Origin of the sequence: Catellatospora coxensis, from assembly GCF_016862635.1 — a bacterium.
In the GTDB taxonomy this organism is placed as follows: Bacteria; Actinomycetota; Actinomycetes; order Mycobacteriales; family Micromonosporaceae; genus Catellatospora; species Catellatospora coxensis.
In genome coordinates this window covers 1-57,671 of the sequence record NZ_BONI01000055.1, presented here as the reverse complement: position 1 = coordinate 57,671, position 57,671 = coordinate 1, and the positions used below count along the sequence as shown (strand labels likewise).

The following is a 57,671-nucleotide window of genomic DNA, read 5'->3' as shown; positions in this document are numbered from 1 at the left end:
CCGGTGCGGCAGCGAACCGGGCAGGGGTGCGAAGGCCAGGTGCCAGAGACCCGTGGACGCCGGTCAGAGCCTGCCGGCAGACGGCGGTGTCCTCGAACACAGTGCCCACCCGGAGCCGAGGCGCCGGGTGGGCACGCGACAGAATTCAGGCTCGGCGGAACTACCCGAGCAGAACGACGCCCTGGGTGTCCTGGCCGTTGCCGTTCCAGTCGCCGATGACCGGGCTGACACCCGGGTCGCCGTACGGCCGCACGCGGGTCACCGGCTGCTGGGTGTCCGACTCGGTCAGGAAGTAGAACGTGCTGTTCGACGGGCGGTAGACGCCGATCTCGGCGATGCGGTCGGTGGTCCAGTCACCCACGATCGGGATGTCACCGGGGTTGCCGAACGGCACCGCACCACCCGTGATCTTGTAGAACGTGACGTTGCTGGGACGGTAGACGCCGATGTCGTCGCGGCCGTCGCCGTTCCAGTCCCCGATGATCGGCAGATCACCGGCGTTGCCGTAGGTGATGGGCGCCGGTGCGGCGTCCCCGTCGAGCATGTGGAAGTAGAACGTGCTGTTGCTAGGCCGGTAGACGCCGATGTCGTCGCGGCCGTCGCCGTCCCAGTCCCCGGCGATCGGCTTGTCGCCGAAGTTGCCCAGCCGCACCACCACGTCGGCGAGACCGCCCGAGCACGGGCAGTTGCGCAGGTAGAACGTCCAGGTCGTGGGATCGTACAGGCCGATGCCATCGCCGAGGTAGCCGTCCCAGTCCCCCGCGATCACCACCGACGCGCCGAACCCGTAGGAGAACGCGGCAAGGGTGGCGGTGCTCGCGTTCAGCGAGTCCGACAGTGCGAACACCGGCACGGCGCCGCGCGAGCGGAAGAAGCTGGTCTCCTTGCGGGCGCCCGCCCACGACATGGAGAAGTGGACGTGGTCGGTGTGCGGGTTGGACCCGGTGTAGGTCACCCAGTTCTTGTTGCCGGTGGTGGACCACAGGGTGATGATGCGCCTGTTCCAGATGATCTCACCGATGCCCAGCCGGCGGGCGTTGGCGTGCGGATTGCCACGCTCGTCGGTGGCCAGCAACCAGGTCAGCACCTCGTTCACCCGAGCCGCCTCGTAAGCGTCGAAGGCGTTCATCCCCCAGTCCCACGCGCGGCTCTCCCGGTGGTACGAGGTGTCGTCCGAACAGTTGGTGTAGCCGAGGTGTCGGCCGCCGGCGCCGGCGAGCACCATGTCGTGCAGGTAGACCGTGCCAGGCTGCGGCGTGGTGATGCAGGAGGTCGGCAACTGTCGCGTCGGGTAGCCGTCGATGCCGGTGTGGACGCCGGCCGTGCTCGCGGCGTGGGCGCCGCCGACGCCGACCAGCTGGCCCGCCAGAGCCATCGTGACAGCCGCCAGGACTGTCAACGTGCGTCGGACTCGGGTTTTCCTCACGGTGTGGGTCATGGGGGTGCTGGGCTCCTTTGTGTGCGGGGGTGGTCGCGGCCGTTCGGCCGCGGCAGAAGCGCGACGTGCCGACAGTCGGTTGACCGCCTGGCGGTGGAGGATGAGGCGACGCGCCTGACGACGGCGCCGGCCGGGAAGGCCGGCACGAACAGCGTGTTGCCGAGGCACGGCGCGCCAGGTCGCCACCGACCCGCTCCGGATCACTCGGGCGTCGGCGCTGGTCCCGCCTGTCCGGTCAGGACCGGAGCCGGATCTGACCGGACACCGCGCAGTGGGCGAGCCGCCACCAGCCAGGGGCTCGACCGGCTCGATATCGGACACGCGCGGGGTGGAACATCTCGGGTGCGCCGTGAAGGCGTGCCGGCGGAGTTCATGTCATCGACGCGAAGCGGCACCTGTCACATGCATTCGTGCAGCAGAACACCCACCGACGCCGCCTTCGCCGGCAAGCCGGCCCGGTCATCGCCGGATCATTCACCTGACGGAAACAGACAGCGAGCCGATCCGACACACCAACATCGATACCATGTGTCAATCCGCCGGTGGCTGTCAGTGACAGTCACCGTGGTTCCTGCGACATGCACGATGTGAAGGCGGTTGGCATGCAGCACTCGGTTCAACCGGTCGAGTCAGCACGCCGCCAGATCGCCGCGGCAGCCTTCCTGATAGCCGAACACCAGCCCACCAGCAGGACGCTGTGCTCCTGCGGCCGACTGCTGCCGTGTACGGTCGCCACCGCCAGCTCGCGGGCGCACGATCACAACAGTTCGGTGCTGGCGCTGCTGCTCGCCACCATGGAGCTGCCCACGATCGCCACGGCTGGTCGATAAGCCCAGAGATCGACATGCGAGCCTGGCCACGGGCGAGGTCACGAAGCGGCGCAGGCGTCCGTGATGGTCTGGGTCCACAGCTCGGGGTGGGTGGACCAGAAGTCATGCGGCACGCCCGGCACGGTGGAGAAGCTCCCACGTGGAAGGAGCGCGGCGAGCTGCGCCAGGGGCCACGGCGGGCGGATGTCGTCGCCGGCGGCGATGAAATGCATCGGTACGGTGCAGGCGGCCAGCCCGCTCCAGAGCTCGGGTCGATGGATCCAATCGGTGAACGAAACGCTCAGAGCCGCGTGCACTTCGGGCACCCAGTCGATGTCGACGACAGGCTCGGCGGCCTTACCTGCTTCGTACGCCTCGGACCACGTCCGGTCACGCTGGGGACCTCTACCAGCGATGCCGACCACCGCGGCCACCGCCTGCGGATGCTCGACCGCGTAGCGCACGGCTAGATCACTACCCCACGAATGGCCTACCACGATCCAGGTGGTGACACCGACCGCCGTACGGATGCTTTCAAGATCGGCGATCGCTTCTTCCATGGTGTGCGGGCCGCCGCCCGAGCGGCCGACGCCGCGCGGTTCGGGGTACCAGGCGCGGTGGTGACGCGGCGCGATCTCGTCTCGCTCCAGATACTGCACACCACCGGGACCACCGGTCAGGACTACGACGTCAGGGCCGTGGCCGGTCACACCGACGTGCAACGCCGTAGCTCCTATGTGAATCGTCCGCGACTGCATGTCCGCGCACGCTACCAACGACGGCCCCCGGTCCACGCCGCGATGTGCGCGGTGGCTCGGGCACACGGCGGCCCGCACCTCGCGGACCGGCCTACTCGTCCTCGGACAGCGCCGCCGACCCGTTCACCCAGCGCATCTTGACTCGCAGGTGGGAGCGTGCCTCGCTCTTGGTGATGACCGCACCCGCGTGCATCGCCAGGTCGACGCCGAACTCGACCTCGACCTCGTCGGGGCTCACGCGGCGCAGCTCGTCGAGCACCGCCCGGGCCGCGTCGGCGACCGGGGCCATGGCCTCCTGGAGCGTGGCGGGGAAGGCCTGGATCGCGTCGCCGATCCGTCCCGCCTTCACCGGGCCTCCGGGGCCGGCCTGGTCCGCGCCCTCGATCAGGATCATGCCGCCCCCGGACAGCGGCACCGCCACGACGTCGTCCACCACACACTCCCTCGCCGATCCCGGCGCGGCCGGGCGGTGAGGCGGCTACGCGTACACCGTCGGGGCGCACGCGACGTCCGCTGGGGACGCCACCTCTCCTGGAACGTCCATTATGGTGGGTGGCGCCGGTTCGGGAGGAGGCGCCGATGAGACAGCGCAGGCGCGGCCCAAGCGCAGGGACGGGCCGGTGACCGGGGCGTCCGGCGGCGGCCCGCCCGACCTGCTCCGCGGCGTGGTCCAGGTCCTCGACGGGCACGGGCGCACGGCCGGGACCGGGTTCCTCGTGGCAGACGGCCTCCTGGTGACCTGCGCGCACGTCATCGCCGGACCCGGCGGCGCACCGCCGGGCGGCCCGGTGCCGGTCCGGTTCGCCCACCTCGACGACCAGCCCCGCCGGGCCTGGGCCCTGCCCGAGCACTGGCGCGCCCCGGACCGCGGCGACGTCGCCTTCCTGCGGCTGGCCGATCCCGCGCCCGCGCTGGCCCGCCCGCTGCCACTCGGCACGTCCGACGGCGGCGCACGGCACCCGGTGAAGACGTTCGGGTTCCCCGCCAACGCCCCCGGCGGCGGCCACTACGGCTACGGCCTCGCCGGTGACCCGATCCACGGCGACAATGGGGTCGAGCTGCTCCAACTGTCCGAAGCCACCGAGATCACCCAGGGCTTCAGCGGTGGCCCCGTCGTAGACGAGCGCAGTGGCCTGGTCATCGGCATGGTCGACTCGGTGGCCGCACCCGACCGGCACGGCCGGGGCCGGTCCACCGCGTACATCACGCCGGTAGCCACCCTGCGGGCGGCGCACCCGGGACTGGCTGTGGCCGACGTCTGCCCGTACCCCGGGCTGAGGCCCTTCACCACCGGCGACGCAGCGTGGTTCCACGGCCGGGACCGCGCCCTGAGCGCGGTCCTGGACCGGCTGCGCGACGACCGTGCCTTCCTGGCACTGCTCGGGCCGTCGGGCAGTGGCAAGTCGTCGCTGATCCACGCCGGTCTGCGGCCCGCACTGGCGCGCGCCGCGCTGCCCGGCAGCGACCGCTGGGGCTGGGTCGTCGCCCGGCCCGGCAGCGACCCGGTGACCCAGCTCGCACAGGCGGGCCTGCCCGGCGTCGAGCACGGCCTGGCCGACGCGGCACGCGCCTGGCGGGCCGCCCGACCCGACCACACCCGGCTCGTACTCGTCCTCGACCAGTTCGAGGAACTGCTCGTGGCCACTGCGCCACAGCCCCGGCAGACACTGCTACGCGAACTCGCCGACCTCGCCGAGCAGGACCCGGCGGTCACCGTCGTCATCACCATGCGCGACGACTTCTACAGCCGCCTGGCCGCCCAGGCGCCCGACCTCATGCCGCTGCTGCAGCGCGGACTCGTCAACATCCCCGCCGTGCTGGAACCCGACGACCTCACCGCCATCGTCGAACGCCCCGCCACGGCCGTCGGCCTGACCCTGGAACCCAACCTCGCCGCCCGGATCGTCGCCGACGCCGCCCAGGTCACCGCACCGGGCACAGCCGGACGCGCCTCGGTGACGGTCCTACCGCTGCTGTCGTCCGCCCTCGCGGAACTGTGGCGGCGCTGCCGGGGCCCAGGCCGGCTCACCCACCACGCGTACGCCGAACTCGGCGGCGTCGCCGGATGGCTGGACCGCTGGTGCGACCACGCCTACACGGAGGTCTGCCACACCCTGCCCGGCGACCGCCGGCCACTGGTCCGGCAGGTCCTGCTCGCGCTGGTCCGGCCCGGCGACGACGCCGCCAACGTGCCGCCCACCCGCCAGCGGCGCACCCTCGCCCAGCTCGGCGCCCTCGGCACGGCCACCGACGCCCACGACAGCGCCGCGACCGTCGTCGGGCTGCTGGCCGACCGGCGGCTGATCACCACCGGGCAGGACCCCGCCACCGGCGAGCCTGTAGTCGAACTCGCCCACGAGGCACTCCTGCACGAATGGGCGCTGCTGCGCCGCTGGCTCGCCGACGACCACGTGTTCCTGGCCTGGCGGCACGACCTGGCCGCCGACCACAGCCGCTGGCAGGCCAGCACCGACCGCCACGGCCGACCCGACGCCGACCTGCTGCTGCCCGGCAGCGCCCTGGACGCCGCCCGTCGCTGGCTCCACGACCGCCCCACCGAGATCGACCCCGACCTCGCCCGGTACATCACCCTCAGCAACACCGCACAGCAGCGTCGCCTCACCCGCGACCGCCGCCGCGTCACCGTCCTGTCCGCACTGCTCGCCCTCGCCGTGCTGGCCGGCACGGTGGCGGCGTGGCAGTGGAACACCGCCCGAGACCAGACCGCGCTCGCGCAGCACCGAGCCCGGCTGGCCGACTCCCGCACCCTGGCCACGCAAGCCCTCGGCGTCGTGGGCCGACAGCCCGACCTGGCGCTGCTACTGGCCCTGCAAGGGCTCAGCGCCACCGGCAGCCGCCAGGCCTGGGGCGCCCTGGGAACGGTCATGTCCCGGCCGATCGCCACCTCCCGGATCCTCTACGGCAGCGACCACCGCATCGAGACATCGGCGTTCCGGCCCGACGGCAAGGTCTTCGTCACCGCCAACCAGGTCAGCCTCAACAAGGGAACGCTGCGGTTCTGGGATGCGGCCACCGGCGAGCAGACGGCCGTCCTCGACGAGCCGCGAACCGAGTCGACGCTCGTCTACAGCCCGGACGGCAAGTGGCTGGCCAGCAGCGGCATGGACGGCACCTGGCTGCGCGACGGCACGACCGGCCGCCCCGTGGGCGAACTGCTGCGCCCCACCAACTCCTTCTTTCCTCCGCTGGCGTTCAGCCCCGACAGTCGGCTGCTCGCCGCGCTGTCCGGGGATCCCGGGCGGGTGGAGATCATCGACGTGGCCACCCGCCGGGCCACCGGACCCGCGTTCGAACCCAAGGTGGGCTACATCGAGAGGATCGCGTTCAACAGCGACGCCGGCGAGGTCGCCTTCGCCGGCCCGCGGACGGTGCGCGTGTACGACGTCGGCACACGCCGGATGACGGACCAGTTCAAGGTCGGCGTCGGCGTCACCGCGATGGAGTACACCCGCGACGGCCTGCTGGCCGTCGCCGCCGAGGACGGACTGGTCTACCTGGTGGGACCCGACCACACCCTCATCGGCCAGCCTCTGCGCACGACGGTCAAACCGACCGCCATCACCCTGCGACCGGGTACGAACACCTTGGTCTCCGCCGACGCCCAGGGCGCGATCCACCAGTGGGACCTCAAAACCCGCCAGTCGATCAGCACACCGCTGCTCGGACACGTCGGCAGAATCAGCGGACTCGTCTTCAGCCCCGACGGGGCGACCCTGGCCAGCGTCGGAAACAACAATCAGGTCCGGTTCTGGAACCTGGCCACCGGCCAGCCACTCGGTCAGCCGCTGGTCGGCCACTCCCGGACAGTGAACAGCGTCGCCTTCAGCCCCGATGGAGCCACCCTCCTCAGCGGCGGGTTCGACGAGAGCATCCGGCAGTGGGACCTCGCCAGCCGCACCCCTCACGGCACACCGCTGTCGGCACCCGGCGAGCAGTTCGACCCTGGCGAGGTGGTCACCGGCGATCCGGTCGGCGACGCCCGCATCAACCCCGCCACGGGCAACCTTGCCGCGATCAGGCTGGGCACGCAGGGCGCCGTGAGACTATGGGATCCCCGATCGGGTCGGCTGATCTCCGACCACGGCCCGGAACTCGTCCTGGCGCTGAGCCCCGACGGCAGGCTCGCCGCGATCGACCGGGACAAGACCGTAGTCATCCGCGACGTCGCCGCGGGCAAGGAGACCGTGACGCTGCCGACCAGCGCGAGCAGTGCGGTCTTCAACCACGACGGCACCCGCCTCACGGTCGGGCGGATCGGGGCGGTCGAGGTGTGGGACCTCGGCACCGGCCGGTCGATCGCCACGGGAAGACCCGACGAACAGCACCGTTTCGCGCGGGTAGAGCCGCTGGCGTTGAGCCGCGACGGCCGCACCGTCGTCACCGGCGACCCTTCCAACGGCTTGGGCGACGACGGCATGTCGGTCTGGCAGATCGACGGCGACGAGCTGGCCGAGCAACAGCTCACCCACCGCACCCCGGTCACGGCCGCCGCGTTCAGCCCCGACGGCAGGCTGCTGGCCGTCGGCGGCGCGGACTACGCCGTGCAGTTGTTCGAGACGGAGACCTGGCAGCCGGTCGCCGACCCGCTGGCGCTGCACCAGGACACGATCAGCTCGCTGGCGTTCAGCCCCGACGGCAAGCTGGTGGCCAGCGGTTCCAAAGACGGCACGATCCGGCTGTGGGCCGCCCCGAGCACGTGGATCGAACACGCCTGCGCGCTGGCCGGCCGCAACCTGTCCCAGGCCGAGTGGGAGCAGTACGCTCCCCCAGGCGGACGCTACGTCCGGCTGTGCCCGCAGTACCCGTCGGGTTTCGAGGCTCCCGCCGACGCGCCTGCGGCGGCCTACCCGGGTTCGCCGTGAACCATCCGACGCCAGATCGATGAAGCCACAACGGATGGCGCCCGTCCGGCCGTTGGGTGGCCGGCCACTCTCTACGGTTGCAGTCGTCCGGCTTACCTGCGGTCACCATCTGCCAGACTGGTGGCCCAGCTGGTTGGTCGCGCCCAACCGGCCGTCTCCGCCGGCCATTATGATCGCCGGCCTATTACGCCCGAACGCGTATTAAGGAGTCCGCCATCCGTCCAGTCGTAGCCGGATGCCGACGATATCACTTCGGACTCCTTGGGGGCAGAACCGTGCCACATCGAGATGATCGACATTGACGGTAGACACTGTTTCCTACATGCTGTTCTGAACGATTACTTGGATCATCGAGGCAGGACTGATGGCAGCGGCGATTCAGCTTTCCAACCTTCGGGACGTCCATCTGGACGTCTACGACACGCTTGCTTCTGAATACGAACGCCGCTCCTCGCAATCCACCAGCAATGTCAACCGGCGCATCGATGTCCTATTGAGCCATCTTCGCAACGGAAGCAGCGTGATTGATGTCGGGTGCGGAGTGGGGCTGGCCATGCAAGCCATGCGTTCCCGCGGACTCCGTCCAACAGGAATCGACCTGTCGCCCCGCATGGCGGAATACGCGCGAAGACGAAATCCCGGTCTAGACGTCATGGTCGGCGACTTCATGACAGCAGACTTCGCGCAGACCTTCGACGCGATCTGGGAGCAAGCTCTCATCCACTTATATCCGAAGTCGTTGGTCGGGACGCTCCTGTCGCGTTTCTACGACTCCCTGAACGATCGCGGAGTGCTCTCCGTTTCGACAACTCTGGCTCAGCGCAGCGCCGAGGGATGGCTCCCTAAAGATGGTTATGGAAACCACCTTAGATTCCGCAAACATTGGACGATAGACGAGCTATCCACCACACTGCGCAGTGCGAACTTCGAGCCGGTTGAAACCTCAATAATGCCGGATCCCTTAATCGCCGGCAAACGGTGGGTGGCGATAACGGCACTTAAAGCGAGCTGTTGAATGGCAGACACCGCGATCTTGCCGACTCGCAAACGAGAGGTCTCTGGTGGGGAAATATCAACGACCCGTCGTCTCCATACTGACGGTACGCGAAATAGATGGAGAAGTCAGCGTGTTGTTGCAGCGTCGCAGCAAGCCGGACGACGATACGCCCTACCTGGGCTATCTCGAGCTACCACAAGGAAAAATCAGCAAAAATGAAAGCATGGAGGAAGCCGCGTCTCGTGAATTACGCGAAGAAACCGGCTTGGAGCTGCGTGCCATTCTCCTCGGCGGGCCATCCCCTTATGGCAGCGATGAGCCAACGTCGTCTTTGACAACATTTCGTCCTCCGATCTGCGTCGTCGACACCGAGCAGAATCATATTGGTGTCGCGATAATCGTCACGGCAGGCGGGCGCATCACCAGCACCCAGGAAGCGGCCGAGCACGAATGGGTGGCACTCCATAGAATTCCAGGCATCCTCGCCAGCGGATGCGTCTTCCCCCTTAACCGTCCAATGCTGGAAGAACTACTGAAGCGAGGGTCGGAGATTTCCGGCGCCCTGAGTGAGCAAGAGGTTCAATAGTGGCCTTTCTGACAGGAATCGAAATTCGGCGACGCATAGACGGGGGCTCCATCGAGATCAAGTCCCTGGATGCCACTGAACCATTCAGCATGGACGCCCAGGTCACCGAGGATTCGATTGACTTGAGGCTCGCACCCGCAGGACTCGCCCTCAAGCGAGGAATTGAGTTTCTCGACTATATACATCACGACCTTGATCAAGCATATGAAAAGGTAGAGATTCCTGCCAGCGGCTACGACCTGCTGCCGATGCAACCGCTTATAACGCAGACTCTTGAAGCGGTTTGCTTCCCAGATGACCTTGTCGGACTCGTCGTGACACGCAGCACCTTCGCTCGCATGGGAATCATGGTCAACTGCATGGCACCGAAGTTTGCCATCGGAATTAGGTGGGCCTTCCCACTCCAATTGGTGAATCTGACGACCGTTCCCATCAGGATCTATCCCTATGCCCCCGTCGCTCAACTGCTCGTATCGACCGTAGTAGGTCAACAGGTCGGTTATCGAGGGAAGTTTCAGGATACGTATAGTCCAACAGCGCCCCGGATCAGCGATCGAGAGCGAAATTCCTTGAGCGCATTGAATCCGGACGCGGTCAATAGAACCTTTCACATCATCAGTCGTGATATGGCATCGAGGGAAGCCGCTGGCCTTCAAACAAGCTCCGCGACGACAGCGCCGCCGGCGGTCTCAAACTACAGAGTCTTGCGACGGATTCTGATCGCCACACTGGGAACACTCGGCCTCCTGGGATTCGGCGTATGCGGCAATCTTCTCGCAGCAGGCCAAATTTCATACTGGCAGGGATTCGCCCTGTTCTTGCTCGGGATTCTCAGCGCCATATTTTCTGGCGCATCATATGCCGTCAACTTCTATTGGCTACGGATACTGGACGCGGTCCGGCAGGAACAGAGCAGCGGGGCAAGCAGGCAAAACAGCTGAGAGGTGGGCTGAGCAATCAACGGCAGAGAATCGCTCGCAACTGAAATAGTCGAAGCTTTGTCCACCGGAGGCGACATCGCCGATCTACGGAGACTACTCGGAAGCGATGCCGCGCTCAGGTCTATTTCAGAGGCAGAGGCCATGGTTCATGTCCTTGGATTCGGCCAACTCAGAATCGGGTCTCATGAGGGTCGCCTTGTTCGTCTGCACTTCTGGAACTCTGCCAATAGGGCAGCCCAGACCGTCCACTCGCACCGGCGGCCATTGACCAGCTATGTTCTCAGTGGTGCGGTGTCGAGCAGAGGATACAATGTGGACGCAGACGGGTCGGGTTTCCACCGGCTCTGGAAAGTGGTAGACGAAGGCGTCGCGAGCAAGCGCGTGCCGACGGACGTTCGTGTTTCTTGTTCCTATCGGGACACCACTGTTTCCAAGTCGGACGGGCAATACGCTGTGGACGTCGGCGACTTCCACAATTCCACGATCAAGGGAGACTCAGCCGTCACGTTAATTGTCACGGGTGCTCCCGGGCCGGATCCTGCTTATATCGTGGGGCCACGTGGCGTGGCGAACCGAGGATTCTTTACGAGGCACCCCGTGATCAAGAGATCTTTTGGTCCCCCGGGTCAGTGGATGGAGAGCCTGGTCGAGGCACTGAGGTGACCGATGCAGACTCCGATGACGCGTCGGCCATGTCGGCCGCAACCCGGATCTGGCAACAGCTGAGGTTGAGCCCACCCCTGACCTGCGTGCCTCCTGAGCTCGGCGAGATGGCGACACGCAACCCTCTTCTCCCGCTTGTTCTACCTGCCCCAACTAGGGCGAACGACTGTCGGTAATGCCTGTCACCAGGCAATTCCTCATTAACTTACGTGGATGGACCGGTCCCTTGACGATCGCAGACGAATCTCCGTACGATGCCGTTGCAGAACAGTACAACGAGCGTTCCGAGAAGCATCGCGCAAATGTCTCGCTCTGGGTTGACAGACTGATTCGGCACGTCGGCGCCAACTTTAGCGCACTCGATATCGGATGCGGTGTCGGCCTGTCAATATCGATACTGACGCATAACGGCATCCGAGCTGCCGGCATCGATGCATCGCATAAGATGGTTGAATTCGCGCGTGCCCGAAATCCCGATGTGGAAATCAAGCACGGCAATATCTTCCTGGCGGAGCCAACGCATACCTTCGACATCCTGTGGCTCGAGGCGTTCATCCATCTGTTCCCTGCGGCCGAAGCCGACGCAGCGATTACGCATCTGCTGAAATTCCTGCGGCCCGGAGGGATACTGACCCTGTCGACAACCGTTTCACCTACCTCGAGTGAGGGCTGGTTGCCGAAGTCCGACTACGAAGGCGCGCCGTGGAGATTTCGCCGACACTGGACCCGCGTTGATCTGATGAATGCCTTCGAGAGGCACCGCCTTCGACTACTGGACAGCTGGGACATAGAAGATCCGTTCGGCAAGACGTGGATGGCTTATATCACCCAGTACAGACCGGAGTCCCTGTGAACCGCAGGGCAGGAGCGGCAACTCGACACCGCTGAAGTAACAACCTAGGCAGCGACCGGGGGCACTGTCCTGAGTGGTGCGTACTCGGACATGCCCGATCAGCGACAAGGGCGGATTAGTTATCCAGGGCGGTCGGCGGTCACGTCATGGGTCAGCACGGTCAGCCGTTCGCCGGGGGCAGGAAACGGGTGTCCAGGTCGGTCGCCACGACGGTTGCGGTCCCGGCCGGCCATCATGCCATCCCAGCGCCGACCCGGCCACGTCCCCGACCGGCAGCACGGCAATCGCGCTTACCGCCTCGTCTCGTACCTGGTCAGCACCACCCCGCCGGGAAACGTCCGCGTCCCGACCAGGTTCAGGTGCACCCAGCCGTCCATCGCGGTGAAGAACGGCTTGCCGCCGCCGATCAGCACCGGATGGGTCACGATCTGGTACTCGTCGACCAGTCCGGCCCGCATGGCCGCGCCGGCGAGCGCCGCGCCGCCGACCCTCATCGGCTCGCCGTCCTCGGCCTTGAGCCGGTTGATCTCCGCGGCCGCGTCGCCGGTGACCACACGGGTGTTCCAGTCGACCTTGTCGACCGTCGACGAGAACACCACCTTCGGCGTGTCCCGCCAGTTCCGCGCGAACTCGACCTGCGCCGGGGTGGCGCCCGGGTGCTGGTCGCCGGTCGGCCAGTGGGAACTCATGATCTCCCACAGCCTGCGCCCATACAGCAACAGACCGATCGCCTTCTCCTCGTCGAGCCACCACTGGAACAGCTCGTCGCTCTGCACGCCCCAGCCGATGTCGTCACCCGGCGCGGCGATGTAGCCGTCCAGGGACAGGTTCATGCCGTATACCAGCTTCCGCATGGCGGCGTGCCTTTCTGTCAGTCGGTATCGGAACGTCGGAGCAGCTCGCCGCAGCAAACCACCAGTACTTGAACCGCAGCGGCCGGACCGACGCACTCGAAGAGCGGGTCGTTGGTCGGGGACGTCGAACACGAGCACGACACACGGCACCGACACTCGGCGTCGGGCCGTCTGCGCGGGATTGGGGTGCGTCCGTCCTCGCCCGGCTGCCGGACGGCGATGCCAGGCAACCAGCCGCCGAACCGACCCGCGGGAGGTGCTGGCTCGGCGGCTGGGATGTCGCCCGTGCAGTGGCTGCCTCAGCCCAGGCAGACCGGAGCCGCAAGACCCGTCACCGGCGCGGCTGCCTCGGCCGGGCGCTGCGGCCGGCGCGGATCGCCGTGGTAGCGGGCCAGTGCGAAGCCGCCGGTGGTCTGGGTGTTGTCGAAGCTGGATCCGGCGGCGACGACTGCGCCCCGATCGAGCAGCACCGCGGCGGTCGCGGCCGACCCCTCGCCGATCGCCGTCGTGGTGCGCCCGCAGCTGCCGAAGGCCGGGTCCAGCGTGCCGTCGGCCAGATAGCCGGCCAGCGCGAACCGCGACGGGAACCCGGCGCTGCCCACCGCCACGACCCGCCCGTCGCCGCGCAGCAGCACACTCGCGGCCAGCGACTCGCCCTCGGGGAAGTCGGTCAGCACCAGGCCCGTGCCGCCGCCGAACGACGGGTCCGGCGAACCGTCCGGCAGGAACCGGGCCAGCGTGAAGGCGCCCTGCCCGGCGGCGTTCTGCCCGAGCCCGGCGAGCAGGATCCGGCTGTCACGCCCGACGACGACGTCCTGCGCGCCGCCCTTGCTCTGCTCGGGCTGGTTCTGCGCGACCGCGATCCCGTCCTCGCCGAACGTGCTGTCGGGCACGCCGCGATCGGTGAGCCGCACCGCCGCAAGCTGCTGTCCGGTCAGGCCGGGGCCGATGGCCGTACCCGCCAGCACGACCTTTCCATCGGGCTGCAGGGCGACCGCGGAAGCCGCGGCGTCACCGCCGGGAATGAGCACCAGAGCGGTGCCGCCGTCGCCGAACGAGGTGTCCGGCCTGCCGTCGGGCAGCAGCCGCACCGCGGCGAACACCGCGTTGCCCGCGGCGTCGTTCGCGCCGCCGACCGCGACGATCCTGCCGTCTCGCTGCACCGCGACGTCGGCGGCACCGGCGTCACCGGCAGGACCGACCGGCAGGACCGCGGTGCCGTCCCCGCCGCCGAAGCTGCGGTCCAGCCTGCCGTCGGGCCGGTAGCGGGCGAACGCGAAACCGATGTCGCTGCCTGTCCCCAGTCCTGCGGTGCCCACTGCGACGATGCGGCGGTCGCGCTGAACCGCCACGCCCTCGGCCCCGGCCGCCCCGGCTACGGCCGAGAACGGGGTCACGACCTGGCCGCCGGTGCCGAAGCGCCGGTCCAGCCTGCCGTCGGCGCGGTAGCGGGCGAGCAGGAAGTCCGGCGATTCGTTCTGCAGCGACCCACCGGCGGCGACGAATCCGTCACCGTGTACGGCGAGCGCGCTCGCGCCGGATGCGAGGTCGGGGAACGGGGTGACGACGGTTCCGTTCGCGCCGAAGCGCGGGTCCAGCTGTCCGAGTCCGTTCGCGCGCGGCGGCGCCACCGGCGGTGCGCCGGCCGGGGTTGCGACGGCTCCGGCTGCGGTGGTCAGCAGTGCCAGGGCCGACAGTCCGGCGGTGAGCAGGCAGCTGCGGGGCGACCAGGGTCGGTTCGCCGGTGTTGCGGTCATGCGGGCCTCCACTCGATCAGGCCCCATCGTGGCACAAATCAGACAAATAGGTACAAGCTTGGCGCCACCGGAACCTTTCTTCTATGAACAACCGTCCGCCGTAGACAAGCTTCATAGACAGGCCATACCTTACAACGATGATGATGAATTCCGATCCCTCGATGTATCGGGTCGCGCATCCTCGGCGACCGGCCGGCGGCCTGGTGCTGCTGCTGACGGCCGCGATCCTGGTCATAGCCGCGCCGGCGGCAGCGCAGGCCGCACCGCGGTCCGATGCCGCAGTGGTCGCGGCGGTCACCGCGAGACTTCTCCACCAGAGCGCGACCTCGCCGGCAGTCTCCGCGACCGGTGACGAAGCCCGTATCACCGTCACCCGCCGCAACGGCAGCTGGGCCTTCGGCACCGCCGTCCTGGTCGCACCCCACACCCGAGACGCCCACCCGACCGGGTCGATCTTCGTCGCGCGGGCCGAAGCCGGCCGGTGGCAGGTCGCGTTCGACGGCGAACCCGCATTCTCGACCCTGGCGGCCGACTCGCCGGTAGTCACCGAGACCGAGCGGAAGGTGTTCGCCACCCCCTCCCCCACCTACGCCGGCGGCGACTTCCGCACCGGAATGGCGCTGCCCTTCGCCGTCGGACAGACGTGGACACTGACCGGCGGACCGCACGGCTGGGGCGGCAGCGAATCGCCGTTCAGCTCGATCGACCTGGCCGGCGGCGACCAGGTCGTGCGGGCGGCGCGCGGCGGCACCGCGTACACGATGTGCCAGGGCTGGATCCGCGTCATCCACGACCGCGGCTACTCCACCGACTACTACCACCTGTGGAGCAGCATCTCCGTCAACGGAGCAGCCGTCGCCCAGGGGGCGTTCCTCGGCTATACCGGCACCGACGTCACCTGCGGCGGCGCGGCATCCGGTCGACACGTCCACTTCGGGCTTCGCCAGAACAGCGCCTACGTCCCCATCGGTGATCACGGGATCGGCAAGTGGGTGTTCGTCGGCGGCGCGGCCTACCAGGGCGGGGCCCGCCACGGGTCGGCCTGGGCCGGCCCCGGCAGCGGTCTCTACAACTACGGAGTCCTGGGCTTCACCCAGGGCGTCGTCGACGCGAACGGCGGTGGGACGCTCACCCGGCGCTCGGGCCCCGGCACCGGCTACGCGGCCATCGGGTCGCTGAGCGATGGCGCGACCGTGAGCATCTCCTGCTCGGCGAACGGGACCACCCACACCGGCCGGTACGGCGCCACCGCGCTCTGGAACCGCCTCACCGACGGCAGCTGGGTGTCCGACGCGTTTCTGTGGACAGGCGTGAACGGGGCGATCAACGGCTGGTGCTGACCCGCGCCACTCCGGTCCCACTCGGTGTCAGACACCGGCGGGCAACCCGGCGGGCGGCAGCGCCTCGTGCAGGTGGCGGCGGGAGCTGACCCCGAGTTTGGTGAAGACGTTGCCCAGGTGCCATTCGACGGTGCGCGGGCTGATGAACAGCTGGGCGGCGATCTCGGGGTTGGTGTGCCCGTCGCGGGCGAGCCGGGCGATCTCGGCTTCCTGCCCGGTCAACGCGGCCAGGGGGCTGACGCTGCGCTTGCGTACGGTCTCCCCGGTCGCGGCCAGCTCCCGGCGGGCCCGGTCGGCGAACCCGGCGGCGCCGGCCCGGGTGAACGCCTCGTACGCGGTGCGCAGCTGCATCCGGCTCTCCTGCCGTCGGTGGTGGCGGCGCAGCCATTCGCCGTACAGCAGGTGCGTACGCGCCAGCTGGAGGCTGATCCGGGTCTGTCCGAGGTGCTCGATCGACTCCTGGAACAGCTCGTCGGCAGCCGGGCCGTCGGCGAGCACGGCTCGGCAGCGGGCCTCGGTGCCCGCGGCCCACGTGGTCGCGCTGGCGCGGGTACGGGGCGTCAGCCGCTCCAGCGCCTGCTGCGCGGTGTCGCGTTGCCCGGCGCGGGCGGCCACTTCGACGAGTTCGCTCAACGCCCAGCCGAAGATGCCCATGTCCTCGTGCTCGCAGACGCGTAAGGCGGCGGCCAGCGCGGTGTCGTAGCGGCCGAGCCCGTTGTAGAGGACCGCGCTGGCGTAATCGGCGATCGCCAGGGCGCGTCCTTCGCCGCGGGCGAGCACGTCCCTGATGCCGTGTTCGATGGTGTCGAGGACCTGCTGCTCGGCTGCCTGCCAGGCGTGCAGGAGCAGCGAGGTGTAGAGCAGCGGGGTGCTGCCGGTCTCCTGCGAGACGGCGGCGGCTTCGCCGATCAGCGTGGCGGCGGTGTCGAGTTCGCCGGCGTGGACGTGGAAGCACGCCTGGTGGGTCAGCGCCAGCGGCAGGACCGCCAGCGCGCCTGCCCGCCGCGCCAGGTCGGTTGCGCCGGTGGCCAGCTCGTGCCAGGCGTCGTCGTCCCATACCTCGGGGGCGAGTGGTTCGGGGGTCACCGGCGACGACAGCAGCAGCCAGCCGGCCGGATCGCCGCCGTGTTCGGTGGACTGCTCACGGCGCGCGACCCGCAGGGCGCGCCGGATGGCGTCGGCGCTGGCGCTGTGGCCGTCGAGGATCCAGCAGGTGACGGCGTCGAGCAGGGCGTCGGTGACCCGGTTCGGCTGGGGTGCGTCCGGGCAGGCACGTGCGGCGTGGGCGACCTCGTGGGCGCCGCGGCCGAGGCGTCCGGCGAAGATCGCCGCTCCGGCGGCTTCCAGCAGCGTTTCGCGGGCCAGCGCGGTGTCCAGCGGCTTGAGCCGGGTCGCGGCGGTCAGCAGCCGCCGGGCGGTGTCGGCGCCGCGGACCTGGGCGTGCACCAGCCGGGCCCGCAGCCGCTCCAGCTCGGCGCGCTGCAGGTCGTCCAGCGGGCCGGTTTCGGCGTCGGCGAGCAGGTGGTGAGCCTGGTCGAGCGCGCCGAGGTCGAAAGCGGCCTTGGCGGCGGCCAGGGCCCGGCCGACGCGGCGGGCGGGGTCGGGGGTCAGCTCGGTGGCCCAGCGCAGGAAGGCGGCGGTCGCGGCGGCTCCGCCGCGGCGGCGGGCCCGATCGGCGGACTGTTCGAGAGCTTCGGCGATGCGTTCGTCGGGTTGGGTGGCGGCGCGGGCGCGGTGGAAGGCGCGCCGGTCGGGGGCGAGATCGGGGTCGGTGGCGTCGGCCAGGGCACGGTGCGCGGCGCGCCGGTCGGCGACCGACGCGCTGCGGTAGATCGCGGAGCGGACGATCGGATGGCGGAACTGTGCTCGCCGACCCAACTCGATCAGTCCGGTCGCTTCAGCCGGTGCCGCCGCGGCGGTGGGGATGGCCTGGAGGTCGGCGGCTCGCCAGACCAGGCGGGTGTCGCCGGTCGGGTCGGCTGCCGCGGTGAGCAGGAGCCGCTGGGTGTCGGTCGGCAGCGCGCGGACTTCGTGGGCGAAGCAGCGTTCCAGGTCGGATTCGGTGGAGCGGCCCTCGGGCAGCCAGAATCCGCCGGCCAGGTCGGCGGGCGGCAGAGCGCGGGGCACCTGCAGCAGCGCCAGCGGGTTGCCGTGGGCTTCGGCCACGACCCGATCACGGACCTGCGGGTCCAGCGGCATGCGCAGGGCGGCGGCCAGCAGGCTGCGCGCGTCGGCGTCGCTGAGTCGCGGCACGGTCAGCTCGGCGAGGCCGGGTAGCGGGCGCGGGTGGGCGGGCTCGCGTACCGCGAAGACCATCGCGACTCGTTCGGCCTGTAGCCGCCGGGCCACGAAGGCCAGCACCTGCAGCGACGCGTCGTCGACCCACTGGGCGTCATCGATCAGCCAGGCCAGCGGCTCGTCGGCGGCCCCGCCCAGCAGGCTCAGGACGGCCAGGCCGACCATGAACCGGTCGGGTGTGTTGCCGGTCAGCAGCCCGAAGGCGACCGACAGCGCCTCGCGTTGCGGGGCGGGCAGGTGGGGCAGGTGTTCCAGCTGTGGCGTGCACAGCTGGTGCAGCGCGGCGTAGGGCAGCTCCATCTCGGATTCGACACCGCAGACGGTGGCGAGCTGGAAACCGCGGGCCTGGCTTTCGGCGTAGTCGAGCAGGGCGGTCTTGCCGATGCCGGCCTCGCCGCGGAGGACGAGCACCGCGCTGGCGCCGATGCGGGCGTCGGCGAGTGCGTGGTCGATGGCGGCCGTCTCTTGGCGGCGGCCTTTGAGCTCGACCTGGGTATCGGTCGTAGGCACGCCCATGTGGCGCCTCTTTCCCCACCCGTATCACCTGAAAACTGGCATTCATGGTGATCGTACCGAGCAGCGGCGCACGTCACAGCGCACCGGGCCCCACCTGGACCGGACATAACACTCAACCTGGCGGTAGCGGCGCGCGGCACCACCGCAGGACAGGCGACCCGGGCGACCCGGGGTGCGTAACCCCGGGGGTTGCCCGGGGCGACCGGCCCCGGACGCGGCGACCGTGGGCAGGCCGGTCGACAGCCGGCGGCAACGACGAGCCACCGGAACCCCGCGACGGAGCGTGACTGAAATGAGCTTGCCGAAGATCGCTATCGACCGCACCGTAGGCCACGCGGCGGAGTATGCCTCCGCTGCGGGCGACGGCGACGGCTTCGTTGCGCCCGGGTCCTTCGGGCGGCACACGCCTGCGCAGCCGTCCCGCCAGCACACCATGTACGACCAGCTCACCGGACTGCCCAACCGCATCATGCTCAAGCACGCCCTGTGCGCCGCGACGTCCGCCACTGCGGCGCAGCGCCCGGTGGGCCTGTGCCACCTGGACCTCGACGGTTTCACCGCGATCAACCAGACGCACGGCTACGACGCCGGGGACCGGCTGCTGCAGACGATCGCGCAGCGGCTGTCGGCCGTGCTGTGCGAGGGCTGCCTGGTCGCCCGTACCGGCAGTGACCAGTTCACCGTCCTGGTGTCGGCTTCGGCGCACGTCACCGACATCACCCGGGTCGCCGAGGCCATCCAGCAGGCGGTACGCCGGCCGCTGGAGCTGGGCGGGCAGCAGGTCAGCGTCACGGCGTGCATCGGCATGGCAACCCCGCCGCCGGCCGGTTCCGCCGTCGGCGATCTGCTCAGTGCCGCCGAGTCCGCGCTCCTGCTGGCCCGGGCCGCGGGCCACGACCAGCGCCGCCTGTTCGACCCCGACGAGCACGCCCACCGCCTGGCCCGCCACGAGATCGCCCGGCAGCTGCCGCTGGCCCTGCAACGCGGCGAGCTGTTCCTGGAGTACCAGCCGATCGTCGAGGCCGGCACCGGTGACCTGTACGGCGTCGAGGCGCTGGTGCGTTGGCGGCATCCGCGACGCGGCGTGCTCGGGCCGGCGGAGTTCGTCCCCGTCGCCGAACAGACCGGCCTGATCAACGAAGTGGGACGGTTCGTGCTGCGTACCGCCTGCGCACAGGCGCAGCAGTGGCAGGCCCGAAATCCCGGGCACCGGCTGGTGATGAGCGTCAACGTCGCACCGTCGCAGGCCGACGACCCGCAGTTCGCCGGTGACGTCGCCGACCTGCTGTCGCACTGCGGCATCGACCCGGAGCTGCTTCAGCTGGAGATCACCGAGAGCAGCATGCTGTCCACGTCCGGGCAGGTGACCGAGACCATCCGGACCCTGGCCGGTCTCGGGGTGCGGGTCGCGATCGACGACTTCGGCACCGGCTACGCGAACCTGGCCAACCTGCGCTCGCTGCCAGTGCACACCCTCAAGCTCGCGCGGCAGTTCGTCACCCCGTTCGCCGGCGACACCGGACGGGTCGACGCCGCGATGGTCGACACGATCGTGCGTCTGGCGCACGGGCTCGGCCTCGGCGTGATCGCCGAAGGCGTGGAGACGCCGGAGCAGGCCGACACCGTGCGTCGCCTGGGCTGCGACCTCATCCAAGGATTCCGGTACGGCAGGCCGCAGGCGCCACAAGCCGTCGACGCCCGCCTGCGAGCCGCGGCCACACCGGTCGTGAGCTGACCGCACCGCGTCGCAGCGAGCACTCGCGAGCAGGAAAGGGAAAGCGATGAAGATCGTCATTTTCGGTGGTACGGGCCGGATCGGCGCACGCCTGGCCCGGCTGCTGCGGCTCCGCGGCCACCACGTGGTGCCGGCCTCACCCAGCACCGGCGTCGACACCGTCGCCGGCAACGGCCTGGCCGACACGGTCAGCCGCGCCGACGTCGTCGTCGACGTCACCGACACGCCCTCGTTCGCGGCGCACGCGGCGATGGACTTCTTCCAGACCTCCACCCGCAACATGGTGTCCGCGGCGGTGGCGGCGAGGGTGCGCCATCACGTGGTGCTGTCGATCGTCGGCGCCGACCGCATGCCCGCCAGCGGCTACATGCGCGCCAAGGCCGCCCAGGAGAAGCTCGTCGAACACGGCCTGGTGCCCTACACCGTCGTGCGCGCCACCCAGACCTTCGAGTCCGTCGACGACACCACAGCCACCTGCGACGACCACCGTCCACTGCGCCTGTCACCGGTGCTCATGCAGCCGATGGCCGCGGAGGACGCCGCCGCCGTGCTCGCCGACGTCGCCGAGGCCGAGCCCTTCGGCGGGCGCGTCGACATCGCGGGGCCGGACCGGCTGCGCCAGGACGACCTCGTCCGTACGCTGCTGGCGGCGCGCCACGACAGCCGCGACGTCGTGACCGCCCCGGCCGCCTACTTCCACGGTGCCTCGGTGGACGACACGACGCTCGTGCCCGCCCGGCCGTGGCGCCTGGGCGGCACCGACCTCACGGGCTGGCTGGCCGGCCATGCGACGAATCAGCAGTCAGGGCCGCCGAGGTTGACGCCACTCGCGCCGCATGGACGTGGCTGACCCAACTGCCGGGACAGGGCATACAAATTCATCGCCGACTATCTATGCTTTGCTTAACCGCTTCATCGATGGAGGGAAGATGCGCAGAGTCAAGATGGCGATCGCGGCGACGGTCCTGGTCGGCGCCACCGTGTTCGTCGGGGCCACGCCCGCGCACGCGACACCCAGCCTTCGCGGCGTCGTCTACGACTACTCGGAGTGTGTCCGGATCGGCAACTACGGCATCCAGAACTACGGCTGGACCGGGCCGCTCCAGTGCGTCTGGTATCCCAGTGGCAGCACCTACCCCTCGGGCTACTGGTTCATCTACGCCTGATGCGCGCGCCACAGCCTGGCCCGTGAGGCACCCGGCCGCCGCCCGGACGGGCGGCGGCCGGGTGACCGGCCTACCTGACGCCGGCGGAGGTCAGCCGCTCGGCGACCTCGCCCGGCGCGGCGTCCGCCCCTGCGGCGACCTGCCCGGCGCGGCGGCTGCGGGCCGAGGGCAGGATCAGCGACGCGACGACTGCGAGTGCCGCGACGCCTGCGCACACCCAGAACCCGGAGGTGAACGCCTGGTCGGTGGGTAGGCCGCGGGGCGTGGTGTTGCCCGCGATCACGGCGGCGACCACGGCGGTGCCGATGCTGCCACCGATGGTGCGCACGATGCTGTTGACGCTGGTCGCCTCGCCGGTGTGGGTGGCGGGGACCGAGGCGATGATGGCGTTGGACATGGCCGCGAAAGCCAGGCCCATGCCGGCGCCGGTGAGCACGCCGGAGGCGACCAGGTGCCACAGCTGGTCGTGGACCACCGCGGGCAGCGCGTATGCCGCGGTGACCAGGGCGGCGCCGAGGAACAGCGGCAGCTTGGGACCGTGGCGGCGGTTCAGCACGCCGGACAGGGGGCCGAACACGAGCATCATCAGGGTGGTCGGCATCAGGAACAGGCCCGCCTGGGAGACGGTCTTGCCGAAGCCGTAACCGGTGGCGGTGGGCAGTTCGAGCAGCATCGGGATGAGCAGGAACGTGCCGAACATGGCGAACCCGAACGCCAGGCCGACCAGGTTCGTGGCCCACACGCCCCGCACCGCCAGCAGGCGCATGTTGATGAGCGGTTCGCGTACCCGCAGCTCGACCAGGACGAATGCGATGAGCGCGAGCACGCCGACGGCCAGCAGGGTGATGGTCCTGGTGGTGTCCCAGCCCCATTCGCGGCCCTTGCTGATGGCCAGCAGCAGTGACACCAGCGACACCGACAGGATGGCCGCGCCGAGCACGTCGAGCCGGCCCGGGGCGCGCAGCGGCGATTCCGGTACGCCGAACAGCACGCCGACCAGTGCGACGCCGATCAGCATGAGGGGGAACCAGAACAGCCACTGCCAGGACAGGTGTTCGACGATCGGGCCGGCCAGGACGATGCCGAGGCCTGCGCCGATGCCGAAGATGGCCGAGAGCAGGCCGACGGTGACGCTGACCTTCTCGCGCGGCAGCTCGTCGCGGACGATCCCGATGGACAGCGGCATGATCGCGCCGGCCGCGCCTTGCAGCGCCCGCGCCGCGATCAGCACGGGCAGGGTCGTGGCCAGCGCGGCGAGCAGCGTTCCCGCCGCGAGCAGGACCAGCACGACCAGCATCATCTTGCGTTTGCCGACCATGTCGCCGAGGCGGCCGAGGATCGGGGTCAGCACCGACGCCGACAGCAGGTAGGCCGTGAGTACCCAGCTGATGTCGCCGGTGGAGCTGTGCAGGTCCTGGGCGATGATCGGCAGGGCTGGGGCGACCAGTGACTGCAGCACCGCGAAGGCCAGGCCGCCCAGGGACAGGAAGAGGACCACCAGGGCGCTGTTGGCGTGGCGACCGCTGCGGGCGGCTGGTTCGGGTGCGGCCGCCGGGGTGTCGGCGGGGGTGCGGACGGGGCTGGGCCCGCCGACGGTCTTGACTACGTGTTCCATGGGATCCCACCGAAGTAAACAATTGATTACTTGGAAGCTAGCCGCGTCACGGAAGCCAAGTCAACAGTTGTTTACATCACATCGGGCAGCAGCTACCCTGGTCGCGAGGAGGCGGATGACCATGGGCACCGACAGCGACACCGGCCAGCGGCGCCGGGACGCGGCCAGGACACGCGGGCTGCTGCTGGAGGTGGCACGGCGCCGCTTCGCCCGCGACGGGTACGCCGCCACCACCGTCCGCGACATCGCCGACGAGGCAGGCGTCAACGTCGCCCTGATCAACCGCTACTTCGACTCCAAGGAGGGCCTGTTCGAGGCCTGCCTCGGATACGCCGTCGACGAACTGGCCCGCGCCGCGGGCGACGTGCCGCGCAGCGATGTGCCGACCGCCATCGCGCACCAGGTCGCCGGCACCACTGCCGAGGGCGGACCGAACCAGGTGCTGCTCCTGCTGCTGCGCTCCTCCGGCGACGAACGCACCGAGCAGATGCGGCTGGACGTCCTGCGCCGCTTCGCCGAGCGGCTCGCCGCCACCGCGGGCCGGCAGCCCGACCTGCCCGACCCCGACCAGCTCATGCTGCGTGCCCAGCTTGTCCTCGCCGCCGCCATCGGCACCACCCTGCTCCGCGCCTCCGGCCTGCAGCCCCTCACCCGCGCGACCGAACAGGACCTCATAGAACCGCTGCGCGACCTCGTCCACGGCGTGCTGCACAACGGACCACGCCGCCAGGACGACATCGAAGGCGACGGCCGCCCGTAGCGCCGGCGTCAGTCCTGCCGCAACAGGCGCCGTCCGCATTCGAGCAGCGACTGGCGGCGATCGCGGTCGTCCAGATGTGCCATCGCCGGGTCGCGGCTGGCTCCGGCCAGACCATTGATGAACATGACCAGGCCGATCCGGATCTGCGGATCCGGGTCGGATCCCAGAATCAGCGCGGTGGTGTCGTCCCACCACTGGCGCATGGACGCCTGCTCGCTGAGCAGCCGGGTGAGGTAGGGGTCCTGCATCAGCACGGCGAAGCCGGAGTGCTCGTACAGCGCGATCTCGATCAGCCCGCCGAGGACCTCGTCGACGCGCGCGATCCGGGTGCGATGCGCCTCGGCCCGGCGCGTCACGGCCGGCAGCGCGTCCAGCAGCGGCTTGAGCACGTCCAGGACGATCTCGTCCTTGGTCTTGTAGTGGTAGTAGAGCCCGGCCTTGGTGACCCCCGCCTCGTCGGCGATGCCCTGCAGCGAGGTCGCCTGGATACCGTCACGGGCGAACAGCTCAAGCGCGACGGCCAGTAGCTGGTCGCGGCCGGTACGTCGGCGGCGCGGCGCAGCACTCATCAGGGGATCGGCCTCCTCGGATCTCGGCTGACGGCCGCCGCTGGGCCTTGAGCTGCGAGTATGCGACGTCGACGGCCAGCCGACACGAGAATGTGGCATACACCTCTCAGCTAAGCAAATCTTAGCCGGTCGGCTTAGTCAGCTTCTATCGTTCCTGGTCAACCGGTCGGCGCACCCCCGCTGCCGCCCGCTGCAACGCGCGCAAGGAACTGATCATGGCAACGCTGCTCTACCGGCTGGGCCGGTTCTCCTTCCGCCGCCGCGGCCTGGTCACCGCCCTGTGGCTGGTGCTGCTCGCCGCCATGGGCTTCGGCGCGGCGACCCTGTCCGGGCCCACCAGCAACGCCTTCAGCATCCCCGGCACCGAGTCCTCGCAGGCCCTGTCCGTGCTGCGGGACAAGCTGGGCGTCGGCGCCGACGACGCGGCCGCCCAGGTCGTGTTCACCGCCCGCGACGACGCGCCGCTGACCGGCCCGGCCCAGCTGGCTGCGATCGGCGAGGCGGTGTCGGCGCTGCGGGCCGCGCCCCACGTCGTACAGGTCGGCGACCCGTTCCAGAGCCAGACCGTCTCCCGCGACCAGCGCACCGCGTTCGCCCCGGTGACCTACTCGGTGGCCCCCGGCGACCTGACCGACGCCGACCGGCAGGCCCTGTACGCCGCCGGACGCACCGCCGAGCAGGCCGGCATCGGGGTCGAGTTCGGCGGCACAGCGACCCAGCAGCAGTCCGAGGGCGGCGCCGCCGAAGCCATCGGCATCGCCGTCGCCGCGTTCATCCTGCTCATCACGTTCAGTTCGCTCGTCGCCGCCGGCCTTCCGCTGCTGACCGCGCTGCTGGGCGTCGGCTTCGGCATGGCCGGCATCCAGATCGCCACCGGCTTCTTCGACCTGTCGACCTCGACCTCCGCCCTGGCGACCATGCTCGGCCTGGCCGTGGCCATCGACTACGCCCTGTTCGTCGTCTCCCGGTTCCGCCACGAGCTCGCCGACGGCCACGACCCCGAACAGGCCGCCGGACGTGCCGTCGGCACCGCCGGGTCGGCGGTCGTGTTCGCCGGCCTCACCGTGATCATCGCCCTGGTCGCCCTGTCGGTGACCGGCATCCCGTTCCTCACCGCGATGGGCGTGGCCGCCGCGGGCACGGTGGCGATCGCCGTCGCGATCACCCTCAGCCTGGTGCCGGCGCTGCTCGGCTTCGCCGGAGCCAGGATCCTCACCAAGGACCACCGCAAGGGCATCGGCCTGCACCGCTCCCCCGACACGATGCCCATGGGCGGACGCTGGGCCCGCGGCGTGCTCCGCCACCGCGTCCCGGCCCTGCTCATCGCACTGGGCCTGGCGGGGGTCATGGCGATCCCGGCCCTCGACCTGAACCTCGCCCTGCCCGACGACAGCACCGCCGCCGCCGACTCGACCCAACGCCGCGCATACGACCAGCTCAGCGCCGGCTTCGGCGCAGGGTTCAACGGACCGCTGCTGCTGGTCGTCGAAGACAACCTCGGCGACGTCGGCACCGCCGCCGGACAAGCGCAGCAAGCCGTATCGAAGCTGCCCGACGTCGTCATCGTCACCCCACCGACGATCAACCCCGCCCGCGACACGGCCATGCTCACCGTCATCCCGCAGAGCGGACCCGGCACGAAAGCGACCAAGGACCTCGTCGCCGCGATCCGCGCCCACTCCCCCGCCATCGCCGCGTCCACCGGCGCGGACCTGTCCGTCACCGGTGCCACCGCCCTCAACATCGACGTGTCCGACAAACTCACCGCAGCCCTCGGCCCCTACCTCGCGATCGTCGTCGGACTGGCGTTCGTGCTGCTCATGCTCGTTTTCCGGAGCGTGCTGGTGCCCCTGAAGGCGACCCTCGGATTCCTCATCAGCGTCGCGGCCGCGTTCGGAGCCCTGGTGGCGGTGTTCCAATGGGGCTGGCTGGCCGACCTGTTCGGCGTCGAGTCCACCGGGCCGATCATCAGCGTCATGCCGATCTTCCTCATCGGCGTGCTGTTCGGCCTCGCCATGGACTACGAGGTCTTCCTCGTCACCCGCACCCGCGAGGAGTACGTCCACGGCGCCACCCCCGACGAGGCGATCGTCACCGGCACCCGCCACGGCGCCCGCGTCGTCACGGCCGCCGCCCTCATCATGATCTCGGTGTTCGCCGGGTTCATCCTCACCGACGACACCATCGTCAAATCGCTGGGCTTCGCCCTGGCCGTCGGCGTCGCCGTCGACGCGTTCCTGGTCCGCATGACGATCGTGCCCGCCGTCATGTCGCTGCTGGGCAAGGCCGCGTGGTGGCTGCCCGCCTGGCTCGACCGGCTCCTGCCGAACATCGACGTCGAAGGCGAGCAGCTCGCCCACCGCCTGGCCGGTGCACAGCCGGCCACGCAGGCACCGCCCCGCGAGCAGCTCCCGACCGTGCCGGCCGGGGAGCCCGCCGCCTGCTGCGGATGCGGTTGCCGGTGCGCCGCGAGCGCCGAGCCGGCGCCTGAGCGGGAACTGATCGGAGTGTGAACGCGCTCAAGCGGGTGAAGCCCGACCCGAGCGCGGGTCACGTCGCCGGTGTCGCCGTGCCATCCGAGAACACATGCTCCGTCACGGCCCCACCTCGCACCGGTAGCCCGCAGACGATCCCGCGACCAGCTCCGCGGTGACCTGTCCACCGTCGAAGCGCACGTCGAACTCGGCGCCGGGCCCGCCGCCGGGCGACGGGACCCGCACCCGGGTGCGCTGACCCTCCGCCGGGGCGTACAGCCGCAGCCGCACCCCGTCGGCCCACTCGTAGTCCGGCCGGTCGTCGCGCTCACCGAACGCGATCACCGCGCCGGGCCGCGCGAGCACGGGCACGCTGTCGAACTCGTGCTTCTCGGTCACCCAGGCCGGCCCGGTGAGCTGTGCACCGGTCACCAGGTGGGTCCAGGCGCCGGCCGGCACGTAGAACGTCACCTCGCCGTCGGCGCTCATCACCGGCGCCACCAGGACGTCGGGTCCGAGCATGTACTGCCGGTCCAGGTAGGCCGCGGTCGGGTCGTCGGGGAACTCCAGCACCATCGGGCGCATCATCGGCAGGCCCTCGCGGTGGGCCTGCTCGGCGACCGAGGCCAGGTACGGCATGAGGCTCAGCTTGAGCTTGGTGAAGTGCCGCAGCACGTCCACGGCCTCGCTGTCGAACGCCCACGGGACCCGGTACGAGCCGGACCCGTGCAGCCGCGAGTGCGACGACAGCAGCCCGAAGGCGATCCACCGCTTGAACACCGCGGCGTCCGGGGTGCCCTCGAAGCCGCCGATGTCGTGGCTCCAGTAGCCGAACCCGGACGCCGCCAGCGACAGCCCGCCGCGCAGCGACTCGGCCATCGCGGTGAACGTCGACTCGCAGTCGCCGCCCCAGTGCACCGGCAGCTGCTGGCCACCGGCGGTGGCCGACCGGGCGAAGAGCACTGCCTCGCCCTCGCCGCGCTCGGTTTCGAGCAGCTCGAAGACCGCCTTGTTGTACAGGTGGGCGTAGTAGTTGTGCATCCGCTGCGGGTCGGAGCCGTCGTGCCAGACCACGTCGGTCGGGATGCGCTCGCCGAAGTCGGTCTTGAAGCTGTCCACGCCCATGTCGAGCAGGGTCTTGAGCTTGCCGGTGTACCAGGCGAGCGCGTCGGGGTTGGTGAAGTCGACCAGCGCCATGCCGGCCTGCCACTTGTCCCACTGCCAGACCGAGCCGTCCGGCCGGCGGACCAGGTAGCCGTTGGCGCGGCCTTCCTCGAACAGGTAGGAGCGCTGCGCGATGTACGGGTTGATCCAGACGCACACCTTCAGGCCGCGCTCGTGCAGCCGGCGCAGCATGCCCTCCGGGTCGGGGAAGGTCGCCGGGTCCCAGATGAAGTCGACCCAGTGGAACTGCCGCATCCAGAAGCAGTCGAAGTGGAACACCGACAGGGGCAGGTCCCGCTCGGCCATCCCGTCGATGAACTCGGTGACGGTCTTCTCGTCGTACGACGTGGTGAACGACGTCGACAGCCAGAGCCCGTAGGACCAGGCGGGGACCTTGGCCGGGCGGCCGGTCAGCGCGGTGTAGCGGCGCAGCACGTCTTTGGGGGTGGGGCCGTCGACGAGGTAGTAGGTCAGGGTCTGGCCCTCGACGCTGAACTGGGCCTGCGACACCACCTCCGACCCGATCTCGAACGAGACGTGCTCCGGGTGGTCGACGAACACGCCGTAGCCGGCGCTGCTGAGGTAGAACGGGACGTTCTTGTACGCCTGCTCGCTGGCGGTGCCGCCGTCGGCGTTCCAGATGTCGACGGTCTGGCCGTTCTTGACGAACGCGCCGAACCGCTCCCCCAGCCCGTAGACGGTCTCGCCGACGCCGAGGCCGAGCCGGTCGTGCACGTGCGCGCGGCCCTCGGGGTCGGTGACCAGGCCGATGCTGCGCTCGGTCGACGAGGTGAGGACCCGGTCGCCGTGCAGGAAGTCGACCCGCCACCCGTCGACCAGCGCGACCCGGGCGGTCAGCGCACCGGTGGTGAGCGTGGCGGACAGGCCGGTGACGTCGACGGTGACCGGGTGGTCGTCGCCTGCGGCCAGCGCGAACCGGGGCGTCTTGGGCAGGCCGCCGAGGTGGTGGGCGATGGTGACGCCGACGACGCCGTCGGCGGGTGAGAAGAACCGCACCGTGACCATCGGCCGGTTGAGGGTGTCGCCGCGTTTGGCGATCTGGCCGGTGGGGGCGTAGACGGTGAACCCGCGCTCGTCGAGTTCGACCGACTCGACCGTGCCGGGGCGCAGCACGCTGACCCCGGGTCGCAGCTGCCAGTATCCGTCGGTGAACTTCACTTCTCGGCTCCTGCTGTGATGCCGCGCGAAAGGGTGCGCTGGAAGATGATGAAGAAGAGGACTGCCGGCACCAGGCTGATCAGCGCGCCCGCGTTGGTGGTCGGGGCGTCCATCAGCCGGTCGCCCTGCAACGAGGCCAGCGCGACCGGGATGGTCTGCGTGCTGTTGTCGATGAGCATGACCAGCGGGATCAGGAACTCGTTCCAGGTCCAGATGAAGAAGAAGATCAGCAGCACCGCGAGGGTCGGCCGCACGTTGGGGAACACGACCCGCCGCAGCACCGTCCACTTGCCCGCGCCGTCCAGCGCCGCGGCTTCGAGCACGGAGCGGGGGAAGGTGCCGAGGACGGAGGCGAGCAGGTAGGTGCCGAACGCGCTCTGGACGACCGTGAAGATGATGATCACCGAGAGCTGGGTGTTGTAGAGGCCGATCTGCTTGGCCGCGTAGTACAGCGGGTAGATCAGCGCCTCCTGCGGCATCATGTTGGCCAGCAGGAACAGCCCGACGATCCAGAGCCGTCCCTTGACCTTGCCGATGCCCAGCGCGTACGCGTTGAACAGCGACACCGCCACCGCGAGCACCGCGACCGAGCCGGAGATGAGCAGGGAGTTCCAGAACTTCAGCGGGAAGTCGACCTCGGTCCAGTAGGTCGTGAGTCCCTTGGTGTAGAACTCGCTCGGCCAGCTCAGCGGACCGGACGACGAGTAGTCGCCGGGCGACTTGAACGCGTTGAGCAGCATGAACACGAACGGCACCAGCATGGCCAGGGCGGCCAGGGTGACCAGGGCGAGCACGATCCAGCGGCTCGCGCCGCGGTGGTGGCGGTCGCCGACCTTGCGGCGCGGGGCCCGGTCCGTTACCAGCGTGACGGCCATGTCAGACCTCCCGGTTCTGGCGCTCGCCGCGGTACTGCAGCCAGATGAACAGCGCGGCCACCACGATGATGATCAGGGTGAGCACGGTGGAGATCGCGGAGCCGTAGCCGACCTGGAGCTTCTTGAAGAACGTGTAGTACGCGAAGTACGAGGGCACGTTGGTCGCGTTCTCGGGGCCGCCGCGGGTCAGCGCGAACACCGGACCGAACACCTTCAGCGCGGCGATGGTGCAGGTCAGGGCGACCACGAAGGTCTCCGGGCGGATCTGCGGCAGGGTGATGGACCGGAAGCGGTGCCACCAGTTGGCGCCGTCGACCTCGGCGGCCTCGTACAGTTCGGGGTCGACGCGCTGCAGCGCGGCCATGAACACCACGATCGGGTAGCCGATCTGCACCCAGATCATGACCGCCATGACGGTGGGCAGGGCGGTGTCCGGGTCGCCGAGCCAGTCGTGGCGCAGCGCGCCGAGCCCGATGACGTCGAGCAGGCTGTTGAACGCGCCGTCGGGGCGCAGGATCCAGCCCCACACGATGCCGGCGACCACGACGGGCAGCACCTGCGGCAGGTAGAACGCGGCGCGCAGGGCGGCGGCGGTCCGCGGCCGGAACCGGCGGCCGATGACGTCGAACAGCACCGCGGCCAGCAGCAGCCCGAGCAGTGTCGGCACGACGACCATCGCGACGATCATCGCGACGGTGTTCTTGAACGACGTCCAGAACACCTCGTCCTGGAACAGGCGCGTGTAGTTGTCGAAGCCGATGAAGGTCGGGTCGCCGACGCCGGACCACTTGGTCAGCGACAGGTACAGGGTGCCGCCCAGCGGAACGCCGATGACGAGCAGGAACAGAACCGCGCCGGGCAGCAGGTAGAGCCAGTATCCGACGCGGCCGTCTCGGGGCTTGCGCCGCGGCCGGGCGGATTCGGGGCGGGTGGCGGGCCGTCGCGGGACGGCCGGGGTCTCGGTGAGTGCCATGGGAGATCCTTCCCGGAGGGGTGCCGGGCGCACCGAGGCGCGCCCGGCCCTCGCCGTCTCACTTACCGGTGATCTCCTTGACGCCCTCGCCGTACGGCTTGGCGATCGTGTCGAGCACCTGGTCGGGCGTCTTCGAGCCGTTGATCAGGCTCTGGAACCCGGAGACCAGCACGTCGTAGTAGCCGGGGACCGGCCAGTCGGGGTAGAAGGCCAGGCCGTCCTGCTGGCTGATCGTGTTGAAGTTCTCGATCAGCTTCTGGTTCTTCGGGTCGGTGATCTGCGACGCGTCGGCGGCCACGGGGACACCGCCGTTGTTGCCGATCAGCGCCTGGATCTCCGGGCGCAGGGTGATGTCGATGAAGTCGTACGCCAGACCCTTGGCCTTGCTGGTGGTGGGCACGACCCACAGGTTGCCCGACGAGCCGGCGTGGAACTTGTTGCCCGGGAACAGGAACGAGTCCCAGTTGAACTTGATCTCGTTCTTGAAGCGGCCGTACCACCAGCTGCCGGAGACGATCATCGGGGCCTTGCCGGAGATGAACGCGGTGCCCATGTCCTCGGCCTTCAGGCTCGCCGACGTCTTGGCCACGTAGCCCTTGGCGACGAAGTCCGCGAAGGCCTGCGCGCCGGACTTCAGCGGGTCGGCCTTGAAGTCGACCGGGTTCTTGTAGAGCTGGTAGTCGTCGACGAACTTCCGGTCGGCCTTGGCGAGCGCCAGCTGGTAGAACAGCTGCCCGGCCGGGTACTCGGCGCCGGCCTCGGCCAGCGGCGTGACGCCCTTGGCGACGAACGCGTCCATCGCCTTGGTGAACTCGTCGTAGGTGGTCGGCACCGCGACGCCGTACTTGGTGAACAGGTCCTTGTTGTAGTAGACCATGACGTATTCGCCGTAGTTGGGCACGCCATACCAGTTGCCCTCGCCCATCACGCCCTTGTCGCTGTAACGGGCGGTGGTCTGCAGGCTGGGGCTGAGCTTCTTGTCCCAACCGCGCTTGGTGGTCTCCTCGGTCAGGTCGCTCAGCAGGCCCTGGGAGGACAGCAGGCCCGCGGTGGCGTTGCCCTTGTTGTACTCCATGATGTCCGGACCCTCGGACGAGTTGATGATCATGCCGGCGTTCTGCTGGATCTGCTCGAACGCCTTGCGCTCGAACTGGACCTCGACGCCCGGGTGCTCGTCCTTGAAGATCTGGATCGCCCTGTCCCAGGCGATCCCCATCGCGCTGTTCGCGCTCTCGTAGTGCCAGAGCTTCAGGGTCTTGGCGTCACCGCCGTCGCCGTCGCCGCCGTCGCCGTCGCCACCGCACGCGGCCAGCGTGCCGGCGGCCAGTGCCGCCGTCACGACAGCCACGCCCAGCTTGCGGAATCGCGTCATTGCTATCCTCCTGATGAGTATCCAGCCGGTACTTACAGACCCGTCGTCGCGTTGCAGCGCGGCGGCGGGTCGTTTTGGCCCGTCATCGCGTTGCAGCGCGGCGGCGGGCCGTTTTGGCCTGTCATCGCGTTGCAGCGCGAGGACGGGCCGTTGCCTGTCATCTGTCCGGCGGATCCGCGCCGGCCGGTTCGGCACCACCGCCGGCGCCGCCGACGGGTGGGGCAGCCGGGCCGGTCGATCCTCGGATCTCCAGGACGCACGGCAGCAGCTGCTGGTGGTTCTGTCCGGCCGCGCCCTCCAGCTGGCGCAGCAGCGCCTCCATCGCGATCCGGCCCAGCGCCGCGCCCGGCGAGGTCAGCGCGGTCAGCGCGGGATGAACCAGCTCGGCCACCTGCGGCGAGGTCACCATCGACACGACCGAGACGTCACCGGGCACAGCCCGACCCCGGACGGCCAGCTCGCCGAGTATGCCGAAGATCGCGCTCTCGTTCATGGCCAGCACGGCGGTGAGGTCAGGGACCTGCGCGACGGCGGCGCTCAGTGCCGCCCTGCCACCGGCGGCACTGTCCTCGGAAGCGATCATCACCGGCTCCAGCCGATGCCGCGCCATCGCCGCGACGAACGCGTCACGGGTACGCACCGCCGGACCGTAACCGGCCGCGATGGCGCTCGCCGAGTGGTTCACGTAGACGATCCGGCGGTGGCCGAGCCCGACCAGGTGGTCGACGGCCTCGTGCACGGTCTGCTCGAAGTCGATGTCGACGTATGACAGGCCAGTGGTGTCGCCGGTGCGGCCGATCAGCACCAGCGGCAGGCCGGCCTCCTGGAGCGCGGCGACGCGTCCGTCGTCGACCTGCACCTCCATCAGCACGACCCCGTCGAACATGCCCTGGGTCGCCAGCCGGCGCACGACGTCGGGGTCCGCCGCGCCGACCGGCGAGAGCACCAGGTGGTAGCCGGCGGCGCTGGCGGCGGCCGCCGCCCCGGTCACGAACGCGGTCTCGGTGGCGCCGAGCCCGCGCTCGTCCATGGGCATCAGCAGGCCGACGATCCGGCTGCGCCGGGAGGCCAGGCCGCGGGCCATCGCGTTGGGCTGGTAGCCGAGCTCGGCCATGGCCTCGAGCACCCTGGTCCGGGTGGCCTCGGAGATCGGGCGGGTGCCGGTGAGCACGTACGACACGGTGCTGACCGACACGCGGGCCCGGCGCGCGACGTCATGCATGGTGGCCATGCGCACCTCCTTGACCCGCAGCGGAACCACGTCGAACCGGTGTCGAAACGCTTCGTCGAAACGCTTCGACTAACCGTTTCGACGAACGATAGGTCGCGTGTTACGACGCCGTCAACAGTTGATGTCGCAAAGAAATCCGCAGGGTGCCGCCGGTTCACCGCTCGACGCCCCTGCTCAGCGGCTTCCTTCGATGCCGGACACGCCCCAGGATGTGGACGGCAGGCCCTTGAACCGCCGAAACTCACCACGATCGAACAAGCCCGGACACGGAGCCTCGACTTGAACCCGACGGCGCGACGCAGAGGCCGCCATGTGATCCAGGTCACGGCGAGCGGAAGTCGTGTGGAGTCGGGATCTACGAGCCGGCTCCGCCGAAGCCGCCCTCGTTCGCCGCCATCATCACGTTCAACTGCTCTCCGGCTGCGCGACTTTCCTACGCGTGCCGAGCAGGCTGCCGAGCCCGAGCGGGAGATCGGAAGCCTCAGCGGTGTCGCTCAGGACGAGCCGGCGGGCCAGCACCTGGCAGTAGGTCGGGCGGGCCTGGGCGTGTCGGGCGCGGCCCGCGTCGGTCAGGAACACGTTGATGCCCCTGCGGTCTACCTCGCAGAGTCGCCGTTCGATGAGGCCCTGCTTTTCGAGGCGGCTCATCAGGCGCGACAAGGCGCTCTGAGTGATCGGCACGACGTCGGCGATGTCCTGAACGCGCGGCTTGTCGTCCGGGGAGCATTCCGCGAGCTGGTCGAGGACCTCGAATTCCTGGCAGCTCAGGCCGTGCTGCTGCTCGAGGGCTTGCTCCAGGGCGTTGCCGACGCGGGCCCTGCGGTTGGTGAGCTCTCGCCACTGGTCGACGAGGGCTTGGTCTGCCCGGCTGCCGGCGGTCTGCATGGCGGCGAGGTTAGCACATGTGCTTGCACTAGGTGCACAAGCACTAGGTTCGGCTACATAAAGTTCTGAGTCATTTAGTTCTTTCTCATTAAGTGCATGTGCACATAGTGTCTGTCGGCGTGAGCCACAACGACACTCTCGCCGCGCCGCCTCAGAGCACAGACTCCCCACCCCCGACCGCCGCAGCCACCTCCCCAGGACCCGCGATCTGGTCCCGCAACTTCCGGCACTACTTCACCGCCCGCAGCGCCGGCCTGCTCAGTTGGGCCATGCTGCCGGTCGCGGTCGCCGCGGGCCTGCTCGCCGGCGGATACGGCCTGGACACAGCCGGATACGCGATGGCCTTCCTGGTCGGCCCGTTCGCAGGGCTGGTCCTGTTCGGCGGGGTGCTAGCCGACCGGTTCACGGCCCGGCGGATGATGATCGTCGCCGATCTGGCCAACCTCGCCGCGCACGTGCTTCTCGCCCTGCTGTTCTTCTACGGCATCGATCACCTATGGCAGCTGTACGCGCTGCTCACGGTGGCCGGAACCGCCAACGCGCTGTTCCAGCCCGGTGCGGCCTCGACCGTCCCGCTGGTCGCCCGCGACGTCCAGGGGGCCAACGGGGTGCTACGCACCTCCGAAGCGCTCACCGGGCTGGGCGGCCCGGCACTGGCCGGTGTCTTCGTCGGGTTCGGAGCCACCGGCTGGGTCATGATCGTCTCCGCTCTCGCCTACGGCACCAGCGCGGTATGCCTGCTCGCGCTGCGCCTCGCGACCGTGCCCGCCCCGCCCACCGGGCAGAGCCTGTGGCGAAACCTGGCCGTCGGCTGGCAGGAGTTCCGCTCCCGCAGCTGGCTGTGGGGCGTGATCGTGATCTGGATGTTCTTCGCGGTGCTGTCCTGGGGACCGCAGCTGTCGGTGGCCGCCGGGGTCATCGTGCCCGAACACGGCGCAACCGCCTTCGGGCTGCTCAACGCCGCCCTCGGCGCGGGCACCGTCGTCGGCGGCCTGCTCGCGATCCGCTACAAGCCCGCCCGTCCACTGGCCGCCGGAGCAGTGGCGATGCTGGCCTACCCGCTCTACCCGCTGGGCATCGTGCTCGGCTGGCCCGTGTGGCTGCTGGCCGCCGCCCAGGTCGCCGTGGGAGCGGGGATCGGCGTCTGGGGTGTCATGTGGGCGACCAGCGTGCAGACCCAGGTGCCAGGCGAGGTGCTCAACCGCGTCCACGCCTACGAGGTCGCCGGTTCGGTCGGCATGTACCCGATCGGCAGCGCGTTGGCAGGCCCGGCAGTCGCGGCGTTCGGCACCGACGGCGTGCTCCTGGTGGGCGTCGTGGTCGCCCTGTTCACCGCGACAGCCCTGTTGGCCGCCCGGCCGATCCGCACCCTGAATCGGGTCCAGACCCCCGGCTGAGCCGACGGCGGCTCCGCCCGGCCGGTTCTCCGACCGGACGTAGCCCGTGTCGTCCGTGCTCCGTGCTGACGGCGCACGGACGACACGGGGCCTCGCGCCATCGGTGGCCTGGCGCTGACCTCCATACAGAGCCCGCCCGCCAGGGGCCGGTCGCCGTCATCGACATGGGCTCGACAGCGCGCGCTCGACGGGCGGCTCCCGCGGAATGTTCAGTACGTCAGGCCGAAGCCCTGCGCGAACAGCGGCGTCTGCCCGTCGCCGGCGTTGATCGGCTGCTGGCTCACCGAGTTCATCCAGGTCATCGGCGTCTTGCCGGTCGGCGGAACGGCGCCGAAGAGCACGTCGGCGACGCCCCCGCCTTCGGTGCCCGGCAGCCAGGCTGCCAGCAGCGCGTTCCATGCCGGCAGGTTCGCGGCGATGTCCAGGGGGCGGCCCGATACCAGCACCACGATGACGGGCACGCCGGCTTTGCGCAGGGTGTCGATGGCGCGCAGGTCGTCGCGGTCCAGGCTCATGCTGCCGGTGCGGTCGCCCTGACCTTCGGCGTACGGGGTCTCCCCCACCACGGCGATCGCGGCCCGGTACGTGCCGTCGATGCCGGTGCCGCGCTGGTGGTAAGTGACGGTGGTGGTGGGGCCGACGGCGGCACGGATGCCCTGCAGGATCGTCGTGCCCGGGGTGATGTTGCCGGAGCCGCCCTGCCACGAGATGGTCCAGCCGCCGGACTGGTGGCCGATGTCGTCGGCGTTCTTGCCCGCGACGAAGATCTTGCCGCCGTCGCGGGCCAGGGGCAGCACCCCGCCGGCGTTCTTGAGCAGGACCTGCGAGCGCGCGACGGCTTGGCGTGCCAGCGCCCGGTGGGCGGCGATGCCGACGGTCGGGGTGTACGCGCGGTCGGTCAGGGGACGTTCGAACAGGCCGAGCTCGAACTTCTTGGTCAGGATGCGCCGGTTGGCGTCGTCGACGCGGCTGGTGGTTATGTGACCGTTCTGTACTTCTGCGCGCAGGCTGGTCAGGAACGTCTTCCACGCGGTGGGCACCATGACCATGTCGATGCCGGCGTTGATGGCGGCGCTGACCTCGCCGGCGGTGAACCCGGACCGCCCGTCGATCTGGTCGATGCCGTTCCAGTCGGAGACGACGAACCCGGTGAAGCCGAGCTCGCCTTTGAGCAGGGTGGTGATCAGGTACTGGTGGCCATGCAGTTTGACGCCGTTCCAGCTGCTGTAGGAGACCATCACCGAGCCGACTCCGCGCTGTACGGCCGCCTGGAACGGAGGCAGGTGGATCGCGCGCAGCTGCGCTTCGCCGAGCTGGGTGTCGCCCTGGTCGTCGCCGCCGGTGGTGCCGCCGTCGCCCAGGTAGTGCTTGGCGGTGGCGAGCACGGACGCGGGTCCGCCGAGGGTGCCGCCTTGCAGGCCGGTGATGGCGGCGGTCATCGACGAGGCGATGTCGGGTGTTTCGCCGAAGGATTCGTAGGTGCGGCCCCAACGGTCGTTGCGAGCCACGCAGAGGCACGGCGCGAAGTTCCAATCGATGCCGGTGCCGGACACCTCTTCGGCTACGGCTCGGCCGATCTGCTGGATCAGCGCGGGGTCACCGGTCGCGCCGAGTCCGATGTTGTGCGGGAAGATCGTCGCGCCGACGACGTTGTTGTGCCCGTGCACGGCGTCGACGCCGTAGATCATGGGGATGGCCAGCGGGGTGGCCAGGGCCGCGTTTTGGAAGCCGTCGTACATGTCGGCCCAGCTCGTCGCGGTGTTGGGGGTGGGGGCTGAGCCGCCGCCGGACAGGATGGAGCCCAGCCGGTAGGTGGTGATGTCGGCGGCGGTGACCGAGCCTCGTTCGGCCTGGGTCATCTGGCCCAGCTTCTCGTCGAGGGTCATCCGTGACATCAGGTCGTTGACCCGGGTGGCGACGGGTAGGGACGGATCCTGGTAGGGCAGGACGGCCGCCGAGACCGGCGGCGGGGGCACGAGCACGGCGCTCAGGGCCACGGCGAGCAGGATTGCGGAGATCCGGTGGCGGACGTCGGTGTCCATGGCACGCTCCTGGGACGGGAGGAGTCTGTGGCTTGCGAGGGGCTGTCCTGTTCGGGTGTCGCTTCGTTCGGTGGTGCGTGTCGGGCGCTGCCGCCGGAGGCCCGGCGGCATGCATCGACGTATGACGCTGTATGCAAGAGCGTCCAGCGCGGTGACCGCGTCACTGTGTCGTTGCGGGCGAGCGGCGGCCCATGCCGCGGTCCCCCGTCTCCTCGCACGGCCTCGATGCGGCCGACGCGCACCGCCGACTCCCGGTTGCATCAAGCCAATTTGATGTAATCTGCTGGAGTGGTGGCGCTGCCTGCTCGGACACAGACACCCGCGTTTCTGCGGGTGGCCGGCCATCCGCTGCGCTGGCAGCTGCTGACCGAACTCGCCGCCGGCGACCGGCGGGTACAGGAACTGACGACGCTGCTCCACCAGCCGCAGAACCTGGTCTCCTACCACCTCGCGCAACTGCGCGCAGCCGGCCTCGTCACCGGCCGCCGCAGCAGCGCCGACGGCCGCGACACCTACTACCGCCTGGACCTGGCCCGGTGCGCGACACATCTGACCGCCACCGGCGGCGCGCTACACCCCGCACTCGGCCTGACCCCGCCGACGACGCCGACCGTCACGGCGTCCGGACAGGTGCTGTTCCTGTGCACCGGCAACAGCTCCCGCTCGCAGATGGCCGAGGCGCTGCTACGCCACCGCACGAGCGGTTCCGTCACCGTGTTCAGCGCGGGCAGCCAACCCAAACCCGTCCAACCCCACGCCATCGCGGTCATGGCCGCCCACGGCATCGACATGAGCACCGCGCAGCCCAAACACCTCGACGTATTCACCGGCACACACTTCGACCACGTCATCACCGTCTGCGACCGCATACGAGAGACCCGCCCGCAGCTGCCCGCCCGGCACACCGCCCACTGGAGCATCCCCGACCCGGCCCGCGACCCCGACGGCTACCCCGCGTTCGAACGCGTCGCCGCCGAACTCGCCGAGCGCGTCGGCTTCCTGATCCACACACTGACCCAACCGCAGCCACCGGAGGCACCATGAGCAGCCACGACGACCCGACCGTGCACGTCCGCTACCTCGTCGACGACGTGCAGGCCGCCGTCGACTTCTACACCACCCACCTCGACTTCACCCTCGGCACGCACTTCCCGCCCGCGTTCGCCGACGTCCGGCGCGGCAACCTGCGCCTGCTGCTGTCCGGGCCGAAGAGCTCAGCCGGGCGACCCATGCCCGACGGACGAACACCGCACCCCGGCGGCTGGAACCGCATCCACCTCGTCGTCGACGACATCGACGCCGAATCCGCCCGCCTGCGCGCCGCCGGCGTACGCTTCCGCAACGAGGTCATCTCCGGGCCCGGCGGCCGCCAGACCGTGTTCGACGACCCCGCCGGAAACGCCGTCGAACTGTTCCAACCAGCCCAGCCGTGAACCCTCCGGCCTCCACCACTCCCACGCGGACACCGCACACGGCGGCGCCGCCGGTCGGCTCGCCCTGGAAGCCGGCAATCATCAACCCTCGCCGACTACGCGGTCACCGGATGAGAACCGATCAGCGTCAGCTGCGCGGTGCGAGCACCACGACCGCGGTTTGCCTGGGGCGTCGTGCGGCGTACTCATCCAGGTTCGCGTCGATGGTGCGCCAACGGTCCCAGAGCCGCTGCCTTTCAGCGCCTACCGCGGCCCGTGCGGTCACGTAGCGGAACTCCCCGTTGAGTTCCGCCGTCGCTTGCGGGTCGGCGAGCAGGTTGAGCCACCAGGCGGGTTCGGCTGCGCCCCAGCCGTTCATGGCCATCGTGACGAGGTTGGGGCCGTCTTCGTAGTAGCCGACCATCACGCTGCGCTCGCGACCACTGCGGCGCCCGGTGGTGGTCAGCCGTAGGGTGCCCCAGCCGCCCGGCTTCGGACGGGACAGTCCCAGGCGTCCACCGCTGAGGTGGTAGACGCCTCGGTGGATCCGCCAGGCCGCGTGGATGACCCACCGGGGCGGCAGCATTGCCCGCGCCATAGCAACTCCGATCGGGCAGTCATGTCAAACATTATTTACACATTGACAGTAACCGACGTCGGCAATACCCGCTGGGCCCGCGCCTGCGACGAGGCTGCCGGCCAGGGCGATGCCGACCGCTGACCCGAACCGCCGGGCGGTGGAGGCGGGGAACGGGCACCACTGGCCCGGTAAGCGCTGCCACCGACCGTCGAACGGAGCAGCCCTACTGGATGATGGCCAGGAATGCCGCGATCAGCTCCTTGGCGATCGTGATGAGCCCGATCGCGAGGCCGACCGCGAGCGAGGCGGTCTGCAGCCGGTCAGCCGGGCGCGGCGCGCCTTCCGCCGCCGCCGGAGAAGCCGCTGTCGTCACTGAGGGCTCGATGACGACGACACTCGGCACCGCCTGCGGGGTCACCGACCCCGCAGGCGGATACGGCTGCGTCGGTTCGGCCGGTGCCTGAGGCGATGACTCCGGCGACGCCAGGGGCGACGGCTCGTGAAGCTGCTCGGGTATCGCCGCCGTCGGCGGGACGGCGGTGTCCGGGCCGGCTGTCCGGCCAGGACTCGACGCCTTCCACCGCAGCCCGCCTACGATGTCCGGCCACGAGACGGCCGCGCCGAGGGCCAGCGACGCCGTTGCTCCGATGATCGTCGCACCGATCACCGCGGCGTGATGGCCACCGGACGCGTACACCGGGTACGAGTCGAAGCCCGCGTACACGGTGACGGCAGCGCCGAGCACGCCCGCGACGGCGGTCATCGTGCGCCGTCGGCCAGCCGTCCGACCGGTGGTGGCGGCACCCACGCCTGCGGCGAGAGCCACCGAGCCGAGGGCCGTCGCGAACGCCCGGAGCACCGACTTCTCCTCACTGCCGAGGTACGGCAGGAACGTGAGTGCCAAGCAGACCAGGGCGAGCAGTCCGAGGGCGCCGCTGAGGCCCGCCAGGCGGAAGCCGTACGCCAGCAGCAGGACGCCGACGCCCACCAGCGAGACGACCAGCGCGGCCAGCGACACCGGGGTGACCCAGGATATCGGCAGCCACCACCACAGCTCGTGGTGCGTGACGACTACGGCGAGCCCGGCGACGAACAGTGCGCCGCCGGTCGCCCGGACCACGACCTCCCCGCCGGCGCCGGCTGCCAGCAGGCAACCGGCGGCCAGCGCCAGCAACGCGACGGCCGCGAGCACCCCGGCGTCGCCGCCGCTCTGGTCGATCCGCCAGCCGCTCAACAGGCCGACCACGGCGAGCAGGACGGCACCCAGCCCGATCCATACCCGACTGATCACTGGACGCCTCCAGACAGGGGTGTACGTTCTCGTGACAGTCAGTCTGTCGACCTCGCCCGTGGCGGACAAGACACCGTTCGGCGGGCGGCGTTGTCGTTGATGAGACGTTGCGCCACAGCCGACCGCACCGCCGTTACTTCACGAGAGTGACTCGCGAGCTTCCGAGAACAACCCCGAGGAACCCTTGCCCCTGACCGGAAGCAGCCTTAAATTGCATTGATGATCCTCAGTGAAGAGCCTCGCCCTGACCCCTTCCAGACGGTCAGCCACGGCGATCTGCGGCCCGAGGATCTCGGCGGCATCGCCTACCTGCGGGGACTTTCGAGACGGGGATTCATCACCGGCGCCGCGTTGGCGGCGTCCGGGGTGTCGGCCGCCTTTGTGTTGCTGCCCGGCTCCGCTCAGGCTGCGGGCAGCTATCAGCGGCCGTGCGGAAGTGTCCGGATCTCGAGTTCTTGGCAGGACCACCGGAACCGGACGCCGCCTTCGGCTGAGCCGGGCACTGATTACGCGGTCGGGACCGGCACTCCCGTCATGGCCGCCACCAGCGGCACGATCCGTTTCGTGAAGACCGACACCTCCACCGCGACCGGGCGCGTGGTGGGCATGGCCCACGACGATGGCAACTACACCCGGCACCTGCACCTGTCGAGGATCACCGTCTCCACCGGGCAACGCGTGTCGCGAGGCCAGACGATCGCCTACTCCGGCGCCTCGGCCAACGGCAGCGACTCCGGTGTCGGACCGCATGTGCACACCAGTCTGTGGCTGAACACCGGCAGTCCGACGAATTTCGGCGCGACGGTCGATTTCGAGAACCACGTCGGAGACGTCGCCAACCCGAACCCGCCCGACCAGGAGGTAGATGAAGTGTTCATCGCGAATGTGCGAGGCAACTGGTACCTGGTAGTCCCCCAGGGCACCAACAAGCCGCGGGCCGTCGTCCTCGGCGGCGACAGCAACGCCGCCGCTTCCGGCATACCCGTCCTCAACTTCACCTGGGATCCGTCGATCAATGCGCTCCGGGCCGCGGTCGACGGCATCGGTTGAGCTGACCCGGCACGTCACTGTCATGGCAGCAGTCGAGGGTTGACGGTGAGGGCCGGTGCGGCGTTCTCGGCGAGCCAGTGGGCCATGTCGGGCCACCAGGCCCCGGCCGCGGGGTCGACGGTGCCGTACTCGGGGTCGGCGGGTCCGGCGGTGCCGCGCTTGCAACTGCCGTCGGATTCGCCAATGGTCTTGATCCACAGGAAGGCGTCGGTCAGCGGCAGGCCGGTGTCGGCCGTCGGCCGCGCGCCGATGCCCCGGGCGGGCGGGTTGCACCAGGTCTCGGCGTCGGTGTACTTGCCCGCGGGCGGGGTCCAGGGGCCGAGGCCGTTGCGACTGGTGTCGACGACGTGGTGCGCGAGTTGGTCGACGGGCGGGGCGCCGACGTTCTGGTCGAACCACTCGTCGGTCCAGTGCCACGTCGCCGGGTCCTCGTAGACGACGGCGTTGCCGGGTTGCCCGTCATTGGGCGCGGCGGCCGAGTAGTACTGGCCGGCGCACCAGTCGGTGTGTCCGCGGGCCCAGTCCGGGCCGCGGGTCGACCACCACACGCATTTGGCGACCCAGGTCGCGTAGCGGGTGTTCTGCTCGGTGCGCCAGTAGTTGGAGACGTTGAGGGCGAAGCCGCGTGCCTGGTCGACGCCGGCCTGCACGAGACGTTCGGCGATGACGCCTACGGACTGCCAGCCGCTGTTGCCTGCGTCGAGGTAGACCGAGGTGTTGGGCTGGGCGCCGAACATGCCCACGGCCGCCTTCAGGTCGGCCAGGCGCTGGGCGGTGAGCTCACCGGTGGGGTCGATGTTGCCCGCGCAGTCCTTGGGCAGCAGCGACAGGCCGTCGGGTTCGACGACGACCACGGCCCTGCCGTCGCCGATCGCCGTGGCGAACGCCGCGATCCAGGCCCGGTACTCCGCGGAGGACTGCGCGCCGCCGGCGGAGTACAGGCTGCAGTCGCGCCCGGGGATGAAGTAGCTGACCAGCACGGGCACGGTCCGGGTCGCCCGCGCGGCGGACATGATCCGGCGCACCTGGGCGCCGATCTGCGCGGGTGTCCCGTTGTCGATCCAGATCGCCTGCGGCCAGGTGGCGAGCCTGGCCATCCGCGCGGCGTCGGCGAGGTCGCCCGCGCGCAGGTCGGCGAGGGCCTGCCGGGCGGCCCCGGCCTCCGGGTCGACGTAGAACCGGGTGTCGGCGGGCAGGGCGCGCTGGGCCGGGGCCACGGGCTCGGCGGCCCGTGCGGGGGCGCCGGCCACCGCCGCCGTCAGGGCTGCGGCCGCCAGCGACGCCAGCAGCCGTCGTGGTAGGTGCATCGGGTCTCCTCGGGATGGGACGGACTGGAAGCGCTCCCAGTTTCTTGATGCATCGTCATCGATGTGAACCGTACTGTCAATGGCAGACAGCGATTCAGGGCATCGCAACCGCTTCCACATCGGCCGGATCTGCGGCAACCGGCTCGGGACCGGCCGCGCGGCCGCGCCGGCCGCCGGCATCGGGCTCGCCGTACGCCTCGGCGCGCCGCGGCTGCCCTACTATGGGTCCCGCCGACCCCGCGACGAGAGACCGGTCCCCGCTCATGGACACCGCGCCGCCCGACCGTTCGCCCACCCTCGACGACGTAGCCGAGCGGGCGGGAGTGTCGCGTTCGGTGGCCTCACGGGCGATCAACAACGTCGGCAACGTCAGCGCCCCCAAGCGCGTGGCGGTGCAACGCGCGGTCCGGGAGCTGGGCTACGTTCCCAATCCGTCCGCCCGTGCGCTGGCCACCAACCGGGTCGGCGCGGTGGTCCTGGCGGTGGCCACCGACGAGCCCGGCATCTTCGCCGACGCCTTCTTCGCCCAGGTCATCTATGGCATCAGCGTCGCGCTGGAACCCACCGACTTCACCCTGACCCTGGTGCTGGCGGGGCGGCCGGAGGGCCGGGCCAAGCTCCAGCAGATCGTGCGCTCGCGCCGCGCGGACGGCATCATGCTGATGAACCTCCACGGCGACGACCCGCTGACCCGGCTCGCCGAGCAGACGACGGTGCCTGTCGTGTTCGGCGGACGGCCGCTGCGCGGCGAACCCCGCTGGTACGTCGACACCGACAACCGCGGCGGCGCGCGGCTGGCCACCGAGCACCTGATCGAAGCCGGGCACCGCCGGATCGCCACCATCACCGGACCGCTCAGCCTCGATGTCGCCGAATCCCGCCACCGGGGGTTCCGTGACGCGATGGCGGTCGCCGAGCTGCCGGCGACGCGGGTCGAGCACGCCGACTTCAGCGAGGCCGGCGGCGCCGCGGCGATGACCCGGCTGCTGCGGGCGCATCCCGACCTCGACGCGGTGTTCGCCGCGTCCGACAACATGGCCGCCGGCGCGCTGCGGGTCCTCCGCGCACACGGGCGCGCGGTTCCCGGCGACGTCGGCGTCGTCGGTTTCGACGACCTGCCGACCGCCCAGCACACCGATCCCCAGCTCACCACGGTCCATCAGCCCGTACGGGCGCTGGGTGCGGAGATGACCCGTATGCTGCTGTCCATCCTGGACGGCGCACGGCCGACCCCGCTGATCCTGCCGACCCGGCTGGTCGCCCGCGGTTCGACCCGCACACCCGTGCCCGGCTGAGCGGTCGGCTGCCGGCGCAGCGGTCGTGGCCGCCGCACGGACGGCGATCCCGGTGGCACGCCGGTGCGCGCCGAGGATCGCCGCCCGCGGGTACGGAAGCACCCCGTTTCCCGGCTGACCACAGGTGTTTCATGTGCGTTGACGCCGCCGTGACCACCCGGGCCGAGCGGACGAACCATGGATGGAAACTGGTAGCGCTTCCACTTTGGAAGCTACACGCGGGTGACCATCGCGTAAAGGCCAACTTACGCGCGCCATACAAGTCCACCTTGACAGCTATTTTGATCCATGCACATCATTCTTGTGACGCCGCTGAACCACTGGAAGCCGTTCCAGGATGGTGCTCGTGCACCTGTCCGCCCGCCCGTGCCGGTTGCCCCGCACCACCCGTCCACGGCGCACCGCCTGCCCGCGGTCGCCCCCAGAAGATGGAGCAGGCAATGCAACGCCTCACCCGCACCCTCGCCGTCGCCGTGACAGTGGCGCTCGCCGCCGTCACCGGCGCCGTCCAGCTCCCGTCCGCCGCCCACGCCGCCATCGGCGGCAGCTTCACCGACAACTTCACCTCGTTCGACACCAGCCGCTGGTACAAGGCCGACGGCTGGAGCAACGGCAGCATGTTCAACGTCGGCTGGCGCGCCGACCACGTCTGGTTCAACGGCGGCGTCATGGGCCTCAACCTCGACAACGCCACCTGCCCGGCCGGCTGCTCGGGCAAGCCGTACGCCTCCGGCGAGCTGCGCACCACCGACCTGTACAGCTACGGCCGGTTCGAGGTGCGGATGAAGGCGGTCAAACGGTCCGGCACGGTGACGTCGTTCTTCACCTACACCGGCCCCAGCGACGGCCAGCCCTGGGACGAGATCGACGTCGAGATCCTCGGCAAGGACACCACCCGGATGCAGACCAACTACTTCACCAACGGCGTCGGCGGACACGAAGCGATCATCAATCTCGGGTTCGACGCCTCCGCCGGCTTCCACAACTACGCGATCGAGTGGTGGAACCAGGGCACGATCAACTGGTTCGTCGACGGCCGGCTCGTCCACCAGGAGAACGGGTCGCGCGGGCCGCTGCCCACCCGCCCCCAGCGCATCATGGCGAACCTGTGGCCGGGCATCGGCGTCGACGGCTGGCTCGGTCCCTTCACCTACCCCGGCTCGCCGCTGACCGCCCGCTACGAGTGGGTCAAGTACACGAAGTACTGATGGTCCGGGCCGGGCGCGCAGGACCTGAACGATCCTGCGCGCCCGGCCAGCCAGATGGCCCCGTGCTGTCAGGCCGGGAAGATGAACCAGTAGAAGGTGGCCTTGGCGGTCCGGCCGGCCGCGTCGGTGACGGTCACGGTCGGGTTGGCGTTCTGCCAGGTGGTGGGTGTGCCGGAGATGACCCCGGTGGACTGGTTGATGGCCAGTCCGGCGGGCAGCCCGGTGGCGGTGAACCGGTAGGGCGTCGTACCCCCGGAGGCCTGGACGGCGAGGCTGACCGGGCGGCCGACGTAGGAGGTCTGCACGCCGGGATTGGTGACCGACAGGTTGCCGGGCGTGCCGCCGCCCTGGACGGTGAGGGTGAACGTGGTCCGGGCGCTGGACTGGCCGTCGTCGCCGGTGACGGTCACGGTGTAGGTGCCGGCGGGCGTGCCGGCCGTGGTGGCCACCGACAGCGTGGACGACCCGCCCACCTCGATCGCCGCCGGGGCGAAGGAGGCCGTGGCTCCGGTGGGCAGGCCGCTCGCGCTGAGCGTGATGTCGCCGGCCGGCGGCGGCTCGGTGCCGCCGGGCAGGTGCGGGGCGATGTCGGCGGCGTAGGTCGACACCCGGGTGTAGACCGCGTACCAGTCGCAGGCCGTCGACATCCACGAGAAGACGCCGACGACGGTGCTGCCGACCAGGAACGGGCCGCCAGAGTCGCCCTGGCAGGCGGCGGCGTGCCCGTCGGCGTATCCGGTGCAGATCATCGCCGGGGTCTTGTACTGGCCGGTGTACCGGCCCTGGCAGCCCGAGTCGGGCGCCACCGGGATCGAGGCCTTGCGCAGCACATCGCTGTACGTGCTGGCCCCGATCTTGCCCCAGCCGATGGAGACGCCGACGGTGCCCGGGGTCTCGTCAGCCGACGCGGTGTTCAGCTTCGGGTAGGTCATGCCGGCGGGCACGGGCACGTCCCGGTCCAGGGTGACCACGGCGACGTCGGCGCCCTGGGACCAGTGGCTGTAGGACGGGTGGACCCAGTAGGAGGCGATCTCGGCGGTGAAACCGGGGTCGTTGAGGTTGGTCGCCCCGTACACGTACCACTTGCGGCCGGGACTCTCCAGCAGGCAGTGCGCGGCCGTGAGCACGGTGCGCGGCCCCATCAGGGTCGACGAGCAGGACTGCTGGCCGGGGAAGCTGCTGCCCTCCCGCCGCTGCGAGATCATGAACGGGTTGGCTTCGACGGTGGTGGGCTGCCCGCCGACCACGGCCGGGCCCGAGCCGCCACCCGCCCCCGTGGCGGTCGCGGTGATGCGGGTGGTCGCGGTGCCGCCGGCCTGCACCGTCGCCGAGGACGGGCTCGCCGACAGGCTGAAGTCACCGGTCGGCGGCGGGGTGCCCTCCCCGGCCACGTGCAGCAGCTTGTTCGGGGTGCCCGCCGGCAGGCCGGTCATGACTCCTGTCGTCGCGTTGTCCATGACCCAGGAGTGGACCTGCGCCGGGCTCGCGTCCGGGGCCGTGCTCAGGTGGCGGGCGATGGCGCCGGCCACGTGCGGCGCCGCCATCGACGTTCCGGACAGGGTGGTCGTGGCGGTGTCGGAGGTGTGGTACGCCGACGGGATGTTGCTGCCGGGGGCGTGCAGGTCCATGCAGGTGCCGTAGTTGGAGTCGCCGGCCTTGGTGTCGCCGGAGGTGGCGTTGCCGATCTGCAGTGCCTCGGTGACCTGCCCGCCGGGGCCGTGGTTGCAGGCGTTGGCGCCGTTGTTGCCGGTGATCAGGGACCACTGCACGCCGGAGGCGATCGACGAGCGGATCGCGTCGGCGGCGATGTCGGCGTCGTCGGTGTAGACCGACAGGTTCACCACCGCGGGCTTCTGCGCGTTCGCGGTGATCCACTCTGCGGCGCGGGCGACGTCGATGTCCTGGCCCATGCCGTTGCAGCCGAGCACCCGCACCGACCAGAGGTTGGCTTTCTTGGCCACCCCGTAGGTCTTGCCCGCGGCGATGCCCGAGACGTGGGTGCCGTGCCCGTGGCAGTCCCCGCCGCTGGTCGACGGGGACACGAAGTCGGTGCCGAGTCTGGCCCGGCCCTCGAACTCGGCGTGGGTGAAGCGGATGCCGGTGTCGACGACGTAGATGTTGACGCCCTGCCCGGCCGCCGCGTCGTCGTAGTGGTAGGCACGGTCCAGCGGGAGGTTACGCTGGTCGATGCGGTCCAGGCCCCAGTTGGGCGGGTTGGGCTGGGTGACGCCGGTGGCGACGCCCGAGGTGCCCGACTGGGTCACCGCGGCGACCTCGGGCCGGGCGGCGATGCGCCGGGCGGCCCGTTCCGACAGCCCCTGCACGGCGTAGCCGGTCAAGGTGCGGGTGTAGACCGAGTGCAGCCTGCCGCCGTAGCGGGCGACCGCCGCCGCCGCGGTGGCGCGCACGTCCTGCCCGGCCAGGGCGGACGGTTTGAGAGTGACGAGGTATGCGCCGGCGACCGGTTTGCGGGCTTGAACACGTACCGGGGCCTCCGGTTCGGACCAGGCGGCGCCCGGGGTCAACGCCAGCAGCAGCGCGGACAGACCGGCCGCCGCCAGCAGGCGGTGGGTTCGCATGAGTGCCTTCCTTCGCGTGAAACGAATGGTGAAGGCACCCTAGAAGCGACATCGATCGATAACTAAGGGTTAGTTGGCAGGTAAGTTACCGTGACCTGACACCGACCATCAGCGCAGCTCAGCACCTCCGCAGCGGTGTTACGCGACCTGCGGTGCCCGGTCAGGACTCCCATTGCACGCCGACCACCCCGGGGCCGAGGTTCTCCACGACCGCCGTCGCCGTCCGGCCGCTGCCCAACCACAGCTCCGCCGACTCCCGCGGGCCGGCGCCGAGCCTGCGCTGCCGGTAGCGGAACACCCGGGCCGGCACCCGCCCGGCGAACACCACCCGGCACGTCCACAACCGGCACCGGCGGGTGAACGTGCGGTAGTAGAAGTCGCTGTCCTCGTCGTCAGGGGCGGCGAAGCGCAGCTCGTACTCGACGGCCGTCAGCTCACCGGCGGCCAGGCGCTGGTCGAACACCAGCTCGGCCACGCTGACCCCGTCCTCGCTGCGCACCCGGCCCAGCCGGCACTGCGCGAGCGCGCTCCACTGCGGGGCGGCGACGACGCCTCGGTCGTCCTGGTAGAAGACCACGGCCCGGCCCACGCCGTCGCACAGCGCGCGCACCACCAGCCGCACGCGCAGCGACCGGCTCGCCGCACGGACCACGTACACGTCGTCGACGGCCAGGAACTCCAGCTGCCCGTCAGGTGGCGCGTCCATCTGCGCGAGCAGAGCCGGCCGCGCCGGCCACAGCTGCCGGCGCGAGCCCGAGCCCGCTGGGCGGTGCGCCCACGCCGGTCCCCCGTCGCGGCCGCGCAGCAGCGCCGACAGCGCTCCCCGGGGCAGGTCCAGCAGTTCCTCCAGCACCGGCAGCGCGGCCAGGGACGCGCCCCGCTCGGGCCGCGACCGGCCCGAGCGCCAGTACGACAGGGTGGCCCGCGACAGGCGCACGCCCCGCTCGGCCAGCCGCGCGGTGAGCCGTTCGAGCGTCGTGCCGCTGGCCTCGATCGCGACGTCCAGCGCGACCGCGAACGGCCCGGTCCGTAACGCCTGCGCGACATCGGGCTCCACCATCGCACCAGCCTCGCCCGACCCGGCAGGGATGTCCATCCACGCCGGTGCCCGCTGTCAGCAGGCGCGCTGCAGCTGCGCCGACGGGCTGACCAGAACGCCGTCGGGAAGATCGTCGAGGAACTCGGAACGGGCCCCGCGCCTGTCCGAGCAAGCAATCGCACGTCGGTCCTGGTCGTCGATGATCATGACCTCATCCGCAAGGGCCTTGTCAACTCGTTCGAACGCGACCGGTGGTTCCAGGTGGTCGGGCTCGCAGCCACCGCCTCAGACGCCCTGCGCCAGTTCACCGTGCTCGAACCCCAAGTCGTCATCATGGACCTGCGGCCGCCGGATGGAAGCGGCCTGGAGGCAACACGAACCATACGCAAGATCAGCTCCACGGTCGGCATCGTTGTACTCACCATGTATGCCGGCGACGACCAGCTCTTCGGCGCCCTCGAGGCAGGCGCCAGCGCCTTTGTGCCCAAAACCGCGCCGGGCGACGAAGTCGTCGCCGCAGCCCGACACGCAGCGTCGGCACCCAGCGCGTTCACTGCCGCAGACCTCGCTGAGGCGATGAAGCGACGGCTCACACCAGGCGGTCCGCAATTGTCACCCCGCGAACGCCAGGTGCTCGAGCTGCTGGCCGAAGGAATGAGCGTAGCCGGAATCGCGAGACAGCTGTTCGTCGGCGAGCCAACGGCCAAGACCCACATCAGCAAGTTGTACGAGAAGCTCGGTGCCGCCAACCGCGCCCAGGCATTGATGACCGCGCTACGCCTCGGCCTGCTGAAAGGCCGCTGACGCGCCGATATTCGGTTGATCCAATGGTGGTGCCGTCGCCTCGACACAATGAGCCGGCACCACCAGCTCAACCCACACGACCGCGCTACCGCAGCACCGTCAGAACCGGGGCTCACCGGCTACGCGCGGGCACAGCGGCCAGAGATCGCGATGCACTCCGGCGCAGCCCACACTCGCGGTGCGCACGTGCCCGAGCGCATCCGTGACCGCGACGATGCGGTCCATCGCCGTATACAACCGCATCTTCTGTTGAACGTGCCCCGACCGACCTCGCTACTGCGTCTGGCTGTGATCGACAACCGGGTCGCTCCGCTCGGACGTTGTCGACGTCGGTGTCCGCGAGCAGGTCAGCCGTTCGCTTCGCGGACGTCCTTTCCCAACTCGGCGAACTCTTTGAAGTCCTGCATGTGCTGCAGCGACTGGTTGCGGAAGGAGCCGGGCATCAGCAGTCCGACCAGCCGCATCAGCACACCGCTGAAGCGGTATTCGTTCTCGCTCTCCCAGAGCGTCGTCGCCGAACCGGCTTCGGTGAACCGGTCGCGCACGGCGCTCCACATGCCCTCGCTGACGATCTCGCGGTCGAAGTGAACGACGCATTCTTTCGGGATCCCGTGCAGGTCGACTGGTTCCCGGCGGGTGATGGTCTCGGTGGCCTCCATCCTCTGCTGCCCGAACTGCAGCACGACCCGCGACTTGGTGCCGACCTGCCCGTGCACCCCGCTCAGCGGCTCGTGCAGCACCATCCCCCGCAGCCACTTCGGCAGGTGTGCCGGGTCGGCGAGCAGCTGGACCACCCGCTCCCGCGGCAGGGCGATCTCGATCGAGACGGTGTACTTCATGGCGGAGCGCTCCAGGTTCCCGAGTGAACGGCGTACCCTAACAGCCCCGCCTCACCCGGAGCGTGTTCCAACCTCGTTTCCGCCGCTCACGGCTCACTTGCTGCTGACCTGGCGCCCCCGTCCCGACGCCGTAGGAGACCGGGCGAAACCCGCGACCCTCCGTCGGCACGTATAGTCGCCGACGCGAGAAGGATCTACGTTGCATGGGAGTCACCCGGTGAACCGTCGTATTGCTGGCGCAGTGATGGCCGTTGCTGCCGCGACTCTGCTCGGTCTCACGGGCTGTGCCACGGCGGACGGATCCGCCGGCAGCCCGGCTGCCACGACGGCCGCGCCGGTTGACGCGAGCACGTCCTTCGCCGCCGCGACAGCCGCCCTGACCACCAAGCCGATCGCCTTCACCATGTCGCTGCCCGGCCAGTTCTCGGTCACCGGGAGCATGGACCCCGCCAATCGGCGGGCCGAGGTCGAGGGTCTCATGACCATGTCCGGCAAGAACTCCGACATCCATCTCATCGCCATCGGTGACGACGTCTGGCTGAAGATGAGCGGGATGACCAAGCTCTCGAACTCGAAATGGATGCACACCACCGCGGATCGGGTCACCGGCAGCACGTTCGACATCGCCAATCCCAAGAACCCCGGCGGGATCATGAACCTGATCAACGCTGTGGTCCAGGTGGAGCACAGCGGCGCGACCGGCTTCCGAGGACTTCTCGACATGACGAAGTCGCCCTCCGCCGACCCGAACATGACCGGCGCGGTCGCCGAGAAGCTCAGCGCCGTGCCGTTCACGGCGACCACCGACACCGACGGCAACCTCGCCGGCATCCGCATCGACATGAGCGCGTTCGCGCCCGGAGTGACCATGAGCGCGACCTACCAGTACGGCCGGCCCGTCGAAGTGACGGCGCCGCCCGCGAGCGACGTGATGCCGATGCCCACCGAACTGCTGCCCGGCTCCTGACCTGCTCGTCCAGGTCGGCTACCGCGACGACCGGAGCGTCTCCCGTCGAGCAGGCGACGCGGTCGATCTCCACCGCGACAGCCGGCCAGGCCGCTGAGCCTGCTCAGAGTCGATGATTCGCCATACCGCCCGTGCCACTGGGACCTCCGGCCGTTAGATCGATGTCGATCATTGACGAAGCGTTCGGTGCTGCCGATGATGTGCACAGTCCGCTACCGAGGGAGAGCCATGAACAAGCCGCTCAAGGACCGCGCAGTCGTCAAGGTCACCGGCACCGTGTTGATCGTGGCGGCCGTACTCACCACGCTGTACGCGCTGGGAGCGCCCGCAGTCATCATCAAGTGACGCTCGGCACCCCGTGCCGCACCTGCTGTTCGTGCTGTCCCCGCTGGTCGCCGCGGCGCTGGCGGGGCTGGCCCTGCGACGTGTGCCGTGGCGGCTGACCCGGCTGCGCCTACGCGCCAACGCCCTGCTCTGGGCCGCCGCAGCCGCCGCCGTGATCCGCTACACCGCTCCCGGCTGGGTGCCGGAGCCGATCCGGCACTCGCACGGCCTCTGGCTGGCCCTGCTGACCTGGGCGATCGGCACCGCCTGGGTCGCCGCCAACCTCCCGACCTCGCCCGCCGGCATCCGGGGCGGGCTGTGCCTCATGTGGACGGGGTTCACCCTCAACTCCGCCGCCATCGCCGTCAACGGCGGGGCCATGCCGTTCGCGGCAGGCGCTCCCGCACGAGAAGCGGTGGGCCACGTGCGGTTGCGACCGGATCACCACCTGCCCTGGCTCGCCGACGTGATCCCGGTGCCGATGTTCGCGCGCGTGGTGAGCGTCGGAGATCTCATACTGATGGCAGGCATCGCCTTCCTGCTCACCGCAGCGATGGCAGGCCGGGACCGCGAGGGACGGGTCTCATGATCGCTGGCCGCCGACGGTGCCGAGCAGGATTCATGGTCGCCCCAGATGTCCCGCTGCGCGCGAACGAAGGTCGAGTCAGCCGACATCGCCGCCGGACCCGCAGGTGGCGGCTACGATGGAGGCGATGAAGATCATCTGATGTCCGATCGGCCTCCAGGGGGCGTGGATGCCGGATCCCGCTGTGATGCCTGCGGTCCAGGATGACGAATTCTCCCGGATACTGGCCGACCGCGCCGTTACGCCGGTGTTCCAACCGATCGTTTCGCTCGACGACGGGCTGACGGTCGGCTTCGAGGCGCTGATCCGAGGCCCCGAAGGCAGCCGGTTCTCGACCCCGGACGCGCTTTTCGCCGAGGCGGAGCGGCGGGGCGCGGTCGTCGAGCTGGACTGGATCTGCGCCGGCGCCGCCTGCACCGCTGCCCTGGACGCCGGACTCGACGTCCCGCTGTTCCTCAACGTGGAGCCGGACACGTTCGGGTCCACGCCGCCACCCGAGCTCACCGACGGTTTCGCGCGGGCGGCCGGGCGACTCGACCTGGTGTTCGAGGTGACCGAGCGGGTGGTCAGGGATCCGGCCACGTTGATCCGCTCCGTTGTCGGCGCACGCCGCGCACGCAGCCGCATAGCCCTCGACCGGATCCCGCCCCTGGCGCACGGTTTCGGCCACCCCGGCGCCTGACCCGCCGCACAGTCCATGGAAATTGCATGAAAGGGTCTAATCCTCACGAAAGCGATGTTTATCGCCGTCAGGAAGCTCGCGTCATTGCGCTGAAGCGCGCCCGCGGCTGCGACCTGACTTGAGAATTATGGTGATGGCGTAGAGCAGCTTCGCGCTGCTCGAACACGCGGCGGCATTCCATGGATGCGCCCCAGGTGGTACGGCTGCCACGCTCGTCAACGTCCTGCGCCGAAAGGTGGACGCCCATGTCGAGCACACCTTCGGCCTCGGCCGGGCAGCACAGGCACCGGTCCGCGTGGACCGTGATCGCGGGGATCGCCGTGTTCACCGCCGTCGCGGGCCTGCTCGTCGGCCTCGGCCCGCTCCCGCGTACGGCCATGTACGGGGCGCTGTGCGTGCTGTACGGGGCCAACGCCGTCGGTTCGCTCCTACAGGCCAGGCGCAGCACGCCCACGGACCCCCGAACCCGCGCCTTCTGGCGCTGGGCGGCGGTCGGCGGCACTGTCCTGATGGCCGGGTCCGTCGTGCAGATACTGCCCGGGATCGGCGCCTGGCCCGTCGCGACAACGCCGATGCTGATCACCAAGGCGCTGGCGGTCGCGGGCTTCGCGGCCGTCACCTGGCCCATGCTGACGTGGCCGCTCAACATGGCCGGGCGCCAACGGCTGCGCATAGGCCTGGACGCGGCCACCGTGATGTGCAGCGTGGCCGTGTTCACCTGGGCACTGGCCCACAGCACCGGCGCACGGCCGGTCGACGAGGTCGACCTGCTGCTGACGTTGCTGGCCAGCGGGGTGCTGGTCGCGGCCGCATTCGCGATGGTGCGGTTGGTCCTCGGCGGATCGGCTCCGTTCACGCCCGCGACCGCGGCCACCGGCACGTCGGCGCTGCTCCTGCTGTCCATCGGCATCGCCTCCGACGGGCTGACCGGCCCGCAGCCCGACGCGCGACTGCTGTTCACCTTGAAACTGCTCTCCGGGGCGCTCCTCGCGATCACGCCTCAGGTCGAACAGCTCACCTACACCGCGGGCCGCCCGGCGGGGCCGCCTCGACGGATCAGCGGCACGCTGCCGTACCTCGCCGTGGCGGCCGCGCAGCTGTTGCTGATCCTGCAGCTGTGGCGAGACGGACTGACCCGCGCGACCTGGGGCGTCGTCGCAGGGATGGCGCTGATCACGGCGCTGGTGACGGTGCGGCAGAAGATCACCGCGACGGACAACGACCGGCTGATCGACCAGCTCGACGCGACCATGACCACGCTCAGCGCACAGGAACGGCGCTTCCGCTCGCTGGTGCAGAACACCTCCGACGTGACGCTGGTCGTCGGCCGCACGGGCGACATCGAATACGCCAGCCCGTCACTGCGTACGGTGCTGGGCATCTCGCCACAGGAAGCGCAAGGCAGACCCGCGCGCAACGTGCTGACGACCCAGCAGCCCGACGGCGCCCAGGAGTGGCTGACCCCCCTCTACAGCCGGCCCGCCCACCGCGACGAACTCCAGGTACGGCTGCACGACGGCGCTCTCAAGCACCTTGAACTGATCTCCACGAACCTGCTGGACGACCCGTCGGTCGGCGGAATCGTGATCAACTTGCGGGATGTCTCCGAGGCCAAGACCTTCAGCGACGGCTGCTCCACCAGGCAACCCATGACAGCCTCACCGGCCTGGCCAACCGCGCACTGCTCAACGAGCAGCTCAGCGACGACAGCCGGACCCACGGCAGCAACGCCGTGCTGCTGCTCGACCTCGACGGCTTCAAGGAGGTCAACGACCGGTTCGGCCACCACGTCGGCGACCAGCTGCTGATGGCCGTCGCCCAGCGGCTGCGCCAGATGGTGCGCCACGACAACCTGGTCGCGCGGCTCGGCGGCGACGAGTTCGTCGTCCTGCTGCGCGACAGCACGGCCGACGCCGCCGTGCGCACAGCCAACCGCCTGCTCGAAGGGGTGGGCCGCACGGCCTGCCTCGACGGCGACAGCACCGTGCAGGCGCAGACCAGTATCGGTGTCGCGGTCGGCGCCGACACCCCGTTCGACACCCTGCTCCGGCAGGCGGACGAGGCGATGTACCACGCCAAGCGCAGCGGTTCCGGGGTGTCGCTGTACACCGGTGCCGACGACCCGCCCCCGCCCACCTGACCGCTCCACCTCACCTCGGGCCCGCACCAGGTCGGACGTGGCGCTCCCGGCTGTTCAGCCGCCGACGTGGATCCCGGGCCGGCGGGCCGGGTCGCGCTCGCTCTGCCGCAGGATCTCCCGTACCACCGGCGGGGTGTCACCGCGCCCGAGCAGCAGGTACCGGAACAGGTGCGTCAGCGGCGAGCCTTCGGACCATTCGAAGTAGCAGTGCGGGCGTACGCCGGTGGTGTCGCGCAGTGCCAGCAGGATCGCGGCGATGGCGTTGGGAGCGGCCGGCGCGGCGGCGCGCAGCACCCGGTGGTTGCCGACCTGTACGCCGGTCACGTGCAGGACGTTGGTGAACTGCGACGGGTCGACGACGTCGATCTCCAGGAACATGACGTCGGCTCCGCCCGGCACGGGGTTCATGCCGCGCTGCTCCGCCTCCTTGACCGCGTACTCGGCGGTGTCGCCTGACTGGCGGCGGTTGGCGATCAGGTTGATGGCGCCGTCGTAGTCCAGGGTGTCGGTGACGAACTGGCGGGCGCGAGTGTCGAACTCGATGTGCTGGACGCGCAGCTCGGTGGTGCGGGTGATCCGCGAGATCAGCGAGATCACCACGATCGCGGCGATGAACATGGCCGAGATCGCGATGCCGTCGGGCTTCTCGTGGATGTTCTCGCCGAGGGCGTACAGCAGGATCAGGGTGAGCACGGCGAAGCCGGTCGTGGCCTTGCGGCGGCCGTGCCGCCACGCGGAGATGGTGACGGCGATGCTGCCGGAGACCATCATCGCGAGGATGCCGGTGGCGTACGCACCCGCCTGGGCTTCGACGTCGGCTCCGAAGGCGATGGTCACCGCGATGCACACGGCCGTGTAGACCAGCACCACCGGCCGCACGGCGCGACCCCACTCGGGGGCCATGCCGTAGGAGGGCAGGTACCGGGGCACGATGTTGATCAGTCCTGCCATCGCCGACGCGCCGGCGAACCACAGGATCAGGATGGTGCTGATGTCGTAGACGGTGCCGAAGCCCTCGCCCAGGTGCTCGTGGGCCAGGTAGGCCAGCGCGCGGCCGTTGGCGGCCCCGCCTTCGGCGAACTGCTCGGCGGGGATGAGCACGGTGGTGACGAAGCTGGTGGCCAGCAGGTACACCGACATGATCAGCGCGGCGGCGGTGAGCAGCCTGCGGGTGTTGCCGATCCGGGAGACCAGCCGCTGCCGCGCGTCGCCGCCGTCGGCCTTGACCAGCGGCATCATGCTCACGCCGGTCTCGAAGCCGGACAGCCCGAGCACCAGCAGCGGGAACGCCAGGATCGCCGGGCCGAGGACACCGCCGAAGCCGCCTCCCCCGCTGGTCAACGCACTGGTCCAGCCCGACCACGCCCCGGGCGTGGTGACGACCTCGACCAGGCCTGCCACGACGATGATCGCGTTGAGGCCGAGGAAGACCGCCACG

At 69.9% G+C, this 57,671-nt stretch carries 45 protein-coding genes and 2 pseudogenes; 24 read left to right on the top strand and 23 right to left on the bottom strand.

Annotated elements, in window-relative coordinates; translation table 11 throughout:
* Positions 1-160 precede the first annotated feature (160 nt).
* On the bottom strand, positions 161-1,375 hold the full coding sequence (locus Cco03nite_RS28170; RefSeq protein WP_203695390.1) for a VldE C-terminal domain-containing protein: 1,215 nt from the start codon (positions 1,373-1,375) through the stop codon (positions 161-163).
* 665 nt (positions 1,376-2,040) lie between these two features.
* On the opposite strand from Cco03nite_RS28170, the gene Cco03nite_RS28165 reads away from it, so the two are divergent.
* On the top strand, positions 2,041-2,268 hold the full coding sequence (locus tag Cco03nite_RS28165; RefSeq protein WP_203695388.1) for a hypothetical protein: 228 nt from the start codon (positions 2,041-2,043) through the stop codon (positions 2,266-2,268).
* A 38-nt stretch (positions 2,269-2,306) separates the two neighbouring features.
* Here the strand turns inward: Cco03nite_RS28165 and Cco03nite_RS28160 are convergent, their stop codons facing one another.
* Both Cco03nite_RS28160 and Cco03nite_RS28155 read right to left on the bottom strand, forming a co-directional pair.
* The gene (locus tag Cco03nite_RS28160; protein WP_275412082.1) at positions 2,307-3,005 is read right to left on the bottom strand and encodes an alpha/beta fold hydrolase; all 699 of its coding nucleotides are present in this window, start codon (positions 3,003-3,005) and stop codon (positions 2,307-2,309) included.
* A 91-nt stretch (positions 3,006-3,096) separates the two neighbouring features.
* Positions 3,097-3,438 (bottom strand): CU044_2847 family protein, encoded by a 342-nt coding sequence (locus Cco03nite_RS28155; protein WP_203695385.1) that lies wholly within the window; start codon positions 3,436-3,438, stop codon positions 3,097-3,099.
* 187 nt (positions 3,439-3,625) lie between these two features.
* Between Cco03nite_RS28155 and Cco03nite_RS28150 the strand changes: the two genes are divergently transcribed.
* From Cco03nite_RS28150 to Cco03nite_RS28130, 5 genes are all read left to right on the top strand, one after another.
* Positions 3,626-7,888, top strand: coding sequence for an nSTAND1 domain-containing NTPase (locus Cco03nite_RS28150; RefSeq protein ID WP_203695383.1), 4,263 nt, complete (start codon positions 3,626-3,628; stop codon positions 7,886-7,888).
* Positions 7,889-8,252: 364 nt separating this feature from the next.
* Positions 8,253-8,903, top strand: coding sequence for a class I SAM-dependent methyltransferase (locus Cco03nite_RS28145; protein ID WP_203695381.1), 651 nt, complete (start codon positions 8,253-8,255; stop codon positions 8,901-8,903).
* Positions 8,904-8,949: 46 nt separating this feature from the next.
* Positions 8,950-9,471, top strand: a complete 522-nt coding sequence (locus tag Cco03nite_RS28140) for an NUDIX hydrolase (RefSeq protein WP_203695379.1) — start codon at positions 8,950-8,952, stop codon at positions 9,469-9,471.
* On the top strand, positions 9,471-10,412 hold the full coding sequence (locus Cco03nite_RS28135; RefSeq protein ID WP_203695377.1) for a dCTP deaminase: 942 nt from the start codon (positions 9,471-9,473) through the stop codon (positions 10,410-10,412). Before Cco03nite_RS28140 ends, Cco03nite_RS28135 begins: the two co-directional genes overlap by 1 nt.
* Positions 10,413-11,301: 889 nt before the next feature.
* Positions 11,302-11,928, top strand: a complete 627-nt coding sequence (locus Cco03nite_RS28130; protein WP_203695375.1) for a class I SAM-dependent methyltransferase — start codon at positions 11,302-11,304, stop codon at positions 11,926-11,928.
* A gap of 290 nt (positions 11,929-12,218) precedes the next feature.
* Here the strand turns inward: Cco03nite_RS28130 and Cco03nite_RS28125 are convergent, their stop codons facing one another.
* A complete protein-coding gene (locus tag Cco03nite_RS28125) occupies positions 12,219-12,782 on the bottom strand; it encodes a dihydrofolate reductase family protein (RefSeq protein WP_203695373.1) in 564 nt (187 codons plus the stop codon).
* Positions 12,783-13,081: 299 nt separating this feature from the next.
* The gene (locus tag Cco03nite_RS28120; RefSeq protein WP_203695371.1) at positions 13,082-14,539 is read right to left on the bottom strand and encodes a hypothetical protein; all 1,458 of its coding nucleotides are present in this window, start codon (positions 14,537-14,539) and stop codon (positions 13,082-13,084) included.
* A gap of 137 nt (positions 14,540-14,676) precedes the next feature.
* Between Cco03nite_RS28120 and Cco03nite_RS28115 the strand changes: the two genes are divergently transcribed.
* Positions 14,677-15,879 (top strand): peptidoglycan DD-metalloendopeptidase family protein, encoded by a 1,203-nt coding sequence (locus tag Cco03nite_RS28115; RefSeq protein ID WP_239167723.1) that lies wholly within the window; start codon positions 14,677-14,679, stop codon positions 15,877-15,879.
* A 27-nt stretch (positions 15,880-15,906) separates the two neighbouring features.
* Here Cco03nite_RS28115 and Cco03nite_RS28110 read toward each other — a convergent pair whose 3' ends face one another.
* Positions 15,907-18,687, bottom strand: a complete 2,781-nt coding sequence (locus Cco03nite_RS28110) for a helix-turn-helix transcriptional regulator (RefSeq protein WP_239167722.1) — start codon at positions 18,685-18,687, stop codon at positions 15,907-15,909.
* 298 nt (positions 18,688-18,985) lie between these two features.
* Here Cco03nite_RS28110 and Cco03nite_RS28105 point away from each other — a divergent pair, with 298 nt between their 5' ends.
* The 3 genes from Cco03nite_RS28105 to Cco03nite_RS28095 all read left to right on the top strand — a co-directional run bounded on the left by Cco03nite_RS28105 (position 18,986) and on the right by Cco03nite_RS28095 (position 21,594).
* Positions 18,986-20,428, top strand: a complete 1,443-nt coding sequence (locus tag Cco03nite_RS28105; RefSeq protein WP_203695368.1) for a putative bifunctional diguanylate cyclase/phosphodiesterase — start codon at positions 18,986-18,988, stop codon at positions 20,426-20,428.
* Positions 20,429-20,474: 46 nt separating this feature from the next.
* Positions 20,475-21,278 carry an SDR family oxidoreductase gene (locus tag Cco03nite_RS28100; protein WP_203695366.1) on the top strand — a complete coding sequence of 268 codons (804 nt, stop codon included), beginning with the start codon at positions 20,475-20,477 and terminating at the stop codon, positions 21,276-21,278.
* 79 nt (positions 21,279-21,357) lie between these two features.
* Positions 21,358-21,594, top strand: coding sequence for a hypothetical protein (locus tag Cco03nite_RS28095; protein WP_203695364.1), 237 nt, complete (start codon positions 21,358-21,360; stop codon positions 21,592-21,594).
* A 70-nt stretch (positions 21,595-21,664) separates the two neighbouring features.
* Here the strand turns inward: Cco03nite_RS28095 and Cco03nite_RS28090 are convergent, their stop codons facing one another.
* Positions 21,665-23,209: an MFS transporter gene (locus Cco03nite_RS28090; RefSeq protein ID WP_203695363.1), complete on the bottom strand. Its 1,545-nt coding sequence runs from the start codon at positions 23,207-23,209 to the stop codon at positions 21,665-21,667.
* A gap of 115 nt (positions 23,210-23,324) precedes the next feature.
* On the opposite strand from Cco03nite_RS28090, the gene Cco03nite_RS42940 reads away from it, so the two are divergent.
* Positions 23,325-23,969, top strand: a complete 645-nt coding sequence (locus Cco03nite_RS42940; protein ID WP_275412081.1) for a TetR/AcrR family transcriptional regulator — start codon at positions 23,325-23,327, stop codon at positions 23,967-23,969.
* An 8-nt stretch (positions 23,970-23,977) separates the two neighbouring features.
* Here Cco03nite_RS42940 and Cco03nite_RS28080 read toward each other — a convergent pair whose 3' ends face one another.
* A complete protein-coding gene (locus tag Cco03nite_RS28080) occupies positions 23,978-24,538 on the bottom strand; it encodes a TetR/AcrR family transcriptional regulator (RefSeq protein ID WP_203695361.1) in 561 nt (186 codons plus the stop codon).
* A gap of 215 nt (positions 24,539-24,753) precedes the next feature.
* On the opposite strand from Cco03nite_RS28080, the gene Cco03nite_RS28075 reads away from it, so the two are divergent.
* Positions 24,754-27,051, top strand: coding sequence for an MMPL family transporter (locus Cco03nite_RS28075; protein ID WP_203695359.1), 2,298 nt, complete (start codon positions 24,754-24,756; stop codon positions 27,049-27,051).
* Between the two features lie 81 nt (positions 27,052-27,132).
* Here the strand turns inward: Cco03nite_RS28075 and yicI are convergent, their stop codons facing one another.
* The 6 genes from yicI to Cco03nite_RS28045 form a co-directional block, all read right to left on the bottom strand.
* On the bottom strand, positions 27,133-29,355 hold the full coding sequence (gene yicI, locus Cco03nite_RS28070) for an alpha-xylosidase (RefSeq protein ID WP_203695357.1): 2,223 nt from the start codon (positions 29,353-29,355) through the stop codon (positions 27,133-27,135).
* A complete protein-coding gene (locus Cco03nite_RS28065; RefSeq protein ID WP_203695355.1) occupies positions 29,352-30,230 on the bottom strand; it encodes a carbohydrate ABC transporter permease in 879 nt (292 codons plus the stop codon). The genes yicI and Cco03nite_RS28065 overlap by 4 nt, the downstream gene beginning before the upstream one ends.
* A gap of 1 nt (position 30,231) precedes the next feature.
* On the bottom strand, positions 30,232-31,203 hold the full coding sequence (locus Cco03nite_RS28060) for a carbohydrate ABC transporter permease (protein WP_203695353.1): 972 nt from the start codon (positions 31,201-31,203) through the stop codon (positions 30,232-30,234).
* 58 nt (positions 31,204-31,261) lie between these two features.
* On the bottom strand, positions 31,262-32,575 hold the full coding sequence (locus Cco03nite_RS28055) for an ABC transporter substrate-binding protein (protein ID WP_203695351.1): 1,314 nt from the start codon (positions 32,573-32,575) through the stop codon (positions 31,262-31,264).
* Positions 32,576-32,732: 157 nt separating this feature from the next.
* Positions 32,733-33,806 (bottom strand): LacI family DNA-binding transcriptional regulator, encoded by a 1,074-nt coding sequence (locus tag Cco03nite_RS28050; protein WP_203695350.1) that lies wholly within the window; start codon positions 33,804-33,806, stop codon positions 32,733-32,735.
* Between the two features lie 405 nt (positions 33,807-34,211).
* Entirely contained in the window at positions 34,212-34,691 is a 480-nt protein-coding gene (locus Cco03nite_RS28045) for a MarR family winged helix-turn-helix transcriptional regulator (RefSeq protein WP_203695348.1), read from the bottom strand.
* A gap of 119 nt (positions 34,692-34,810) precedes the next feature.
* On the opposite strand from Cco03nite_RS28045, the gene Cco03nite_RS28040 reads away from it, so the two are divergent.
* Entirely contained in the window at positions 34,811-36,088 is a 1,278-nt protein-coding gene (locus Cco03nite_RS28040) for an MFS transporter (protein ID WP_203695346.1), read from the top strand.
* Between the two features lie 209 nt (positions 36,089-36,297).
* Here Cco03nite_RS28040 and Cco03nite_RS28035 read toward each other — a convergent pair whose 3' ends face one another.
* Entirely contained in the window at positions 36,298-38,130 is a 1,833-nt protein-coding gene (locus Cco03nite_RS28035) for a glycoside hydrolase family 3 protein (RefSeq protein ID WP_203695344.1), read from the bottom strand.
* Between the two features lie 291 nt (positions 38,131-38,421).
* On the opposite strand from Cco03nite_RS28035, the gene Cco03nite_RS28030 reads away from it, so the two are divergent.
* Complete coding sequence (locus Cco03nite_RS28030) at positions 38,422-39,174, top strand: arsenate reductase/protein-tyrosine-phosphatase family protein (protein WP_239167721.1); 753 nt, start codon at positions 38,422-38,424, stop codon at positions 39,172-39,174.
* On the top strand, positions 39,171-39,563 hold the full coding sequence (locus tag Cco03nite_RS28025) for a VOC family protein (protein ID WP_203695340.1): 393 nt from the start codon (positions 39,171-39,173) through the stop codon (positions 39,561-39,563). Before Cco03nite_RS28030 ends, Cco03nite_RS28025 begins: the two co-directional genes overlap by 4 nt.
* Positions 39,564-39,690: 127 nt before the next feature.
* Here Cco03nite_RS28025 and Cco03nite_RS28020 read toward each other — a convergent pair whose 3' ends face one another.
* A complete protein-coding gene (locus Cco03nite_RS28020; RefSeq protein WP_203695338.1) occupies positions 39,691-40,140 on the bottom strand; it encodes a nitroreductase/quinone reductase family protein in 450 nt (149 codons plus the stop codon).
* A gap of 205 nt (positions 40,141-40,345) precedes the next feature.
* Complete coding sequence (locus Cco03nite_RS28015; protein WP_203695336.1) at positions 40,346-41,413, bottom strand: hypothetical protein; 1,068 nt, start codon at positions 41,411-41,413, stop codon at positions 40,346-40,348.
* Between the two features lie 219 nt (positions 41,414-41,632).
* Here Cco03nite_RS28015 and Cco03nite_RS28010 point away from each other — a divergent pair, with 219 nt between their 5' ends.
* Complete coding sequence (locus Cco03nite_RS28010; RefSeq protein WP_203695334.1) at positions 41,633-42,463, top strand: M23 family metallopeptidase; 831 nt, start codon at positions 41,633-41,635, stop codon at positions 42,461-42,463.
* A 20-nt stretch (positions 42,464-42,483) separates the two neighbouring features.
* Here the strand turns inward: Cco03nite_RS28010 and Cco03nite_RS28005 are convergent, their stop codons facing one another.
* Positions 42,484-43,770, bottom strand: a complete 1,287-nt coding sequence (locus Cco03nite_RS28005) for a glycoside hydrolase family 6 protein (RefSeq protein ID WP_203695332.1) — start codon at positions 43,768-43,770, stop codon at positions 42,484-42,486.
* Positions 43,771-44,033: 263 nt separating this feature from the next.
* Between Cco03nite_RS28005 and Cco03nite_RS28000 the strand changes: the two genes are divergently transcribed.
* Both Cco03nite_RS28000 and bglS read left to right on the top strand, forming a co-directional pair.
* A complete protein-coding gene (locus Cco03nite_RS28000; RefSeq protein WP_203695330.1) occupies positions 44,034-45,065 on the top strand; it encodes a LacI family DNA-binding transcriptional regulator in 1,032 nt (343 codons plus the stop codon).
* Between the two features lie 440 nt (positions 45,066-45,505).
* A complete protein-coding gene (gene bglS / locus Cco03nite_RS27995) occupies positions 45,506-46,273 on the top strand; it encodes a beta-glucanase (RefSeq protein ID WP_203695329.1) in 768 nt (255 codons plus the stop codon).
* Between the two features lie 68 nt (positions 46,274-46,341).
* On the opposite strand, the gene Cco03nite_RS27990 is transcribed toward bglS, so the two are convergent.
* The 3 genes from Cco03nite_RS27990 to Cco03nite_RS42935 all read right to left on the bottom strand — a co-directional run bounded on the left by Cco03nite_RS27990 (position 46,342) and on the right by Cco03nite_RS42935 (position 50,098).
* Positions 46,342-48,852, bottom strand: coding sequence for a trypsin-like serine protease (locus tag Cco03nite_RS27990; RefSeq protein ID WP_203695327.1), 2,511 nt, complete (start codon positions 48,850-48,852; stop codon positions 46,342-46,344).
* A gap of 160 nt (positions 48,853-49,012) precedes the next feature.
* On the bottom strand, positions 49,013-49,912 hold the full coding sequence (locus Cco03nite_RS27985; protein ID WP_203695325.1) for a hypothetical protein: 900 nt from the start codon (positions 49,910-49,912) through the stop codon (positions 49,013-49,015).
* Positions 49,913-49,966: 54 nt separating this feature from the next.
* On the bottom strand, positions 49,967-50,098 hold the full coding sequence (locus Cco03nite_RS42935) for a hypothetical protein (RefSeq protein ID WP_275412080.1): 132 nt from the start codon (positions 50,096-50,098) through the stop codon (positions 49,967-49,969).
* On the opposite strand from Cco03nite_RS42935, the pseudogene Cco03nite_RS27980 reads away from it, so the two are divergent.
* Positions 50,081-50,714 (top strand): annotated as a pseudogene (locus Cco03nite_RS27980) (response regulator). The gene Cco03nite_RS42935 and the pseudogene Cco03nite_RS27980 sit on opposite strands and share 18 nt — an antisense overlap.
* A 328-nt stretch (positions 50,715-51,042) precedes the next feature.
* Here the strand turns inward: Cco03nite_RS27980 and Cco03nite_RS27975 are convergent.
* Positions 51,043-51,534, bottom strand: a complete 492-nt coding sequence (locus Cco03nite_RS27975) for an SRPBCC family protein (protein ID WP_203695323.1) — start codon at positions 51,532-51,534, stop codon at positions 51,043-51,045.
* A gap of 244 nt (positions 51,535-51,778) precedes the next feature.
* Between Cco03nite_RS27975 and Cco03nite_RS27970 the strand changes: the two genes are divergently transcribed.
* From Cco03nite_RS27970 to Cco03nite_RS27950, 5 genes and pseudogenes are all read left to right on the top strand, one after another.
* A complete protein-coding gene (locus tag Cco03nite_RS27970; RefSeq protein ID WP_203695321.1) occupies positions 51,779-52,501 on the top strand; it encodes a hypothetical protein in 723 nt (240 codons plus the stop codon).
* 358 nt (positions 52,502-52,859) lie between these two features.
* Entirely contained in the window at positions 52,860-53,414 is a 555-nt protein-coding gene (locus Cco03nite_RS27965) for a DUF5317 family protein (protein WP_203695319.1), read from the top strand.
* Positions 53,415-53,580: 166 nt separating this feature from the next.
* Complete coding sequence (locus tag Cco03nite_RS27960) at positions 53,581-54,093, top strand: EAL domain-containing protein (RefSeq protein ID WP_203695317.1); 513 nt, start codon at positions 53,581-53,583, stop codon at positions 54,091-54,093.
* Positions 54,094-54,272: 179 nt separating this feature from the next.
* A pseudogene (locus Cco03nite_RS43095) lies at positions 54,273-55,700 on the top strand (PAS domain S-box protein); the annotation flags it as partial.
* A 23-nt stretch (positions 55,701-55,723) separates the two neighbouring features.
* Positions 55,724-56,233 carry a GGDEF domain-containing protein gene (locus Cco03nite_RS27950; RefSeq protein ID WP_308440666.1) on the top strand — a complete coding sequence of 170 codons (510 nt, stop codon included), beginning with the start codon at positions 55,724-55,726 and terminating at the stop codon, positions 56,231-56,233.
* Positions 56,234-56,287: 54 nt separating this feature from the next.
* On the opposite strand, the gene Cco03nite_RS27945 is transcribed toward Cco03nite_RS27950, so the two are convergent.
* Positions 56,288-57,671 (bottom strand): APC family permease (locus Cco03nite_RS27945; RefSeq protein ID WP_203695311.1); only part of this gene is annotated, 1,384 nt, incomplete at its 5' end.

Bases quoted from the DNA above. Each gene is read 5' to 3' on its own strand.
- Cco03nite_RS28105 (WP_203695368.1), top strand. From the start codon at position 18,986: ATGAGCTTGCCGAAGATCGCTATCGACCGCACCGTAGGCCACGCGGCG.
- Cco03nite_RS28120 (WP_203695371.1), bottom strand. From the start codon at position 14,539: ATGACCGCAACACCGGCGAACCGACCCTGGTCGCCCCGCAGCTGCCTG.
- Cco03nite_RS28100 (WP_203695366.1), top strand. From the start codon at position 20,475: ATGAAGATCGTCATTTTCGGTGGTACGGGCCGGATCGGCGCACGCCTG.
- Cco03nite_RS27985 (WP_203695325.1), bottom strand. From the start codon at position 49,912: ATGGTGGAGCCCGATGTCGCGCAGGCGTTACGGACCGGGCCGTTCGCG.
- Cco03nite_RS28075 (WP_203695359.1), top strand. From the start codon at position 24,754: ATGGCAACGCTGCTCTACCGGCTGGGCCGGTTCTCCTTCCGCCGCCGC.
- Cco03nite_RS27975 (WP_203695323.1), bottom strand. From the start codon at position 51,534: ATGAAGTACACCGTCTCGATCGAGATCGCCCTGCCGCGGGAGCGGGTG.
- Cco03nite_RS28055 (WP_203695351.1), bottom strand. From the start codon at position 32,575: ATGACGCGATTCCGCAAGCTGGGCGTGGCTGTCGTGACGGCGGCACTG.
- Cco03nite_RS28160 (WP_275412082.1), bottom strand. From the start codon at position 3,005: ATGCAGTCGCGGACGATTCACATAGGAGCTACGGCGTTGCACGTCGGT.
- Cco03nite_RS28145 (WP_203695381.1), top strand. From the start codon at position 8,253: ATGGCAGCGGCGATTCAGCTTTCCAACCTTCGGGACGTCCATCTGGAC.
- Cco03nite_RS28035 (WP_203695344.1), bottom strand. From the start codon at position 38,130: ATGGACACCGACGTCCGCCACCGGATCTCCGCAATCCTGCTCGCCGTG.
- Cco03nite_RS28125 (WP_203695373.1), bottom strand. From the start codon at position 12,782: ATGCGGAAGCTGGTATACGGCATGAACCTGTCCCTGGACGGCTACATC.
- Cco03nite_RS28090 (WP_203695363.1), bottom strand. From the start codon at position 23,209: ATGGAACACGTAGTCAAGACCGTCGGCGGGCCCAGCCCCGTCCGCACC.
- Cco03nite_RS28010 (WP_203695334.1), top strand. From the start codon at position 41,633: ATGATCCTCAGTGAAGAGCCTCGCCCTGACCCCTTCCAGACGGTCAGC.
- Cco03nite_RS28165 (WP_203695388.1), top strand. From the start codon at position 2,041: ATGCAGCACTCGGTTCAACCGGTCGAGTCAGCACGCCGCCAGATCGCC.
- bglS (WP_203695329.1), top strand. From the start codon at position 45,506: ATGCAACGCCTCACCCGCACCCTCGCCGTCGCCGTGACAGTGGCGCTC.
- Cco03nite_RS28050 (WP_203695350.1), bottom strand. From the start codon at position 33,806: ATGGCCACCATGCATGACGTCGCGCGCCGGGCCCGCGTGTCGGTCAGC.
- Cco03nite_RS28170 (WP_203695390.1), bottom strand. From the start codon at position 1,375: ATGGCTCTGGCGGGCCAGCTGGTCGGCGTCGGCGGCGCCCACGCCGCG.
- Cco03nite_RS27960 (WP_203695317.1), top strand. From the start codon at position 53,581: ATGCCGGATCCCGCTGTGATGCCTGCGGTCCAGGATGACGAATTCTCC.
- Cco03nite_RS28045 (WP_203695348.1), bottom strand. From the start codon at position 34,691: ATGCAGACCGCCGGCAGCCGGGCAGACCAAGCCCTCGTCGACCAGTGG.
- Cco03nite_RS28025 (WP_203695340.1), top strand. From the start codon at position 39,171: ATGAGCAGCCACGACGACCCGACCGTGCACGTCCGCTACCTCGTCGAC.
- Cco03nite_RS42940 (WP_275412081.1), top strand. From the start codon at position 23,325: ATGACCATGGGCACCGACAGCGACACCGGCCAGCGGCGCCGGGACGCG.
- Cco03nite_RS28005 (WP_203695332.1), bottom strand. From the start codon at position 43,770: ATGCACCTACCACGACGGCTGCTGGCGTCGCTGGCGGCCGCAGCCCTG.
- Cco03nite_RS42935 (WP_275412080.1), bottom strand. From the start codon at position 50,098: ATGATCATCGACGACCAGGACCGACGTGCGATTGCTTGCTCGGACAGG.
- Cco03nite_RS28065 (WP_203695355.1), bottom strand. From the start codon at position 30,230: ATGGCCGTCACGCTGGTAACGGACCGGGCCCCGCGCCGCAAGGTCGGC.
- Cco03nite_RS28020 (WP_203695338.1), bottom strand. From the start codon at position 40,140: ATGGCGCGGGCAATGCTGCCGCCCCGGTGGGTCATCCACGCGGCCTGG.
- Cco03nite_RS28080 (WP_203695361.1), bottom strand. From the start codon at position 24,538: ATGAGTGCTGCGCCGCGCCGCCGACGTACCGGCCGCGACCAGCTACTG.
- Cco03nite_RS27970 (WP_203695321.1), top strand. From the start codon at position 51,779: ATGGCCGTTGCTGCCGCGACTCTGCTCGGTCTCACGGGCTGTGCCACG.
- Cco03nite_RS28095 (WP_203695364.1), top strand. From the start codon at position 21,358: ATGCGCAGAGTCAAGATGGCGATCGCGGCGACGGTCCTGGTCGGCGCC.
- Cco03nite_RS28115 (WP_239167723.1), top strand. From the start codon at position 14,677: ATGATGATGAATTCCGATCCCTCGATGTATCGGGTCGCGCATCCTCGG.
- Cco03nite_RS28000 (WP_203695330.1), top strand. From the start codon at position 44,034: ATGGACACCGCGCCGCCCGACCGTTCGCCCACCCTCGACGACGTAGCC.
- Cco03nite_RS28060 (WP_203695353.1), bottom strand. From the start codon at position 31,203: ATGGCACTCACCGAGACCCCGGCCGTCCCGCGACGGCCCGCCACCCGC.
- Cco03nite_RS27990 (WP_203695327.1), bottom strand. From the start codon at position 48,852: ATGCGAACCCACCGCCTGCTGGCGGCGGCCGGTCTGTCCGCGCTGCTG.